This is a genomic window from Halolamina salina (genome assembly GCF_054653455.1).
The window spans coordinates 1-43,821 of sequence record NZ_BAAIGE010000001.1 but is presented as its reverse complement, the minus strand read 5'-3'; the positions used below and the strand labels follow the sequence as shown (position 1 = coordinate 43,821).

Annotated in this window: 54 protein-coding genes and 1 pseudogene; 29 read left to right on the top strand and 26 right to left on the bottom strand. The window is 61.9% G+C overall.

The genetic code is table 11. From position 1 onward, the window contains the following. The 6 genes and pseudogenes from ACYQZ5_RS00275 to ACYQZ5_RS00250 form a co-directional block, all read right to left on the bottom strand. Positions 1-682 (bottom strand): annotated as a pseudogene (locus ACYQZ5_RS00275) (type B DNA-directed DNA polymerase); the annotation flags it as partial. After that, positions 679-930, bottom strand: a complete 252-nt coding sequence (locus tag ACYQZ5_RS00270) for a DUF8156 family protein (RefSeq protein WP_379730411.1) — start codon at positions 928-930, stop codon at positions 679-681. The pseudogene ACYQZ5_RS00275 and the gene ACYQZ5_RS00270, both read right to left, overlap by 4 nt. Then, positions 917-1,612 (bottom strand): hypothetical protein, encoded by a 696-nt coding sequence (locus tag ACYQZ5_RS00265; RefSeq protein WP_379819011.1) that lies wholly within the window; start codon positions 1,610-1,612, stop codon positions 917-919. Before ACYQZ5_RS00265 ends, ACYQZ5_RS00270 begins: the two co-directional genes overlap by 14 nt. A 120-nt stretch (positions 1,613-1,732) precedes the next feature. Further along, complete coding sequence (locus ACYQZ5_RS00260; RefSeq protein WP_379730413.1) at positions 1,733-2,734, bottom strand: Cdc6/Cdc18 family protein; 1,002 nt, start codon at positions 2,732-2,734, stop codon at positions 1,733-1,735. A 210-nt stretch (positions 2,735-2,944) separates the two neighbouring features. Then, positions 2,945-5,191 (bottom strand): ATP-binding protein, encoded by a 2,247-nt coding sequence (locus tag ACYQZ5_RS00255; RefSeq protein ID WP_379730414.1) that lies wholly within the window; start codon positions 5,189-5,191, stop codon positions 2,945-2,947. A gap of 50 nt (positions 5,192-5,241) precedes the next feature. Beyond that, positions 5,242-5,499 carry a hypothetical protein gene (locus ACYQZ5_RS00250; RefSeq protein ID WP_379730415.1) on the bottom strand — a complete coding sequence of 86 codons (258 nt, stop codon included), beginning with the start codon at positions 5,497-5,499 and terminating at the stop codon, positions 5,242-5,244. Positions 5,500-5,702: 203 nt separating this feature from the next. Here ACYQZ5_RS00250 and ACYQZ5_RS00245 point away from each other — a divergent pair, with 203 nt between their 5' ends. Together ACYQZ5_RS00245 and ACYQZ5_RS00240 are read left to right on the top strand one after the other, a co-directional pair. Continuing rightward, on the top strand, positions 5,703-6,308 hold the full coding sequence (locus ACYQZ5_RS00245; RefSeq protein WP_379730416.1) for a site-specific integrase: 606 nt from the start codon (positions 5,703-5,705) through the stop codon (positions 6,306-6,308). Between the two features lie 72 nt (positions 6,309-6,380). Next, on the top strand, positions 6,381-6,704 hold the full coding sequence (locus ACYQZ5_RS00240) for a hypothetical protein (RefSeq protein ID WP_379730417.1): 324 nt from the start codon (positions 6,381-6,383) through the stop codon (positions 6,702-6,704). A 3-nt stretch (positions 6,705-6,707) separates the two neighbouring features. Here ACYQZ5_RS00240 and ACYQZ5_RS00235 read toward each other — a convergent pair whose 3' ends face one another. Further along, positions 6,708-6,893 (bottom strand): hypothetical protein, encoded by a 186-nt coding sequence (locus ACYQZ5_RS00235; RefSeq protein ID WP_379730418.1) that lies wholly within the window; start codon positions 6,891-6,893, stop codon positions 6,708-6,710. Between the two features lie 235 nt (positions 6,894-7,128). Here ACYQZ5_RS00235 and ACYQZ5_RS00230 point away from each other — a divergent pair, with 235 nt between their 5' ends. From ACYQZ5_RS00230 to ACYQZ5_RS00155, 16 genes are all read left to right on the top strand, one after another. Beyond that, a complete protein-coding gene (locus ACYQZ5_RS00230; RefSeq protein ID WP_379730419.1) occupies positions 7,129-7,368 on the top strand; it encodes a zinc-ribbon domain-containing protein in 240 nt (79 codons plus the stop codon). Then, complete coding sequence (locus ACYQZ5_RS00225) at positions 7,361-7,597, top strand: hypothetical protein (protein WP_379730420.1); 237 nt, start codon at positions 7,361-7,363, stop codon at positions 7,595-7,597. Before ACYQZ5_RS00230 ends, ACYQZ5_RS00225 begins: the two co-directional genes overlap by 8 nt. Next, complete coding sequence (locus tag ACYQZ5_RS00220) at positions 7,594-7,941, top strand: hypothetical protein (protein ID WP_379730421.1); 348 nt, start codon at positions 7,594-7,596, stop codon at positions 7,939-7,941. The genes ACYQZ5_RS00225 and ACYQZ5_RS00220 overlap by 4 nt, the downstream gene beginning before the upstream one ends. Continuing rightward, entirely contained in the window at positions 7,938-9,743 is a 1,806-nt protein-coding gene (locus ACYQZ5_RS00215) for a hypothetical protein (RefSeq protein WP_379730422.1), read from the top strand. Before ACYQZ5_RS00220 ends, ACYQZ5_RS00215 begins: the two co-directional genes overlap by 4 nt. 1 nt (position 9,744) lies before the next feature. Beyond that, entirely contained in the window at positions 9,745-10,161 is a 417-nt protein-coding gene (locus ACYQZ5_RS00210) for a hypothetical protein (protein WP_379730423.1), read from the top strand. Between the two features lies 1 nt (position 10,162). Then, positions 10,163-10,522, top strand: coding sequence for a hypothetical protein (locus ACYQZ5_RS00205; protein ID WP_379730424.1), 360 nt, complete (start codon positions 10,163-10,165; stop codon positions 10,520-10,522). Between the two features lie 91 nt (positions 10,523-10,613). Further along, positions 10,614-10,967: a hypothetical protein gene (locus tag ACYQZ5_RS00200; RefSeq protein WP_379730425.1), complete on the top strand. Its 354-nt coding sequence runs from the start codon at positions 10,614-10,616 to the stop codon at positions 10,965-10,967. Next, a complete protein-coding gene (locus ACYQZ5_RS00195) occupies positions 10,964-11,257 on the top strand; it encodes a hypothetical protein (protein WP_379730426.1) in 294 nt (97 codons plus the stop codon). The genes ACYQZ5_RS00200 and ACYQZ5_RS00195 overlap by 4 nt, the downstream gene beginning before the upstream one ends. Before the next feature lie 61 nt (positions 11,258-11,318). Further along, on the top strand, positions 11,319-11,681 hold the full coding sequence (locus tag ACYQZ5_RS00190; protein WP_379730427.1) for a hypothetical protein: 363 nt from the start codon (positions 11,319-11,321) through the stop codon (positions 11,679-11,681). 1 nt (position 11,682) lies between these two features. Continuing rightward, a complete protein-coding gene (locus ACYQZ5_RS00185; protein ID WP_379818782.1) occupies positions 11,683-13,431 on the top strand; it encodes a hypothetical protein in 1,749 nt (582 codons plus the stop codon). Beyond that, the gene (locus ACYQZ5_RS00180; protein WP_379730429.1) at positions 13,424-14,230 is read left to right on the top strand and encodes a hypothetical protein; all 807 of its coding nucleotides are present in this window, start codon (positions 13,424-13,426) and stop codon (positions 14,228-14,230) included. The genes ACYQZ5_RS00185 and ACYQZ5_RS00180 overlap by 8 nt, the downstream gene beginning before the upstream one ends. Further along, positions 14,227-15,606 (top strand): hypothetical protein, encoded by a 1,380-nt coding sequence (locus tag ACYQZ5_RS00175; protein WP_379730430.1) that lies wholly within the window; start codon positions 14,227-14,229, stop codon positions 15,604-15,606. Before ACYQZ5_RS00180 ends, ACYQZ5_RS00175 begins: the two co-directional genes overlap by 4 nt. Positions 15,607-15,829: 223 nt before the next feature. Continuing rightward, positions 15,830-18,841: a zinc metalloprotease gene (locus ACYQZ5_RS00170; RefSeq protein WP_379730431.1), complete on the top strand. Its 3,012-nt coding sequence runs from the start codon at positions 15,830-15,832 to the stop codon at positions 18,839-18,841. A 3-nt stretch (positions 18,842-18,844) separates the two neighbouring features. After that, on the top strand, positions 18,845-19,174 hold the full coding sequence (locus tag ACYQZ5_RS00165; RefSeq protein WP_379730432.1) for a hypothetical protein: 330 nt from the start codon (positions 18,845-18,847) through the stop codon (positions 19,172-19,174). After that, complete coding sequence (locus ACYQZ5_RS00160) at positions 19,171-19,443, top strand: hypothetical protein (protein WP_379730433.1); 273 nt, start codon at positions 19,171-19,173, stop codon at positions 19,441-19,443. Before ACYQZ5_RS00165 ends, ACYQZ5_RS00160 begins: the two co-directional genes overlap by 4 nt. Before the next feature lie 265 nt (positions 19,444-19,708). Continuing rightward, positions 19,709-20,116: a hypothetical protein gene (locus tag ACYQZ5_RS00155; RefSeq protein WP_379730434.1), complete on the top strand. Its 408-nt coding sequence runs from the start codon at positions 19,709-19,711 to the stop codon at positions 20,114-20,116. A gap of 258 nt (positions 20,117-20,374) precedes the next feature. Here the strand turns inward: ACYQZ5_RS00155 and ACYQZ5_RS00150 are convergent, their stop codons facing one another. From ACYQZ5_RS00150 to ACYQZ5_RS00140, 3 genes are all read right to left on the bottom strand, one after another. Then, on the bottom strand, positions 20,375-21,988 hold the full coding sequence (locus ACYQZ5_RS00150; RefSeq protein ID WP_379730435.1) for a DUF7845 domain-containing protein: 1,614 nt from the start codon (positions 21,986-21,988) through the stop codon (positions 20,375-20,377). Beyond that, positions 21,985-22,242, bottom strand: coding sequence for a hypothetical protein (locus ACYQZ5_RS00145; protein ID WP_379730436.1), 258 nt, complete (start codon positions 22,240-22,242; stop codon positions 21,985-21,987). Before ACYQZ5_RS00145 ends, ACYQZ5_RS00150 begins: the two co-directional genes overlap by 4 nt. Before the next feature lie 363 nt (positions 22,243-22,605). Next, positions 22,606-23,823 (bottom strand): tyrosine-type recombinase/integrase, encoded by a 1,218-nt coding sequence (locus tag ACYQZ5_RS00140; protein ID WP_379730400.1) that lies wholly within the window; start codon positions 23,821-23,823, stop codon positions 22,606-22,608. A 54-nt stretch (positions 23,824-23,877) separates the two neighbouring features. On the opposite strand from ACYQZ5_RS00140, the gene ACYQZ5_RS00135 reads away from it, so the two are divergent. Continuing rightward, entirely contained in the window at positions 23,878-24,072 is a 195-nt protein-coding gene (locus tag ACYQZ5_RS00135) for a hypothetical protein (protein WP_379730401.1), read from the top strand. Positions 24,073-24,123: 51 nt separating this feature from the next. On the opposite strand, the gene ACYQZ5_RS00130 is transcribed toward ACYQZ5_RS00135, so the two are convergent. From ACYQZ5_RS00130 to ACYQZ5_RS00120, 3 genes are all read right to left on the bottom strand, one after another. Continuing rightward, positions 24,124-24,819, bottom strand: coding sequence for a hypothetical protein (locus ACYQZ5_RS00130; protein ID WP_459844739.1), 696 nt, complete (start codon positions 24,817-24,819; stop codon positions 24,124-24,126). A gap of 81 nt (positions 24,820-24,900) precedes the next feature. Continuing rightward, a complete protein-coding gene (locus tag ACYQZ5_RS00125) occupies positions 24,901-25,353 on the bottom strand; it encodes a VOC family protein (protein WP_379731814.1) in 453 nt (150 codons plus the stop codon). A 47-nt stretch (positions 25,354-25,400) separates the two neighbouring features. Then, positions 25,401-25,952 carry a DUF7097 family protein gene (locus ACYQZ5_RS00120; protein ID WP_379819013.1) on the bottom strand — a complete coding sequence of 184 codons (552 nt, stop codon included), beginning with the start codon at positions 25,950-25,952 and terminating at the stop codon, positions 25,401-25,403. Between the two features lie 79 nt (positions 25,953-26,031). On the opposite strand from ACYQZ5_RS00120, the gene ACYQZ5_RS00115 reads away from it, so the two are divergent. Further along, a complete protein-coding gene (locus tag ACYQZ5_RS00115; protein WP_459844736.1) occupies positions 26,032-26,445 on the top strand; it encodes a DUF192 domain-containing protein in 414 nt (137 codons plus the stop codon). A gap of 189 nt (positions 26,446-26,634) precedes the next feature. Next, positions 26,635-27,693, top strand: a complete 1,059-nt coding sequence (locus tag ACYQZ5_RS00110; RefSeq protein ID WP_379730399.1) for a sensor histidine kinase — start codon at positions 26,635-26,637, stop codon at positions 27,691-27,693. Positions 27,694-27,809: 116 nt separating this feature from the next. Here ACYQZ5_RS00110 and ACYQZ5_RS00105 read toward each other — a convergent pair whose 3' ends face one another. Then, positions 27,810-29,027: a tyrosine-type recombinase/integrase gene (locus ACYQZ5_RS00105; protein WP_379730400.1), complete on the bottom strand. Its 1,218-nt coding sequence runs from the start codon at positions 29,025-29,027 to the stop codon at positions 27,810-27,812. Positions 29,028-29,081: 54 nt separating this feature from the next. On the opposite strand from ACYQZ5_RS00105, the gene ACYQZ5_RS00100 reads away from it, so the two are divergent. Beyond that, positions 29,082-29,276 carry a hypothetical protein gene (locus ACYQZ5_RS00100; protein WP_379730401.1) on the top strand — a complete coding sequence of 65 codons (195 nt, stop codon included), beginning with the start codon at positions 29,082-29,084 and terminating at the stop codon, positions 29,274-29,276. Between the two features lie 51 nt (positions 29,277-29,327). Here ACYQZ5_RS00100 and ACYQZ5_RS00095 read toward each other — a convergent pair whose 3' ends face one another. Continuing rightward, on the bottom strand, positions 29,328-30,290 hold the full coding sequence (locus tag ACYQZ5_RS00095) for a hypothetical protein (protein WP_379730402.1): 963 nt from the start codon (positions 30,288-30,290) through the stop codon (positions 29,328-29,330). After that, entirely contained in the window at positions 30,287-30,772 is a 486-nt protein-coding gene (locus tag ACYQZ5_RS00090) for a PadR family transcriptional regulator (protein WP_379730403.1), read from the bottom strand. Before ACYQZ5_RS00090 ends, ACYQZ5_RS00095 begins: the two co-directional genes overlap by 4 nt. Before the next feature lie 543 nt (positions 30,773-31,315). Here ACYQZ5_RS00090 and ACYQZ5_RS00085 point away from each other — a divergent pair. Further along, positions 31,316-31,564, top strand: coding sequence for a winged-helix domain-containing protein (locus ACYQZ5_RS00085; RefSeq protein WP_379730404.1), 249 nt, complete (start codon positions 31,316-31,318; stop codon positions 31,562-31,564). 104 nt (positions 31,565-31,668) lie between these two features. Here ACYQZ5_RS00085 and ACYQZ5_RS00080 read toward each other — a convergent pair whose 3' ends face one another. Then, positions 31,669-31,989 (bottom strand): hypothetical protein, encoded by a 321-nt coding sequence (locus tag ACYQZ5_RS00080; protein ID WP_379730405.1) that lies wholly within the window; start codon positions 31,987-31,989, stop codon positions 31,669-31,671. Positions 31,990-32,383: 394 nt separating this feature from the next. On the opposite strand from ACYQZ5_RS00080, the gene ACYQZ5_RS00075 reads away from it, so the two are divergent. Together ACYQZ5_RS00075 and ACYQZ5_RS00070 are read left to right on the top strand one after the other, a co-directional pair. Continuing rightward, the gene (locus ACYQZ5_RS00075; protein WP_379730406.1) at positions 32,384-32,575 is read left to right on the top strand and encodes a hypothetical protein; all 192 of its coding nucleotides are present in this window, start codon (positions 32,384-32,386) and stop codon (positions 32,573-32,575) included. After that, complete coding sequence (locus ACYQZ5_RS00070) at positions 32,575-33,099, top strand: helix-turn-helix domain-containing protein (protein ID WP_379730407.1); 525 nt, start codon at positions 32,575-32,577, stop codon at positions 33,097-33,099. The genes ACYQZ5_RS00075 and ACYQZ5_RS00070 overlap by 1 nt, the downstream gene beginning before the upstream one ends. Before the next feature lie 14 nt (positions 33,100-33,113). Here the strand turns inward: ACYQZ5_RS00070 and ACYQZ5_RS00065 are convergent, their stop codons facing one another. The 8 genes from ACYQZ5_RS00065 to ACYQZ5_RS00030 all read right to left on the bottom strand — a co-directional run bounded on the left by ACYQZ5_RS00065 (position 33,114) and on the right by ACYQZ5_RS00030 (position 41,413). Then, positions 33,114-33,581, bottom strand: a complete 468-nt coding sequence (locus ACYQZ5_RS00065; protein ID WP_379730408.1) for a RipA family octameric membrane protein — start codon at positions 33,579-33,581, stop codon at positions 33,114-33,116. Beyond that, complete coding sequence (locus ACYQZ5_RS00060) at positions 33,578-34,351, bottom strand: TIR domain-containing protein (protein ID WP_379730409.1); 774 nt, start codon at positions 34,349-34,351, stop codon at positions 33,578-33,580. The genes ACYQZ5_RS00065 and ACYQZ5_RS00060 overlap by 4 nt, the downstream gene beginning before the upstream one ends. 136 nt (positions 34,352-34,487) lie before the next feature. Then, positions 34,488-36,596 carry a type B DNA-directed DNA polymerase gene (locus ACYQZ5_RS00055; RefSeq protein ID WP_379730410.1) on the bottom strand — a complete coding sequence of 703 codons (2,109 nt, stop codon included), beginning with the start codon at positions 36,594-36,596 and terminating at the stop codon, positions 34,488-34,490. Then, positions 36,593-36,844, bottom strand: coding sequence for a DUF8156 family protein (locus ACYQZ5_RS00050; protein ID WP_379730411.1), 252 nt, complete (start codon positions 36,842-36,844; stop codon positions 36,593-36,595). Before ACYQZ5_RS00050 ends, ACYQZ5_RS00055 begins: the two co-directional genes overlap by 4 nt. After that, the gene (locus ACYQZ5_RS00045; protein WP_379819011.1) at positions 36,831-37,526 is read right to left on the bottom strand and encodes a hypothetical protein; all 696 of its coding nucleotides are present in this window, start codon (positions 37,524-37,526) and stop codon (positions 36,831-36,833) included. The genes ACYQZ5_RS00050 and ACYQZ5_RS00045 overlap by 14 nt, the downstream gene beginning before the upstream one ends. A gap of 120 nt (positions 37,527-37,646) precedes the next feature. After that, entirely contained in the window at positions 37,647-38,648 is a 1,002-nt protein-coding gene (locus tag ACYQZ5_RS00040; RefSeq protein WP_379730413.1) for a Cdc6/Cdc18 family protein, read from the bottom strand. Between the two features lie 210 nt (positions 38,649-38,858). Further along, complete coding sequence (locus ACYQZ5_RS00035; protein ID WP_379730414.1) at positions 38,859-41,105, bottom strand: ATP-binding protein; 2,247 nt, start codon at positions 41,103-41,105, stop codon at positions 38,859-38,861. A gap of 50 nt (positions 41,106-41,155) precedes the next feature. After that, complete coding sequence (locus ACYQZ5_RS00030) at positions 41,156-41,413, bottom strand: hypothetical protein (protein ID WP_379730415.1); 258 nt, start codon at positions 41,411-41,413, stop codon at positions 41,156-41,158. Between the two features lie 202 nt (positions 41,414-41,615). On the opposite strand from ACYQZ5_RS00030, the gene ACYQZ5_RS00025 reads away from it, so the two are divergent. Beyond that, a complete protein-coding gene (locus ACYQZ5_RS00025) occupies positions 41,616-42,221 on the top strand; it encodes a site-specific integrase (protein WP_379730416.1) in 606 nt (201 codons plus the stop codon). Between the two features lie 72 nt (positions 42,222-42,293). After that, positions 42,294-42,617, top strand: coding sequence for a hypothetical protein (locus tag ACYQZ5_RS00020; protein ID WP_379730417.1), 324 nt, complete (start codon positions 42,294-42,296; stop codon positions 42,615-42,617). Positions 42,618-42,620: 3 nt separating this feature from the next. On the opposite strand, the gene ACYQZ5_RS00015 is transcribed toward ACYQZ5_RS00020, so the two are convergent. Further along, the gene (locus ACYQZ5_RS00015; RefSeq protein ID WP_379730418.1) at positions 42,621-42,806 is read right to left on the bottom strand and encodes a hypothetical protein; all 186 of its coding nucleotides are present in this window, start codon (positions 42,804-42,806) and stop codon (positions 42,621-42,623) included. A 235-nt stretch (positions 42,807-43,041) separates the two neighbouring features. Between ACYQZ5_RS00015 and ACYQZ5_RS00010 the strand changes: the two genes are divergently transcribed. Together ACYQZ5_RS00010 and ACYQZ5_RS00005 are read left to right on the top strand one after the other, a co-directional pair. Next, a complete protein-coding gene (locus ACYQZ5_RS00010; RefSeq protein ID WP_379730419.1) occupies positions 43,042-43,281 on the top strand; it encodes a zinc-ribbon domain-containing protein in 240 nt (79 codons plus the stop codon). Then, positions 43,274-43,510, top strand: a complete 237-nt coding sequence (locus ACYQZ5_RS00005; protein ID WP_379730420.1) for a hypothetical protein — start codon at positions 43,274-43,276, stop codon at positions 43,508-43,510. The genes ACYQZ5_RS00010 and ACYQZ5_RS00005 overlap by 8 nt, the downstream gene beginning before the upstream one ends. Positions 43,511-43,821: the final 311 nt, after the last annotated feature.

The following is a 43,821-nucleotide window of genomic DNA, read 5'->3' as shown; positions in this document are numbered from 1 at the left end:
GTCCGATCCGGCCGTAGCTCTCGTACGTACTCTTCGTCGCTAACTGTGTGTACCCCGGCTCCCGACCCAGTTGGAGCGGCTTGTCGTCGACGGCGTTGAACAACTGGGGGATCAACTGGGCCGTGGAAACTCGCAGGACATCCGGATTGTGCTCCTGGATCAGCGCCTCCACGTCACGGGCGATCGTCGACGGATCCTCTTCGAGGACGTACGTCTCCCCACTCGAGGCCGTCACTGTCACTGACCTCAGGCCACCTGACTCCGTTATCGGCGGCGTTTCGAGTTCCATCATCGTCGGCTCCCGGGCCGGCGCCGGATCGGTGCCGGTCTCGACGCAGTACCGGAACTCCGGCGAGAGGTCGACGTTGTAGCAGCGATACTCTCCCGGTCGGCCTAACTGCGTAATCGTCGACGCTAACCGCAGAATCACGTCCAGATTCATCACCTCTACGGCCAGCATTTCGCACGCATCGTGGCGCCAACCGGGGCGATGTTCTTCCCTCTCGACCTCGGCCACCTCGGGATGCGCGCCGATCGACGATTCGACCTCGTTGAGCGAACCGTCGGTAGTGTTGACGTAGAACCGAGGCCGGTAGCTCACCTCCTCGCGCTCCGCTCCGGATTCAGTAAGCGACCACTCGACTGCGGTTTCCTCGTCGGGGAAATCGATACAGTAGGTCACTCTGTACCCTCTAGTTCCTCCTCGAGCGTAGCGATCCGACGCTCCTGTGCGAGCACGATCGACATCAGGACCAGATCGAGCTTCCGTTCCGTGTTCTGGTACCCTGCGGCGTCGGCGTGTCCAGCGGCTTGTTCCCAGAGGTCGTCCCAGTGCTGCTGGTCACGATACCGGAGCGCCCGGCGGAAGTCACCCCACTGCTCCTCGAGACGCCGGAGACTGTCGCGGTACGTTGGGTTAGACCGTCCCACGAGCAAACACCCCTGAAGAGATGTTGGCGGTCTCGTGGATCGGCTGGCGGGCTTGGAGAACCTCCTGCCAGAACGCGATCGTCGTCTGAACCCAGCCATCCTCCAGCTCGTAGACCATCGTCTCGAACTCATCGCCGACGAACCGCGGCCCCATCGGTGTGTCCTGAACGGCGAGAGTCGATGTCGCCGCGGTCTCGACTGGCTCGCTGAACCCGTCCGCCTTCGAACGGGTGCACAGAACCGGAATTTCGTACTCACGGGCTACCCCGGCCAGCTTGGCAAGGGCACGAACCAACATCTCCTGCCCGTCATCACCTTGGAGATCACTCCCTCGATACAGGGCGTCGATGTCCGGTAACACGACCACCTCGGTGTTCTCGCCGAGATTCGCCTCGAGGTTTCCGATGAGCGCGGTGTGCTGATAGGGAGTGAATCCTCGAGCCACGTCGACCCGTTCGAGCACCCGTCTATCCGGAGACACCTCGGCGAGCGTGTCTGTCGTGCAATATCGCCCGGTCCCGACCCAGACTGCGCGACCACTTTCGAGTAACAGGCGGTCCACCATCAGGGTCTGAAGAGGTAGACGCGGGTCGTTCTCAGCTTCGACCAGCGTAATACCTGAATCGAGTGACGGGAGTTCAGGGATCGTCAATGATGGGGAGTCGTTCCTCTGGTGTAGCATATCTCCAACAACCGGGAACAGCTCCAAGAGTGTCTCTCGGGAGGTTCCGAACGGTTCCGGATAGGCCAAAACCGCCCAACGGGGACGCGGAGACGGTAGTTCCGAACGGTGTTCCGGAGGCTACTCCACGATCTGGTACGTTTTCGCACCTCCCTCGCTATCTGTGGTGATCAGGTTGTAGTGCTCGAGCTTCGGAAGGTGCCGCTCTCGAAGCGCTCGGAGCGTGATCGGGTCGGGGTGTTCTCGCTTGTAGTGCTCGTAGAGTTCTTTCTGGATCAGCGGACCGGCCTCCTCAAGACACTCGTAGAGGACACGCTGGTGGTCGTTCAGCTTCGAGATCGCTTTCTGGCGCACCTCCTCTTCGGCGTCAAGAACTGATTCGCGCACGAGACGACGTGGAATTGACGACAGTCCCTCGTCGGCTGCCTTGCGTGCCGAAACCCGCAGCGCCGTGATGGCCCGACGAGCGTCGCCGTCGGCCATCTCGGCGATCTCCTTCAGCGTCTCGCGCTCGACAGCCCCCGGATCGAGACCCTGACTGGCGCGTCGGGCGAGAATCTCCGTCACTGTGTCGGCAGTGTATCTGTCGAATTGAACCCGATATCCAACTGAGACTCGCGAGCGGACACGCTCCTCAAGGCGGGCAAGGAGGTCGACCTCGCGGTTCGCGATGCAAATCCAAGAGAGCCCGTAGATCGAATGGAGATCGTACAGCGTGTCCGGATCGCGAAGCTGGTCGACTTCATCGAGAATGATCACACTCGGCGAGTCGAGCGACGACTCCAGCTTATCGACCAAATCCCGCGCTGGGGCATTCTTCGGCACGGCCGCGTTGGCAAGGTCCTTCGCGGCACGCTCCAAGACGCCGGAACGCGTCGATTCCTTCCAGCAGTTCACGTATGCCGTTGGGACCTCGAGTACCTCGCGCCGGAGTTCCCGTACGGCAGCTCGGGCGACCGTGGTTTTTCCGGCACCGCTCGGCCCGAAGAGGTAGCAGTTCTCGGCGCGAAAGCCGTCCTCGATCGGCGCGAGAGCGTCGGTGACCTCGTTCATCTGGCTGTTTCGGCCAACTATCTCCCGTGGGAGGTGGTCTTCGTCGAAGACGGTCCCGTCTCTCAGCATCTACTCAGATTAGACAACGGAACACTCCATAAGTGGAACCCCTGCAGTTCCGAATGGTTCCGAATGGCGCGGAGGATTTGATGCCGAGAGCATTCGGACAGCCCTTGAGGGTGGCAAGCAGTGGAAAGTATCAGCGGAAGACCCAGCAAACGACCAATAGCCTCTGAGACGACGGCTCTTCGTGCAGAGATCACTGGTGGGCAAAGCCAGTTACTCTTCGCTGTGCCACTCCACGGTCGAGAAGACGTGATCGAGTTGGTCGGCGAACTCCGTGTCCTCAAAGGCGTAATCAATGTCGTCCTTAGACGCCACGCCGTCAGAGCTGAGTGCGTACTCGACGAGGTTTCCAAGATCGCGAATCACCGCGGCGATTACGTCGTGATCCTCGTTCGCGAAGTAGATCGCCGCTTCACGACTGGCGTCTTTCAGGGTTTGCCTGTCTTGGATGAGGGGATCGTTGTCTTGCCGGGCTTGGTTCAGATCTGAGGCTAACTCAACGATCATGCTCCGGAACCCGGATTGTGCTCCTCCGTAGACTCCTCGGGTTTCGATGGCCTGTTCGAGGTCCGACTCGGGGTCAACAGAGATATCGAGATCGGGGTTCTGGAGGTGATAGTCTAGGGTCTTCAGCAGGTTTTTACAGAATATATAGTCGTCTTGGCTAAGCCCGTAGAAGTCTTGGATGAACTGTTTCGCCTCGTTTCGGGCTGTGTCTTCCTTGTTCGTCTCGCCGATGCTGTCATAAAACATCGCTTCTGCGAGTTTCGAGATGAGGTACCCGAGGCCCGCTACGAGATGGATGTCTTGGTTGGTCGTTAGTCTGCGAATCGTCTCGGTGATCTCTTCGAACGTCTTCTCGATCTTGTCGTCCTTGTTGTGGTCCTCCAACGATCCCGCGAGGGTGACGGCTCTCGCGACTTCGGTTACTAGGGTCTTCTCCGGCGGTTTGTCTGTCTCGGTCTCCAGAATTTCTTCGACAGGCTTTGAACTCTGATCGTCGCCGTTCGCTCGTTCGGTGACATCTGACCAGTCTACGTCCTCCTGCCCACTGTAGTAGAGCGATAGACTAGTTTCCGCTTCGTCTTCGTTTACAGCTGGATCTTGGAGTAAATTCACCAGTTGCTGTTCTTTCGACTCCTTGGTTGGTACTTGGTCAAGGTGTAAGTCAACCATTACACCGGTAGCGAACCGATCCCCCGTGGTACGTGCAAACTCTTCGACTGCCTCGGAATTAGGGTTGCTTCCCAGAACAAAGTCCCACAGAAAATCCTCCAGAACGTCGATTAGAGGGCTTTCAGTCACGTCGTTCGCGTATATTGTGGCACACTCCCTGTGTTGTTCTGCGAGACGTTCTTCAGATATAGAGTTCCTGAGATAATCGTGCAGCAGATCGTGTGGTTTGTAGACCGGATACGAGTGGTGGCCGATCTTCTCGAGCACCGATTCGCGGTAGAGGCTCTGTAGTTCTCTCCTCGTTTTCGTTGTATCCTCCCCAATAAGTTTTGAGACAATATCTCGACGGAATTCCGACAGAGCACAGATGTTTCGAAGTAATCGTTCTTGGTCCTCGGCGAGTTCGTTCAGGAATTCACTCTCGAGGTAGCTGTGAATCTGAGACTCTGGGAGGTCGTTGAGTGCGGACTCGACGCTACTTTCGACAGCTATCGAGGCAAACCGATTCAGGTAGTAAGGATTACCTTTGGTGACTTCTACGACTTCTGAGATTTCTTCCTCCGATGGGTCGAGTCCTGCTTCCGATAGGTACGCTTCAGTTTCCTCCGTGTCGAATTCACCTAGTTCGACTGTAGTGATCGGGATGTCGTGCTCTGTAGCCAATCTTCGTTGAGAGCCAACACAGAAGACGACGTTCTCCGGAAGGTCTCTTGAGAGACTTTTGAAGAGGCGGTCGAACTCCTCTTGCCTAGCTTCGACTCGATCGTAGTGATCTAGGAGGACCAAGAGCGTGCAGTCGGGGTTTAGGTTAGAGAATTCCCCGAGGAAGTCGGTCAAGATTTCTCCGTACAGTGGGACGTTAGAGTCTGAATCTTCTTCGGGGAGGAGGTGCTTACCCACTGAGAGAGTGCTAAGTCCGGGTACGACTGCGCCGCCTCCGGCAGAGAGTAGGTCGATGGCGGGGTCCGTGTACTTAGAACGAATTACCCGGTGAAGGGCCTGTTTGGCCCTCTTCGTCTTTCCCGACGGAACTTCTTCTTTCCACCGTTCTTGGAATTCTGCCCCGAACTGTTTGATACTAGTTAGCCCGCTGTTGAACTGGAAATCGAGGACGAAGACGTCGTCTTCATCCGCGTACTGCTGTCTGATTTCTTCGAGAAAGCGTGTTTTCCCGTGACCACTAGGCCCGACTATGGAGTAGAAAGACCCACTAGAAGATTCGATTCCGTCAAATACAGTCCGTAGCTCTTCCTGACGATCGATAAACGAAGGAAGCTGACTCATGGAAGAAGATGTTGTCTGATGGAATACCTTCTTCCGTAATATATCCTCTGTTAGTATTCCTTTTCGATAGACTCGAGCGTGTCGTCTATGCTCTGGATCTGGTTTCTTAGAGAGTGGACGCGTTTCTCGACCATCTCGTCGTCGCTACAGTCGATTTCCGCCCGTAGGTACCTCGTCTCTTTTTGGCACCTGCTTAGATCAGACTCGGTGATTTCGAGGGCTTTCGATTTAGATAGGTCTTCTCGGCGTTCTGAACTACGCCAAAAGAGGACCCCGAACTTCTCCCTGAAAAATTCGCCAGCCCTCATTGATATTGGGCAATTGGGCTCGTCCCGATCATAAAAATCACGGTTAGTTCAACGGTCAACGAAATTAGTGGGGACAGTCTATCGGACTGACTCAACCTACTTCTTGCACAAGTCGGAAGCGACCCCCCGCAAACCCGCCCCGATCACGGCCGAAACCCGGTCGGTTCTCACCCATTATGTGCGATCTTCTTCTACAAGGCTCTATGCGATTGGAGGCCACCAACAAGCCGGATCAGTACAAGTGCTGGCTCACCGACGACGAGCTGGAGGAGCTCCGCCGCGCGGCCTCGAGCCATCGCGACGACCTGATCGTTCAACTCGGCGGCTACGTCGGCCTCCGGGCGTTCGAGATTCCCCAAATCTGCCCGAAGCACGTCAAGCGGACCGAGGACGGCGACCACTTCCGGCTCCGCGTTCCGGAGGGGAAGGACACGACCGGCGGCGGTGGGAAGCCCCGGGACGCCTACCTCCCGCGCGACGTGGAGGGCGACATCCACCGCTACCAGACCGCCGAGGACATCGGCCGCCACGAGCAGCTCGTCGATCTCTCCGAGCGGGGCGTCCGGGCGGTGGTCAAACGCACGGCCGAGCGCGCGGCCGAGGCCACCGGCGACGGCGACTTCCGCTACGTCTCGAGCCACGATCTCCGCCGGCGCTTCGCGCAGCGGCTCCTCGTCGATCGACAGATGAACCCTCGCGTGGTCATGCAGGTGGGCGGCTGGGACTCGTTCCAAGCGATCGAGCCCTACCTGAACGCGCCGACGCCGAGCGTCGTGAACGAGGCGTTCGAGGAGGCGGGGTTCGCGTAGTACAGGCGTGGGTTCGATCGTTTTCGGCCTCTCAGGGTAAAGCCTAAACAATACCATCTCCGACCGTTTGACATGGCCGACCCGGCATCATACGGCGATCTACTCCGTCTCATCGCTCTATCACTGCCTGCGCTTGCTCTACTTCTCGTAGCGTTCTCCAATCTGAGGGAACTGTTCGAAATAGAATCACTCAATTTGGGGATTGTTCTGGTGTTAGGTTCAGTATCCTTCATGGGCCTCGCTGCAATATTCTCGATAACGCCGTTCGCGTCCGGGTTTGGTGGCTCACCGCTCAGGGTTTATATTGTGTTTTTCGGGCTTATTGCGGCCCTTATGTGCATCACAGTTGCTTCTGGGATAGCTGCTTTCAGTGTCTTCTATGAGAATATTCTCTAGAACTCAGTCGTCGCGCTTCCCGGGACGGCGAATCTCGGCCGTGTCGTCGCCCTCCTCCGCGTAGAACGGTATCTGGTCTCCCTGCTCGATCTCCCACTCCTCGGCGAGCGGACTGGGGATCGTGACCGTCACGCTGCCCTTGGTTTCCTGTGCGGTCCGGCAGTCCGCGAATCGTTCCTCGATGCCCATACGTCTCGACTCTCGTGGTCTATCATAAAACGGGAGAACCGAACAGATTCTCATAAAGTCTATTAGATTCCCCCCAATTTTCTGCGATTTAGGCGCTGTCGTTGCCATTCGCGAGTATCGGCCGAGCGGCTCGGCCGACGACAAGTATGGACGACGACACTCGGGGCTCTGAGACAGAGCCCGACACGGCGGAGAAAAGGCACGACCCACAGCGCTGGGAGCGCCGGAGGCGGCGATGGTGAGGACGGTCCGGAAGCGGATCGCGGACCGGATCGCGCCGTCCTCGACGACCTGCTCAGCCTGCGGGATCGAGATTCCTGACGACTCGATCTTCTGCCCGCGATGCGGAGCGCGCGAGCCCGACGCCGGAGAGCCCGGCGTCGTGATCCGAGGGGTGTCAGAGGAGACCTCGGAGGCGCTCACCGACGCGCTGCAAGAGGTCGGCGTCGACGAGGACCTGATCCAGTATGAGTGAGGGCGACCTCCCGGCAACACAGAGCGAGCAGGATCTCCCAGAGCCGGAGGGTGGGGTCGATCTCGAGGCAGGAGAGCGGCTCGGATCAGCAGCGGACGCGATGGAGGAGTTCAACCGACTCCTCTGGCAGTTCGCCCGTTCGCTGATCATCGTGGTCGCGATGCTGCTCTCGATCTCGATGCTCGTGATCGCGTACTACGGCGCCGAGTTCATCGTGGGGCTGGCATGATCCGGGATCGACTCCGACCTCGAGCGTCGGCGCGCCAGTTGGTAGCGGCGGCGGGGCTGCCGTTGATCGCCCAGTCGGTGCTGTTCCAAATCGCGCTGGCGGGTGGGGAGTTCTACGAGGAACCGAACGGTAGCGTCTATCAGAACCCGGACGGCGCGGGCTGGGGAACGACCTACTACGACTACGGGTTTTTCGGGCCGTACTGGACGCTCGATCTCGCGCTAGTCGCGAGCGTCGGCGTCGCCGTGATCGTCTCGATCCTCGCGATCCTCGCGGTCGAGTACCGAGTTCGGCGCGGCGCCGGCGTCGACGACAGCGCTGACCCAGCGGGGGCCGCAGCGTGACGCCGAGCTGGTCGCCGACGGGGATCGACCTCAGCGAGAGGTTCCGCGCCTACGTCGACGGACTCCGAGAAACGCACGACAACCGCGCCGAGGACGGCGGAAACGTCCATTCTGAGTTCATGACCGAAGACACTACTGACGAGACAGCATCGACTACGACCTACCGAGACGCGTTCTTGGGGGCCGCACACTTCGCGCACCCGGGGAGTGTCACCTTCGCGTTCCCGGCGATCTCGGACACGCCGATGGGTCGGCGAGCGTTCCTCGCCGGCGTCGGCGCCGCCGCCGCGACCGCAGCGACGGCCGGTACGGCAGCCGCCCAGTCCGAGACCGAACAGCAGGACCTCGTTCCCAACTTCGACAGCGAGTACACGCCCCAGCCGCGGCTCACGGGCGCGCAGTTCCGCGTGACCGAGCACGACGTGGCCGACATGGGCGAGCTCGACTACGTCGACAACGACGGGAACATCAAGTCGTTCACCGAGGAGTTCGGGGCCGTCCTCGCCGAGCCGCCGGAGGCGGACGACGAGACCCACAACCCTGTGGGCTTCCACCCTAGCGAGATCGACACAAGCGAGTACACCGCGTTCCCGCGAGACGTGACGCGGACCAACGCCGACGGCGAGGAAGAGCCCGTCTCCGCGCTCGACGCCCAAGAGTGGACGACCGACGCCTCGAGCACTGCCGGCTCGATCACCGTCGGCGACGCCGAAGACGCGCTCACGGTCTCGACCTCGAGTCAGACGAGCGGCGATGTGGCCTCGGCGACGTTCTCGAACTTCACGATCGACTCCGGCGAGCAGCGGAAGATGCTCCAGTTGGTCCTGGACGTGAACACGCTCGAGGCCAGCGCAGTGGTCAACGTGAAGGCCGTCGACGCCGGCGGTGCGTCGGTCGTCACGACGATCGACTCGGCGGCCGACTCCGCGGCAGAGTCGACGATCGCGACCACACAGGGTCAAGGGATCGTCTACCAAGTCGAGCTCGGGAAGCTGTCCGGCGGGACGAACCTCGACACGCTCGAGGAGATCGTGATCGAGATCTCCGAAGCCAACGCGGACCTGACGATCCACGGCCTGAACCTCGAACTCGACACGGAGTGGACCTTCGGCGAGCGCGAAGTGTACGACTCCGCGGAGGAGACGGTGGTCACGGAGACACTCGTCGAGCCGACGGGGATGTCGTGGATCACGTCGCTCTCGACGCTGACCGAGCAGTTCAGCGACGCGACGATCCGGAACCTCGAGTACAAGACGCAGGTCCGCGCAGACGAGTCGCCCGCGAGTAACTGGGACGCGGCGATCGAGCCGGTCGAGCGCGGTACCTACTCCCATCGCTTCAAGATGGCTGGCGGGCTCGAGGTTCCCGGAGGCCTGTACGACGTAGACGTAGTCAAGGCGGGGACGCTGGTGGGCGAGGTCCGGCACCCGGAGAGCGCCTATCAGACCGTCGAGTACGCACACGACCTCTCCTCGCTACCGACGCTGGACAATCTCGATGAAGTATCGTGGACTGATGTCACCAATCACTTCCAAGACGCCGAGATGGAGGCCGAGGTGACGATCTCGCAGAATGCTAGCGCGGGCGACCAGATCGGCATCCACGCGGTCGTGACCGAGGACGAGGGGATCGTCACCGAGATGGCGGTCTCGTCCGGCTCCGGCGGCGGCGGTGCTGCACCGATGTCGAACAACAGCGGCGGGTTCATGAGCGATCCGATCGGCTGGATCGTGGCTGCTCTGACCGGCGTGGTCGGCACGCTGGGCATCTGGAAGGCCCGAGGCTCGGGTCAGGGGCAGTAGGATGGCCGACGACTACACTGCCCAAGACGCGGTCGAAGACGGGACTACTGGCGTCGAGGAGCAAGGCGTCGGTGGCTACGCGCAGGGCGCGGTGATCGGCTCGTCGCTCTCGGCGCTCGGGATCGCGATCGCGAGCTTCATCCTGAACCTCCAGTCGACGATCTTCGAGCCGATCGGCGCGTTCACGGGATCGATCGCTGACTACATCGGAGGGACGATCGGCGCGCCGGTGATCATCACTGACGCGGGCGCGGAGACTTCCGCCGAGTCGTTGGCTACGGGTACAGCGTCGTTGCTGGGGCCGTTCGCGTTCCCGGTCGCGGTGCTGGTCTCGGTCGGTGGGATGAGCATCTTCCTCTGGTGGATCACGAACACGGAGATCAACCCGCTCTCGGTGTTCTCCGACGAGGACGAGTAACATGAGCGGCGCCGACACCGACCCGGACCAGTACATCGAGGGGGGCTCTATCGTCTGGACCGGACGGAAGGGCCTCGCGGCCGGGATCGTCGGCACGTTCGTCACCCTCCTCGGGTGGATGTACGCGTCCTTCATCGATCTGATCGTGACCGGGATCAACGGCGTGATCTCGGGCTACGGGTCGTGGTACGCGAAGCTGCTGAGCGCCCCGTTCGAGGCCGGAGCGGGCGAGGTAGAGGCTGCGATCGAGACGGGCAGAACGGCGATCACATCGTGGGGACTGCTGGCGTTCCCGATGGCAGTGCTCGTGACCGTGCTATCGCTGTCCCTGATCCTCTGGGGGGTGTCTCGCTTTGTCTAGTGATTCCTCGCTCAACACGATGAGCGGCGGATCGAGCGGGAGCACCTCCGGAGACGGTTCGAGTGGGAGCTCCTCCAACGGAGGCTCCGCGATGGAGAAGTTCGCGAACGACCCGGACGGGTACATTCGCGGCGTCGTGCTGTCGATCTTCGTCGGCGGGATTCTCGGACTGGTCTCAGCGGTCGTGGGCTCCGGGATCAACGTCATCTCGACGATTCGCGGAGTGCTCCTCGGCGGCGGCTCGGAGATCGCTTCGCAGCTGGGGAAGATCGGGGACATGTTCGTCTCGGTCGCTGTCGACACGCCGATCAGTGCGATAGGCGGGATCGCGGAGTCGGCCGGGGTTTTCGCCCCGTTGGTCTCGGCACTGATCTTCGCCGCGGTGGCGGCGATCACGGCAGCGCTGCTGTACGCGACCTACCGACTGGTGGTGATCATCACATGAGCAAGCGCGACGGCGGGCTCGCTCTCGGGATCGGGGGAGTGTTCGCAGCGGGCGCGGATCTGCTGATCAACGGCGGAGGCGCGCTCATGCTCGCGCTCGACTTCTTCCTGAACCAGAGCGGGCTGATCTACATGGTCACGGCGAGGCTGGCGGCGGCGGCGCCGAACGTGGCGTGGCTGCCGGTCGGGCTCTTCTCGAGCCTCTCGACGGCTATCGCCCTCGTGACGGCCGTGTACGGGCTGTATCGGATAGCGAAGAACCTCAACGAACGACGGAACTCAAACTCATGACGGATTCCGAACAGATGAACGACGAACAGACACCCCGCATGCGGGGGGAGGTCGATCGACGATGATCCCCCTCTCGACGCTCGCCGTCGTGGCGGCCCTGGGCGGCCTGCTGTCAGTGGTCGCGCTGTGGGTGATCAACTACCGATCTACCGAGGACGCTCCGAAAGCGACCTCGAGGACCACGGAGACGGTCGTGGGCGTGCTCTCGGCGGCGGTGTTCAGCATCGTCGTCGCGGTCTCTGAGTTCACGGGGCTGATCGGCACCGTGGGCGACGTGGTCGCGACCTCGCCCGCGGGCGTCGGACAGGCCGTGCTCGGGTTCCTCGCGATCGCCGGCTTCGGCGGTTGGCTCGAGATCGGCGTCGTCGGCGGGACGATGATCGTGGTCGCAGTGCTCGGGATCACAACGGCGGTGAGGAACTGACATGCGGGGACGCTCCCGCGGTGTGGTCGCCGTCGTGGCGCTGCTCGCGCTTCTCGCGGTCGCTGCGGGAGCGCCGACTGTCACCGCCCAAGAGAACGAGACGGCCAACACGACCGCGAACACGACAGTAGAGACCGGCCCCTACACGCTTGAAGAGCTTCGGGACCGGGGCGTCCGTGGGTCTGAGACCGCACCACCCTCGGTTCGTCGATACGGCGACGGCCAGCTGTGGCTTCGGTACGCTCTGACGGGACTCGGCTCCTCGGCCGGGAACCCGGCGACGTACAACTACCTGAGCAGCGGGACGACCGTCAAGCGCGACGAGGTCTACCTCGGCGGGTTCCTCGGCTGGGACACGACGACTGAACTCGACGTGGAGCTGGTGTACTGGCAGAAGGGTCAGGTCCGCGTCGAGGACGAGGAGGGGAACGTCCGGTACGAGCCGGCGGCGGTGAACCAGACGGTCGAGGAGACGAGCGTGACGCTCTCGGGCGGGTACGACCGGGAGTCGATCGACCTGCTGACCAGCTACGACGAGCTCGAGCGCGTGACGATGTTCGTCTCCGGCCCAGACGGGGACGCGACATGGCGGTTCAACATCAAGACCTCAGTGCTCGCGCAGCCGGTCTCGATCGACACGCGCAGCGACCTCGCACTCTGGGGACTCGGCTTCGTGCTGCTCATGCTGGTGCTCACGCTTGCGCTCATGAAGCTGGCCCACCGGCTGCACGAACGCGCCGGGAAAGGGCCGGGCTACCCGATCTGGCTCTACATCGCGGGGGCGTTCCCGATCGGTTTCCTGACGTTCGTGCTGGGCTACCAGCAGGTGCTCTCGACGGTCGCTGAGGCGCCGTGGATTCTCATCCCGTTGGTCGCGCTGTTCGCGACGATCGCGGCGATCAACTGGTGGGGTGACGACACGGAGAGCGTCGGCGTCGTCCACGTCGACATGACCTCGCCGCAGGCCCACGAGGACGGGTCGGGGGACATCCCGGTCAGGGTCGAGTCCTACGAGGTCGCGGAGGTCGACGGCGTCCGCGGGCTCGTGGTCGACGGGATCACGCCCTACCTCGCGCGGGCTCGAGGAGCGATCCCGGAGCTCTCCCTGTTCTGCGGGGGCGAGGAGCGAACCGAGGATCCGAGCCTCCGGTTCCCGGGCCGAGGGAGCTACGACACGATCTACTTCGCGGACCCGTTCGAGTCGGACCCGACGACGGTCAAGCGGGAGGGCTGGTCGCTCTCGCACCTCTACGAGCCACCGGAGACAGACCCGGATGCGGGGGCCGTGGACCAGATCGTCGATCAGCTCACCGCGGTCGCGTGGGAGCGACTGATCCCGGCGGCCGGGATTCTCGCGGCCGGCTGGCTCCTCGGCGGCCTGCTGGTCGCGAGCTCGGCGATCGGCCTGCTCGTCTCAGCGATCCCGGCGGCGATGTACGCCGGCCAGCCCGTGAAGGGGTTCGCCGAGTGGCACCTCGCACCGGCCTCGTACGGGAGTGTGCTGGTCGCACTCGTCGACGCGAAAGAGGAATTCGACGAGGTCGCTGATCGGGACTACTTCCGGCAGAAGTACCACGAGGAGATGGGCAAGAACGCCGCCGAGCACAAGCGCCAGACCGAGGAGTCGGAGCTCTCCCGGTTCGAGCAGGTCATGGAGGAACTCAACGGCGACGTGCCGGAGGACCTCGACTCCGAACTGACCCAAGACAGCGCCCAGCAGGCGCGCACGGAGGCGGCGAGCGATGACTGATCTCTCGCCGCCGGAGTTCGGTGCCGACGCCACGAGGGCGGCGCTGGAGACGCTCTCGCGTGACCAGCGCGACCTGATCCGGTCATGGCTGGCGGGCTTCGAGAGCCGCGAGGACCTCCTCCGCTGGTGCCACGAGGCGTCGGTGCTGACGCTCGGCTACCTCGATCGAGAGTGGCACCTCGAGCGGCTCATGTCCGGCTCGGAGCTCTCGACGCACATCGTCACCGACCAGCGGTTCCGATGGGTTGACGAGGGCGACACTGCGCTCGAGCCCGAGCACGCCCGCGAGTACAGAACCGTCCTCGCGAGCGAGGACCTGATCCCGGCGTGCCGGTCGGCGCTGCGCTCGATCCGGTGGTCGACGGTGGAGCGCACCCACGACCACGACGAGGACAGCCCGATGCGGGTGGACCCGGAGGTCCAGAGCGATCCGGCGATGCGACCCGCGATCACCGAGGCGGCCGAGCGCCAGGAGTGGGTGATCGACCGCGGCCTCGAGGGCTTCGGCTCGCTGGACGACGTGGTCGAGACGTGGGTCCCGACCGCGATCCAAGCGTCGTTCGGCGAGATCGACGAGGACCTCGCAGCGGACTTCTGGCGCGAGCAGCCGCTTCGAGAGATGTTCATCGAGCGCCGGTACGACGACGGCGCCCCGCGGTTCTTCCGGGAGACGTTCATCGCGAGCGAGCTGCTCGGGCCGTTCAACCTCGCGATCGCAGAGCTTGCTGACCGCGCCGGAGAGGCTGTCTCCGGCGGAGAGACGACCGACCACAGCCCAGCTACCTACCCCACTTCATGAGCAAATCACTACGCACCGAGGTTCAGACCGAGTCGGAGATCCGGCAGCAGATGTCGCAGGTCTTCGACACGCACGACAAGTCCGCTCAGGCACGCGGAGATCCGACGCTGCCCAACCACAACGACGGGCAGGACATGTACAAGTCGCTCGGGATCGCGCCGTTCCACAAGTACCTCGCGCTGAACGAGAAGCGCGGAAAGAACGTCGCAACGTATCCCTCGGCATGGGTCACGCCGCTGGTCCACATGCGAGAGCGCGAGATCGAGCTCGTCGAGCAGCTGGTCGGCGAGGTCGACTTCGACCCGGACGAGCCGTACCCGAGCCACGAGGCGCTCGAGGACTTCCCCCGACCACGGGCGAAGGTGCTGGAGTGGATCGCCGACGACGATGGGCACCGGGTAGCGCCGAAGGCTCAGGGTCGCCGGACGATCGACGCGTGGACCGCTGGCGGCTCCGACTACCTCGCGTACGGGAAACCCGGCTCGGGGAAGTCGACGCTGATGGACTTCACCGCCTCGGTGCTTCAGGGCGTCAACAACGAGACGGTGCTGCTGGCGGACACGATGGACGACAGCGGGACCAACGACCGCGCTGAGTGGCTGCCGCTCGCACCGTGGGCGACGATCGCGGTGCCGGAGGGAATCCCGGTGGAGGTCCGAATCGTCCCGAACTCGCCCGAGGTCTCGTCGTTCGTGGTCGGCCTCGAGGACATCTGCCGGGACGTGATCCGGTACTCGTCGCCGCTCGATCTCCTCGGTCAGCTGATCGAGGGACAGTTCTACGTCGTGTTCCCGGACCCGCTCCATCGCGGGTGCGAGGACGTGAGCAGGTTCGCGTACCACCCGCCCGGGCGCGTGACGCCGGTCGGCGAGGAAGGACCGTCGTCGCCGACGCCGGCGGACCAGTGGTGGTTCGCGTTCGTGCAGGGGCGGATCAAGTCGGACCTGTTCACGCACTGGACCTCGCTGATGTTCGACGAGGCGGGGAACATCTTCGATCCGGACGCGCAGAAGGACGAGCACGAAGAGTACCAGAAGGTCCGGAACTTCGCGAAGGACTTCGCTGACGCCCGGAAGAAGGGTGTGAGCGTCTACTCGTACTCGCACGCGCTCTCGGAGGTGAGCCACTTCTTCCGCGCCAAGCAGCGCTGGTGGATCACGATGAACGGCATGACGCCGCCGATCGGGAAGACGCTGCCCGGCGACAAGACCTGCCCCATCCCGACGAGTCGCTACACACGGGATATGGGCAAGGGCGAGGCCATGGTGTGGAACGACTCGAACTACGCCTCGATCAACTGGCCGAACATCAAGCGCGGAGCCCGCCTCGACGCGGAGGTCTCCATCGACTTCGACTTCGAGGCGGTGGGGCTATGACGGGTCGATCGACGATCTCGCGAGAGCGCGTTTTCTCGCGAAGATCGAAAAGAAGCGATCGAACCCGGGGGTCGCGTCGAAGATCGACCTCTCCACGGTCTGATATGCCGATCGAGATCGCGGGATCAGTTGGCCTCGCACGCGCGCGTGGCTTAATCTTCAACTGGGAGCACCCCCCGGGGGTGGGGTTCAGCGGCACCTCAGCACACACTGGAGGAGAAACATGACGAGAATCCGAGAACGAACTTTCGCGACGTTCATCGCGTCGCTGTTGGTGGTGTCGATGTTCGGCGCGGCGGTCGTGCCGGCGCCCGTGAGCGCTGCGGACGGACCCGAGGGCATGGTCGCGCTCGGGAGCGGGCAGATAAGCGAGGACGTGCCCGAGGGCGCGGATCTGCCCATCCGCGCGAGCGACCTCGAGGGTGCAGTTTACGCGAGCGAGCACGCGGGATCGCTCGAGGTCGTGCTCACGACGCCCGAGCGGGCGGACGAGCACTTGGGGCCGAACGCGAGCGTGGTCGCGAACGACGAGGTCGCGATCGTGCTGCGCGACGACGAGGTCCACGAGGGCCGCGACGTTGCGGTCGGTCTCGACGTGCTTGAGAAGGGCGTCGGGTTCGTCCCGAAGGTCGCGTACGGGACGCATGAGAGCGGCGAGGAGTGGCGCTCACCGATCGAGCGCGAGGGCACAGTCGGCGTGTTCCACGTCCCGGAGTTCTCGTCGAACAGCGTGACGTTCACCGGCGGGATCAAGCTGGACGGCGACGCCGCCGGCAACGGGACGCAGTACCAGTACGAACTGAGCTCGCTGGACGGCGTCGACGACTTCTCGATAAATGTGACGGGCGTGACTAACAGCGAGTGGGATAACGTTTCCGCGAATACACTATCAGACGGCGACACAGCAACGCTCGACATCAGCGGCAACCTCGATCCGACTGGCCCGGCCAGCGGCAGCCCGGAAGTGACATTCAAACCGGCCGAGGCTCCGGTTTATAACCCGCTCAACGGCGAAGGAGACGGCAATACCGACGCGAGCCGGTATGTGATCGGCGACGACGGCACCGGGAACGGTATCAAGGCCGGGATTATGATCCAACCGGATCAAAACGTGAATGTCAGCGAGTTGCGGCCGTACATTGGCGCTACTGACGGATCGGGGTATTCCGCATCTGTCGACATTTACATCAGCCAAGGGACGCCCGATTCGACATGGGCGGAGGGAACTCTCGTCAAAAGCGGGTGGGAACCCTCGTGGTCGTCGGGCCGTCAATCGGTGCCTCTCGACTCAAATATCGAGCTTACTGCCGGCACGAACTACACGGTTGAGTTCGTGACTACCAACTCCGACAGCGACGGAGCTAACGATCACCTCCAGCTCGCATTTGACTGGGACGGCTCAACGTCCTCGACGTATACCCGAAGCGTCGGAACCACCGCTCTCGATGGCTACTGGGCCGATATCCAGTTAGTACAGAATGAGGTGACTGATCCCGGACTCGACATCGACGGCGACGGATCGCTTGAAGCGTCTTACTCGGGGACGCTATCGGGGAGCGAGAGCGTGACACGCACGTTATCGAGCCTCTCGGTCAGCAACGACACGGTGACGGTATCGGCGACGAGCGGTGCCGTGGATATTGAGGTTGACCTGAAAGAGCGAACCCAGACGGAAGACCCCGGTGTGATAGTTAACGGCTACGAGACCACCCACGACGGTGTCCTCGACAAGAACGAGACGATCTCGCTCGCGACGAACGAGGCGTGGCTCCGCGAGGGGACGAACAACGTCACGGTCACGACGAATAGCTCCGCCGGCGGGCCTGAGTCCCTCGTCGGCTTCGAGTACAGCCACGACGCCGCGGGGACGACGAAGAGCGTCAGCGTGGAAGCGACGAGCTGGACCGAGTCGTTCAACGTCTCGCACACGTTCCCGAGCGCGGTGGCCGACGCCGAGTCGACGCTGACGTTCAACGAGCATGTCGTCGAGATCAACGCGGTGGAGGTCCGACGCAACGGCGGTTCGTGGAACGAGACGAACGACTACACGCTGAACGGTACCGATCTGACCGTCCAACTCGGCGACGTGGCCGCGGATTCGGAGATCGACATCCGAGCGACGGGCTACAAGGTCGGCGTCCGGAACGGCGCGATCGACGTGCTCGAGCCGACCGTCGACGGCGACAAACTCGACACGAAGATCGAGATCGAGAATCGTAGCGAGAACTTCGCACTCGATCTCTCCGGGATGGATCGCGTTCACTACGCCGCTGAAGAGACGTGGACGGGCGACAGCGCCTACGTCACGGTTGACTCCGGCGGCGATCAGCTCCTCCACTTCGCGGACGCGAACGAGGGGAGCACTGCGCGCGTCCGCACGATCCCGCTCGAGGTCGAGCCGGTCGACGGCGAGATCGCGGTCCACGTCGAGAACCCGGAGGCGCCGCGCTTCCGGTTCTCCGACGAGGGAGTCGCGGGATCGTCCTCCGTCGACGTGACCTACCACGACACGACCGCGGGGAACCGCTACGTCCTCTGGTCGGTGACGCAGTCCCGCGAGATCGACGCCGATCGCGCGGAGAGTCCGGTCCAGTTCTCGACGGGGCTCACGTCCGCACAAACGTTCGAGATCCGGCAGCGTGACCGCTCTGACTCCGTCGGCGGCGTGGTGCCGCAACAGCAGTCGCCAGGTTCGTCGGCGCCGCTGGTGCTGGTCGTGCCGGCGGTCGGGATCTCGGTCGCGGGCCTGTTCTGGGCCGGGCGCCGGTTCGGTGGTGCGTCGGGCATCCGGGGCAACGCTCTGCTCCTCGTCGGTTCGACGATCGTCGCCGTCGCCGCGCTCGAACTCGTCTCGCCGGGGACGATCTCCTCGATCTGGCGGGCGACCGTGTTCGCACTCGGCGACGCAGCAGCGAGCGGCGTCGGCGCGGTGATCGCGGCGATCGCCGTGTTCTTCGGGCTCTGGCAGATCAACGCCCGGACGAGCGCCGACGTGCCGTGGTGGGTGACGATCCCGACCGTCGGGATCGCGTCGATCATGGCGCTCGAAGCGATCCGGCCGGGCTCGGTCCTCGGCGCGCTTCAGGGTGTGCTCGCCGAGGTCGGCGGGCTGGTCGTGCTGATCGTGCTGGGGATCGTCGCGTACGTGATCTATCAGCGCCAGAAGACCCAGCAGGCCGAGGCATCGACGCCGGACACGCAGGTCGAACTGGACCTCGGAGAGGGGGAGAACTGAGCCATGTCGGCGGTGCTCGACGTGCTCCGGATGCTCGGCGTTCAGGGCGGCGCGCTGGCGTCCGTGGCGTGCCTGATGGTCGTGTTCTACCTCTTCCGGGCCAAGAGCGCCGGCGCGCGTATGGCGTCGCTGGGCGCGGCTGTGGTCGCGTACACAGCGGCAACGCTGGTCGCGATCGCGGCAGCACTAGCGTTCGGCTGGATCGACCCGAACCCGGGCGTGATCACCGAGCATCTGGGCAACGCGTTTCGAGTCCTCGTCGAACAGGGCAGCGGGCCGGGTCGGCGGTTCGTCCGCTGGGCCGTCGACGCGCTCGCGGGTGGCAGCGCATGAGCCTCGATCGCGTCAAGGGCGCGGTGACGCTCGTGTTCGCGTTCACGTTCTTCGGATGGGCGCTCTTGCACAGCGTTCTCGGCTGGTGTACGCGCTGGGGCTGCGGCCGGAGCCCGATCGGTATGTGGGTCGCGTCGCTGGGGAGCTGGGGAGAGTTGCTCGTCACCGGCGTCGAGGAGATCCGCATCGTGCTCGCCGTGGTCGCGATCTCGGCCGTCGTGATCAGCGTGGTCAAGGCAAAGGTGGGCGCTCTCGCGGACCGTTTCTAACCCCCCTTCGTTTCATCTGCTTCAACTGGAGATTTCTGCGTGCGGTGGGGGGCGGTGCGGTGTATTTTGCTGTCCCTGTCCCGTTAGGGACTCAACCAGGTAGGGGATTCATTGTCTAGGCGGCAAGGAAGCCTGCATGCCCGCCAGTCGAGAGGTTACATTTCGGAAAAGGTCCGACGCTAGTGAGGATATGCTATCGATGAGTGTTTCTGGCGACCTCGAGCGTCGTCGGTCTGTCTATTTCACAGATCAGAATCCAGAGTTTGTGATCGAGGCAACGAATATCTCGGATGCTTCCATCGGTGGTAGAGTGATTGCCCGGGTAGAGTTCGATGAATCAGACGATGACTACGGGGAAGAGCACGCAAGCATTAACCTCGGATTGGAGCCAGGCGAGAGCACAACTGGGACTCTGAACCCGGATATGATTTCACACCGAGGCCATGCTGCGGTAAGGATTGACACTGCGGTGGTCCACGAGTCAGATGGCGACTACGATTACGAAACAAGGAATAGATCAGGCAATAGACGAGCTAGGGCCTATACATTCATGGTGTACGACAGAGATTACTATAGAGTAAACTACCTTCTCCCAAGATACGCACAGTATCTGGCTGCCTTCCTCTCGGTACTGATTGTTGGTGTCGGAGTCATACAGATCATAGGAACCTGAAGGAGCCACAACCTCCGCTTCCCGTGCATCAACTGGAGATGCTGAGCGGTGCGGGGGTATTTTTCTGGATGTCCCTTTTAGGGACACTCCCTAAGGGGATCCTCGCACCGAGTGCGAGAGGACCGCGCTGTCGCGGCGGGTCAAGCGTATCGATCGGGACGATCGAGAGCGCTCCAAGGACGAATATGCCGCTGGGACGCGGAGTTACTTATAAAGAACAGAACCGTTGGATAGTGATGCCTCTCGTCAGTCGCGGCGCTACCAGGTGATCTTCGAGCCCACGCGCCGGGAGTTCGGACCGTGGAGTACGTCGGGAGCCTCGTAGCGGAGCTGGGCGAACTCGGATACGTCTCGACCGGCCGAGGTCCACGCCTCACGCCCTTCGCGAAGAATGTCGTCGACGTACGGAGCGTCGAGACTCTTCATCTCGGAGAGCACCATGTCGAAGCGTAGAACGCCGCCGTCGTCGCCGTCACCGTCGTCCCTGACAAAGCGAGCGCCGTACTTGTCCATCCACTTCGAGAACGCGCTGTCGGCGGCACTCCGTGTCTCCAGACGCGCGAGCTTCGCCACGCGGTTCCCCGCGTTCACGACGTGCTCCTCGAGCCGGTCGACGACGGAAGCGATCTCCTGGCGTAGCTTCTCGCTCTGGAGTTGAATCAGCCCGTTGTCGTTCTCGATCACGTCATCGCCCAGCTGAGCGAGTGCACGGTAGATCTGGCTGATGGAGTACCCGGTCTCGTCGGCTACCTGCTGAACGGGCTGGCCGCCGTCCGTCGCTAGTCGCTCCAGGACAGACTGGGAGGACGGCATCAGATCGTTCAGCGTACGAGCGACCAAGAGCTCCTGTTCGGCCTCGAGTTCGGGTGTTGGGTCAGAGATGATCGCGATATCCCGTTCCGATTCGGATATCCCGAAGTGGTCGTCTTCGACGAACACGGTCTCGTCCGGTTGGATCGGGATGCCCGACCACTCCAGAACGTTGTGAACTGTCTCCTCAAGTTCCCGGAGTAGGTCGTCGCGATCCCCCCATCGGACCGAGTCGTGGTCGTTCAGGGACTTGTGAAACGCCACCCCGAACTTCGGTGAGGAGAGCGCGTCGTCGCTGCTCTCCTCTTCGCGGATGTGCTTCGGGTGGTAACACTTCAGACGCTTCCCCAGACGGTTCCCGGGAATCATTTCGTGGCTGGCGGAGGGGCCAACCTCGAAGGCGTGCCGCTTCGCGACGCCATCCTCATTGTTCCCCGAGTACGCCCACGTCGTGTTGTCTCGGGTGTTCATCAGGTGCATCAATCGGTAGAACGCGCCGTCCGAGCGCGTGAGCTTCCGGCTGTACTCCCGCATCAGTCGGACGTAGAGTTCGCAGGTGACGATGCTACTGTCGTCGCGGATGTTTCTGAAATAGGAACGGCTGAAGTCACTCCCAACTGCATCGGCGAGAGCTTGGACCGACTGGGCGAGGAGGTACTGGTACTCCTCGAGGCCGAGGTTACTGCCCTGGACGTGAACGTCGACACCGTCACCACCGCACCACGGGATGTTGGCTTCCTCACCGTCTGAGGCTTTCTCCATCCCGTCGAAACGCGGGGAGATGTTGTAGTCGGCGCCCGCTTCATCGGGGCCGTCGGCGTGGAGGTTCAGCTCCCAGAGGCGTCCGTCGATCGGATCCTCGGGTCGTGCTGCGATCCCGCTCTCGGAGTAGTAGATCTTGATCACCCAGGTACGGCCGCCGATCTCGGTTTGCGTCTCGATCTTCCCGTCACCGGCCAGCACGAGCTGGCAGAGCGCGTGATAGGGAGAGAGACCGTTCTCGGTGAACCACCAGAACATGTCCGCTTCGTGATTCGCGGGCGCTTGTCGAGGCTGGCTCACACCGACCCACCCCGATCATCGTCCAGCAGGTCGTGACGAACGTCGACGACGTTCCAGAACGTCGCAGTCTGACACTCGTGGCAGACGTGTCGAAACGTCCCGGTCTTAATCTCATCGGGATCCTCGGCATCGAGTTCGTCGAGCGTGACCCGCTTCGTCGTCTTCCGATCGCGACCGCTCGAGGAGCAGCCGATACAGATGGCGTCGACGGGGATGCCGACTTCACCGGCCTTTGGGCCTAAGGCTTCGGTCAAGCCGACTCACCTCCGGAGACCGACTCCGAATCGGGCCGGTAGTAGTGCCCGCCTCCGGAGGATCCGATCGTGAGATCGTCCGGACGGTGTGGGCAGCCGATCAGGTGCCCGTACTCGGTGCCGTCGGACGGGCTACGGGTGCAACGCGCTTTGCAGGTCCCGCACCGGAACTCGGAGTCCTTCTCGGTTCCGAGCGTGCCCGTGTGCGGATTCACGCGGACCACCTTGTACAGACTGAGCGCTGGTTAGACCAACGGCTCAGAGACTGAAGGATGGATAGAGAGCCCTGAGCGGTCGAATTGTCCCGACTCAGGAGGATGTGGTATGGGACCGCCGAGGTCAGGAGTCCACTTCCTACTCGGGTCACGCGGAATCACCTCCGTTGTCGTCGAGCCGATCAAGGTGCTGCCGACGGCTCATCCCGCGCGTCAGCTCGAACGGCTGGTCGTACACTTCGTCGAGCGAGGTGTTCGCTTTCTCCTCGAGATCACGACGCGGCCAGCCCTTGTCGCGGTGCCAAGTGTAGCTCCCCGTCCGGATTCTGTGGGGAGATCGCGCGCTCGGACACTTGCTTCCGCGGCCGTGTTCGCGAGCGACGCACTCCTCCGGATCGCGGTCGTGCGGGCACTCCCCGCCCCAGTTACACGGCTGGGTGAGGATGTACATCCAGTTCCTAATCGACGTATCTGCCAGCCGGCCGCCGCCCTTCTTCGAGGTCAGCAGCGGCTTCCGGCCGTCCTCGTCCTCGATCTCGTGACGGTTCACCCGGATGTACGCCTCGAGCACCTCGGCGGTGTCGTCCGAGATGTTGATCACGCGCTCGCCGTCGGTGCCGTTCTTCAGCGTGGTGTCCGACGCCGATTCCGGACGGTGCCGGGGGTAGATGAACGGCGTCTCGGCCTCGTCGATCACGTCGTCGACGACCGCGGGCGTGTAGCCGTCCTCGAGCAGCTGGCGCCGAAGGCGTCCGAGGTCGTCCTCCTCCAGATAGAGATCCCGGAGGTCCAGCCCGTGGATCGCGCCGAGCCGCATCGTCGTCCGCCAGATCAGCATGAACGAGACGTGCTCGCGCGAAGCGTACTCGTACCGCTCGAGGTTCTCGAGGATCGTCAGCGCACGCTGGGCGGGTAGCGTCTCGGTGTTGACCCGCTCGTCCTTCGAGAGCTCCGGCACGTCGAGCGCTTCCGCGACCTCGGGCAGCACCGCGTTCAGCTTGGCGGCGTGCTCGAGCATCCGGCCCAGTGTCCCCCACTCGTTCTTCTGGGTAGACTCGGTGATCCCCTTCGAGAGTCGCTCAGACTCGTACTGCTTGATGTGGCGGGTGGTCAGATCGTTCAGGTCATCGATTCCCTCGCGATCGCAGAACCGGATGAAGTGGATCGTCCGATCCTCGTAGGAGCGGACCGTCGAATCGGCTTTCTCTTCCTGCCGGTCGAGCCAGTCCTCGCGAGCCTCGCGAGGTGACATCGGCTCGAGGTCGGCCTCGGGGTCGATGGACTCTCGCAGGTCGTCGAGTTGGTCCATCACGTCGGAAACGTCGGGATCGTCGTCGTCGACTTCAGAGTCGTTTTCACTAGTCAAGGTGGGCCTCCCCAGCGGAGCCATAGTCAGAGGTTCCACTTTCACCGCGCCGTAGTGTCATTTTTACATACTCATACACTATCCCGACGTATGGCAGAGAATGACTCTGAAGGCGGCAAGAGAACAGCAACCGCGATGGGTACAGGAGCAACGCTCGGAGCAACCCTCGGTGGTCCCGGAGGAGCACTAGTTGGCGGAGCGATCGGCGGTCTACTCGGATACGCCTCAGAGACCGAGGACGAGTCGTAGCATTCGCGCGGAGAGAATTGGCTTGAGCGTCCTCTGGAGAACTACGGTCGCTCACTGGTTCTCACCTCGCTGAAGCTCTCGGAGCTGCTGCTGGAGGTACCGCTTCACCTCTTCCACGTCCGGCCGGCCCGGCGTGTCCTCGAGGACGGCGACGACGAGCTGATCAATCTCGTCGAACGGATCGGTCTCCGGGTGCTCATCCACGATCTCGTCGGCCACGTCCATCCAGTCGGGACTGTCCTCGGTCTCCAAGTCGGAGAGTTCGGACGCTTCCACACGGGGCTGGGGCACCTCCACGTCGGCGACGAGTTCGGGAACGTCGACATCCGGGATCGTGACGTTCAGCGTGAGGCTCGTCGCGAGTTCGTGGGTGCCGAGTTTCGCGGCGTCGGGCTTCGACTTCCGCGTACGCGTCGTTCCTTCGCGCCAATTGATCACCAGCCAGTTCTCGATCGTCTCCTCGCGAGCGCCGCCGTCGGTGACGAGTTCCTTCTCGTCGTCGTTGGCTTCCGGGTACGCCGGTCGCTCACTAGCCGGGAGCCGGTAGAGTTCCAGCTTGTCGCCGTACTCCACGCCCTCAAGGTCGAACGGGATGATCTGGTCATCCTCGGGCGGTGTCGGCGCGCCGCGATCGCTGAAGGGGCGACAGAGAGCCGTCGTCTCGGTGTCGACGCCGATGTCCCGGAGCGCGCGCCCCTCCAGGTGGGTGAACTGCCCGTGATTGTCGATGACGACGATCCTGGTCATGGGCGGGGTTGGCTGACGAGGCTCAAAAGCGCCTCGGAACCGGGGCGATATAGGCACGTCCGTGCAACCACAGCTCCGGTCTCAGAGCGAGAACGGGTCGAACCGCTCGTTCCGGCCGTTCCACTGCTCGATGTCGCGCTCCTCGCGGGTGTCGAGGTACACCTCGACGCCGTTGCCGTCCGGGTCATCGAAGTACAGCGCCTTGCTGACCCCGTTGTCGACCGGCGAGACAGCGACTTCGCGCTCGGCCAGCCGCTCGGCGGTCGCCCGGAGTTCGTCAGCGCTGTCGACCTCCCACGCGGAGTGGTAGAGGCCGACGCGCGGGCCTCTCGGGGCCGCCGGGACGCCGTCGTCGACCTCCTCGGCGCCGATCCCCTGGAGCGCGAGGTCGTGGTGGTGCTCGCCGAGGGAGAGGAACGCGTAGCGGTCGACGCGCTCGGTCACCTCGAGGCCGAGCACGTCGCGGTAGAACGCGACGGCGCGGTCGACGTCGGTGACTTTCAGGTGGACGTGTCCGAGGTGGTCGGCGGGCATGACCGGACCGACGCGCCCGAGCGGGGCGTGATTTGTGCCGGCGGCGGTCACTCCTCGCGGCGCTCGCTGGCCGACCGGAACCCCATCTCGGAGAGTTCCTCGCTACGACGGCGTTCGCGTTCGGCGATCCCCTCCGGGTCCGGGCTGGCGTCGTCGTCGATCCGGGCGAACGAGCGGTGGACCTTGGTGTGACACCAGCGACAGAGGCCGACCGTGATCTCGTGGGCGGTGTCGGCGTCGTCCTCGCCGCGGTTGCCGTAGGAGAGGTGGTGTTCCTCGATCAGCGGTCGTGCCTCCTCGTCGTGGGCGAGTCGGACCTCTTCCAGCCCACAGCGCGCACACGCCTTGGCGTCCGTGGTCGAGCGGTAGTGCGGGCAGCGCGACCAGTCCGGCGACTCGCCGTCGGTCGCCGCCGCCTCGGTGTCGGCGACGACGCAGGCGTACCCCTCGCTGCGGCGCTCGGCCGCGAACTCGGGGTCGCCCTCGGCGTGATCCAGCGCGTACCGGCAGCGGCCGTCGCTCGTGAGGTGGTCACAGCGCCCGGCGACCGCGTAGGGGTCGTCGACGCCAACCGGCGTCCCCTCGGGCGTCTCCTCCATAGCCGCGGTGGGGCGCGCTCGGCCTTGAACGCTCGGTCCCGGGGGAACGCTTAGTAGGGCGGCGGCGGGAGCGGGTGGCGTGCGACTCGTCCACCACCGCGACGGCGGGGCACGCCCACCGACGGCCGACGAGGCCGGCACCACAGACGAGGAGGGGAACGCCGACGGCGTCGAGCGGCGGGTACTCGCCGACGAGGTGGAGTTGGCCGAGGGGCCGCTGGCGCAGGCGCTGGGGCTGATGTTCCGCCGGTCGATCCCCGAGGGGTACGCGCTGGCGTTCCCGTTCGAGGCGCCGGCGAGCCGGACGATCCACACGCTGTTCGTGTTCCGGCCGATCGACGTGCTCTGGCTGGTCGACGACGAGGTGGTCAACGTCGAACGCCTCCGGCCGTTCCGGGGGCTGGCCCACGGGCTCGCGGACACGGTGGTCGAACTCCCGGCGGGCGCCGCCGAGGGCGTCGAACCCGGCGATACGGTCGAGATCGTTGCGTGACGGCCGGCACGGGCCGTCCCCGGCGGGCGGCCGTCGGTCGGTGCCGGTACGGCCCTGACCGTACGTGTAGATCGAGTGCAATATCCCGCCTGAAACTGTCGGTTGTCCGTCCAGTATCCGATATTTTACTCGTTTTCGGAAAATCGAGAATAAGGTAACTACTATGTGCACAGTTTGCATAGGAGGCTCGTGTCGTTCTCACCCCACGGAGTCCGGCCGAAACACGGCGTCTACTCTCTGGGGCTGCTCTGTTTCGGGCTCGGGGTCGTTCACCTCCTCACCGAGGGGGAGGGGCTGGGAACGCTGCTCGAATCGGTGATCATCTGCAGCATGTCGGGGCTGGTCCTCGTGACCGGCTATCAGCTCCCGGCCCGGCCGATCACGAATCGGGGACAGTGGCGAACGGTCGGGGTCGGAGCGGGGGTGACAGTGTCGTTCGCGCTGTTGGCGTTCTCCATCTGGCTGATCTGGACGCTCGAAGGGGACCAGACGGAGCTGTCTTTCCTCCTCTCGTTCGCGAGCAGCCTCGGGGCGGCGGTCGGCGTCCGCGGCGGGCTGTACGCGATCGAGTCCGAGGAACGGCTCGACGAGGCTCGGGACCTCACGAACCTCCTCACGATCAATCAACGGGTGCTCCGGCACAACCTTCGAAACGAGCTCTCCGTCTCGCTCGGCTACCTCAAGAACATCGAGGCGGCCGATCGGTCGGGGGCGACGACCGAGGACGTTCGGATGATCGAGAAGCACCTCCGACGGCTGCTCACGACGACCGACCGGACGAGGGAGATCGTCTCCATCTGGGAGCACGACCAGACCGCGGAGTTCGACCTCGCGGCGGTGGTGGAAGAGCAGATCGAGCGGGCCAGAGCGGAGCATCCGGGCGTCGAGATCAGGACACGGTTCGAAGCGGACTGCCGTGTGAAGTGTCACTCGGCGCTCCCCAAAGCGATCAGGGAGGCGCTCGAAAACGCGATCGAACACACCCCCGAGAACACGCCGATAACTGCCCGCGTCCGGCGAAATGAGGACGGGATGGCGGTGCTGGAGATCAGCGACAGGGGGAGAGGAATCCCCAAGTTCGACGTCGAAGCGATCGAGGGGCAGCGGGAAACACCGCTCAACCACACGCAGGGGCTGGGGCTGTGGATCATCTACTGGACCGTCAAGATGTCCGGCGGAACGCTCGACCTGCTGGAGGGCAGTCCGCAGGGGACGACCGTGCGGATAACGCTCCCGGAAGCGAGGTAGTCGGTGGTACGGGCGCGCCGGCCGTCGACGCCCCCCGGACAGCACTACCGCTGTGCGCTGTTGATCGACTCGAAGAAGTGGGACCGCCGAGGTCAGGAGTCCACTTCCTACTCGGGTCACGCGGAATCACCTCCGTTGTCGTCGAGCCGATCAAGGTGCTGCCGACGGCTCATCCCGCGCGTCAGCTCGAACGGCTGGTCGTACACTTCGTCGAGCGAGGTGTTCGCTTTCTCCTCGAGATCACGACGCGGCCAGCCCTTGTCGCGGTGCCAAGTGTAGCTCCCCGTCCGGATTCTGTGGGGAGATCGCGCGCTCGGACACTTGCTTCCGCGGCCGTGTTCGCGAGCGACGCACTCCTCCGGATCGCGGTCGTGCGGGCACTCCCCGCCCCAGTTACACGGCTGGGTGAGGATGTACATCCAGTTCCTAATCGACGTATCTGCCAGCCGGCCGCCGCCCTTCTTCGAGGTCAGCAGCGGCTTCCGGCCGTCCTCGTCCTCGATCTCGTGACGGTTCACCCGGATGTACGCCTCGAGCACCTCGGCGGTGTCGTCCGAGATGTTGATCACGCGCTCGCCGTCGGTGCCGTTCTTCAGCGTGGTGTCCGACGCCGATTCCGGACGGTGCCGGGGGTAGATGAACGGCGTCTCGGCCTCGTCGATCACGTCGTCGACGACCGCGGGCGTGTAGCCGTCCTCGAGCAGCTGGCGCCGAAGGCGTCCGAGGTCGTCCTCCTCCAGATAGAGATCCCGGAGGTCCAGCCCGTGGATCGCGCCGAGCCGCATCGTCGTCCGCCAGATCAGCATGAACGAGACGTGCTCGCGCGAAGCGTACTCGTACCGCTCGAGGTTCTCGAGGATCGTCAGCGCACGCTGGGCGGGTAGCGTCTCGGTGTTGACCCGCTCGTCCTTCGAGAGCTCCGGCACGTCGAGCGCTTCCGCGACCTCGGGCAGCACCGCGTTCAGCTTGGCGGCGTGCTCGAGCATCCGGCCCAGTGTCCCCCACTCGTTCTTCTGGGTAGACTCGGTGATCCCCTTCGAGAGTCGCTCAGACTCGTACTGCTTGATGTGGCGGGTGGTCAGATCGTTCAGGTCATCGATTCCCTCGCGATCGCAGAACCGGATGAAGTGGATCGTCCGATCCTCGTAGGAGCGGACCGTCGAATCGGCTTTCTCTTCCTGCCGGTCGAGCCAGTCCTCGCGAGCCTCGCGAGGTGACATCGGCTCGAGGTCGGCCTCGGGGTCGATGGACTCTCGCAGGTCGTCGAGTTGGTCCATCACGTCGGAAACGTCGGGATCGTCGTCGTCGACTTCAGAGTCGTTTTCACTAGTCAAGGTGGGCCTCCCCAGCGGAGCCATAGTCAGAGGTTCCACTTTCACCGCGCCGTAGTGTCATTTTTACATACTCATACACTATCCCGACGTATGGCAGAGAATGACTCTGAAGGCGGCAAGAGAACAGCAACCGCGATGGGTACAGGAGCAACGCTCGGAGCAACCCTCGGTGGTCCCGGAGGAGCACTAGTTGGCGGAGCGATCGGCGGTCTACTCGGATACGCCTCAGAGACCGAGGACGAGTCGTAGCATTCGCGCGGAGAGAATTGGCTTGAGCGTCCTCTGGAGAACTACGGTCGCTCACTGGTTCTCACCTCGCTGAAGCTCTCGGAGCTGCTGCTGGAGGTACCGCTTCACCTCTTCCACGTCCGGCCGGCCCGGCGTGTCCTCGAGGACGGCGACGACGAGCTGATCAATCTCGTCGAACGGATCGGTCTCCGGGTGCTCATCCACGATCTCGTCGGCCACGTCCATCCAGTCGGGACTGTCCTCGGTCTCCAAGTCGGAGAGTTCGGACGCTTCCACACGGGGCTGGGGCACCTCCACGTCGGCGACGAGTTCGGGAACGTCGACATCCGGGATCGTGACGTTCAGCGTGAGGCTCGTCGCGAGTTCGTGGGTGCCGAGTTTCGCGGCGTCGGGCTTCGACTTCCGCGTACGCGTCGTTCCTTCGCGCCAATTGATCACCAGCCAGTTCTCGATCGTCTCCTCGCGAGCGCCGCCGTCGGTGACGAGTTCCTTCTCGTCGTCGTTGGCTTCCGGGTACGCCGGTCGCTCACTAGCCGGGAGCCGGTAGAGTTCCAGCTTGTCGCCGTACTCCACGCCCTCAAGGTCGAACGGGATGATCTGGTCATCCTCGGGCGGTGTCGGCGCGCCGCGATCGCTGAAGGGGCGACAGAGAGCCGTCGTCTCGGTGTCGATGCTGATCGAAGAGTACCCGACACGCTCGTAGAGGTCTTCGACGGTATCGTCTGGCAGGATGTAGGTCTCGAACTGACCGACCTGAACGACGGTTCGGTCTTCTCCACCGTCGGCGACCAACCGCCCGCGAGTGCCCTCGTAGATCCGCGCGGCCGTCTCCACGTCCCCGGCCGCGTTCATCGCCCGGATTGCGCTGTTCGCGAACGCGTTCTCGGTGTCGTCGGCGACGGGCTTCAGCACCGTGTCACAGCCACAGGAGCGCTTGGTCTTCCCGGGGCCGGCAGTTGTCGTGTGGTCGTACGGCTGTCCGCAGTCGTCACAGATCGAATCCTCGTCGCTCATTCGTCATCACCCCCGTCGGCGACAGCGGGGCGCCGAACGTCCAGCTCAACCCACCCCTCCCGTTGCTCGCGGAGCATCCGCCAGCCGGCGTCGGTCAGCGTGTAGCTGTTCGTCCGCCGGTCGAGCGCACTCTTCTCGACGAGTCCGGCGTCGACGAGCGCGTCGAGGTTCGGGTAGATCTGCCCGTGATTGATCTCGTCACCGTACCGGGCCCCGAGGCGCTCCTTCATCCCGAGCCCGTGCATCCGCGCGTCGTCGTTCTCCATCCGCGCGAGCGTCAGCAGGCAGTCGCGCCTGAACGCGGTGAGGTCGTACCACGAGACGCCGCCGTCGGCGATGAGATCGTCGTCGTCAGTGAAGACGTGTTCGACGCGGAGCGACTTGCACTTCGGGCAGGCCATCGCGAGGCCGTGCGTATCGAACCCCTCCCGGTCTTCCGCCGCGAAACCGCACTCGAAGCACTCGAAGCGGTCGCGCGACATCCGTGTCCCGCCGTCAATGATACTGTTGCTAGACTGTTCGCTGTCGGTACGTTTTTCGTCGTCAGAAGCGTTGGAACTCATGGTCTCGTGAAGTCCGGAGATAACCCTCTCCGAGGGTGATGCTCTGGCTGTGCGAGGCCGTGGTGCTCGGCCCAGTGCTCCCGACTTTGGTAGGGAGGAGAGCACTGGGTCGAGACACACCATTCTGAACGCGCGGCTCAGAAGGCGGCGGGACGGTCAGGACCGAGGTTTCAAGCCCCGGCGCGGCGTCGTCGTACATGGCTTTCGTGCCTGTCTCACGAAGGCCCGCGCGGACCCGTGTCACCAGCACGGGGTCCGCTTCAGTTTTCGAGCATGGACCCATCGGCGACCGACGGGTCCGCGAGAGACCTTCGTTACAACGTGCATCGGCATGGAGGACCTTAACTGTTAGGCTAAAAGACCTATTTCGAGAGTGTATATAACCTACCAAACTTCTTGAACGGCTGGAAATAAGCCCCAGCAGTCGTACCGTGGGTTCGAATGCGCCCCCGGCCAGAGTGGATGTCTCTGAACGATACGGTCGTGCTGGAGTTTCTCCATGAGCACGATCTAGAGCTTCCTCCGAAGGCACTCTGGGCGAATCTGAATCGGCACGGGCACGATATTGGGTACTCGACAGTGCAGCTGAGACTGTCCAAGTTGGAAGACCACGATCTCGTCGAGAAAGCCGAGTCGGGGTACTACCAATTGAGCGGGAAGGGAGAGCAATGGCTTGACGACGAAATCGGGATCGAAGAGATGGAAGACTAATGCGCGACGAGACCCTCCACAAGCTGATCATCTGGACGCCGCTGTTCGTTCTGCTCCTCGGCATCGGGCTCGTTGCATTCATTGCGTGGGGCATTTACTGACCGCTACTGCCCCGACAGGACTAGACCGGCGACCGCGTCTTTGACTGGAACCATCCACGCAGGCAGGTCTTCGACGTTGGTCCGGATTCCCTCCTCGAAGGCACGCTCGACCTCGATTCCGGAGGAGTCAATCTGGAAGTCGAAGCTCCACCGGCCGGCAGCTCCGGCGGCGACGATGGCCATCTGCGAGCGTCCGTTACTGCTCACCTGGACGAGGACGTGCGTCGGCGTCTCGTCGTCGATGGACTCGGCGTCGAGGCGTTCGGTCGGGTCGATTACGAACTCCGCTGTGCGACCGCTCTCGGTCTGGCTCTTAGTGGCCATATCTAGACACAGCCACGTTACCGACAAGAGTCTCGTCCGGCGGGTTCCGGACGGTTCCGGATAGAGAGAACCGCAGTACTCAGCCGGGTATCGATGTTCCGGGCCGAGTTCCGGACAACCCTCTCTGGAACTGGAGTCTGAACGGTTGGCTCCCACCGTGGCATACCACGGCCGACCGTGTTCGGATCAAGGGTGATCCGGAAAAACGAACGCCTGCGTCGGGTTTCCAGACACGAACCCCGTGTTTCCGACCACGAACTATAGATTGGCGATCTCCAACCCGCTGTGATAGAATAAACTGTTCTAAACTGTCTATAGGCTCTATTATGCCACCTACACTAGTGGAAGATGCGATGTTCGAAGAGAAAACCCCAGAAATGGAGGATAGATCACAATGAGTGAGTTTGTAGAAGCGATCGAGGCCGCCTTCGCGCTCATCATCGGCGGCATCGTGATGCTCGTGTTCGGATCAGTAGCAACGAGTGAATTATTTAACTTCACTCTCATGGGTGTACTGTATCTGTTCGCCGGGATAGTGGGAGTAGTACTCGTCACCGCAGTCGCGGTCCAGACACTGTTCCGATAATGAGCATGACCAAGAATGGAATCCTCTCGACGCACGACGGGAACGGAACCCATCCAGAAGAACTGCTGAACGTCCTCCGGGAGAGCGACAAGCTAGTACTTGGAACCGGGGATATAGCAGGTGCTGTCGACCTGAGTGATACGGCTGTTCGAGAGCATCTTAACGCCCTTCAGGAGGACGATCGAGTAATAAAGCAGCAGGTGGGTGGAGCAGATGTTTGGGGCCTCCCACCGACGGAGATTCAGAACCCAATACCGCCCGAATTGGACCGGCTCGCCCGGTTCAACAAAGAGATGCGTGAATTTTTCGAGGTGACCCGGTTTCTCGGAGTCGGGTTCATGCTCCTCGGGGCGCTGATCGTCATGGTCGCCATCTCTGATCCAGTAACTTCCGCACTATCGATCCAGTTGACCGATGCCGCACTCATCGTGATAGGCGCCGGCCTCGCTGCTTCCGGGGGTGCAACATGGTTCCTAGGCGGAGGTCTTGTCCTCATCACGAAGCTTCTGGAATCGAAGTCATAGCATCGAAATAAACCTCAAATAATCTGGGAAAGTGCGTAAACAGAGATAAGGAGGTAAGGAATAGCGAGGACAAACGGAATCTTCCGCTCAACACGAGTATGGGTGATGTAGTTTCTCCAATTATCACCCTCGTCGAGAATCTCCCATTCGTCGGCGAACGGCTCCGCCGGAAGATCATCCTCCATCGAGTTGATTACTTTGTACTTCCCGCTGTTTAGCTGCTTGTAAGAGACGATACTGAGATACCAGAGGATACAAAGAGCGAATCCGAGAAGTCCGGCAAGCAGTAGGCCTACCTCCTCAATTATCTGGGTATCCGTAAGTACAGAAAGGACAGCAAGAGTCCCAGAGAGCAACAGAACGTAAAATCGGTTGTTCCGCATACGCCGGTTGCTGACGTTCAGCGTCGTGTTCACATAGGCTGTATACTGGTCAATCAATTCCGTTTGATCGGAATCAGGGGATTCACTATCGTCGTTCATGTTGCATATTCGTCGATCGCGTTCAGGATCGCCTTCCCGTCGGCTTCAACAAGCTCGACTGCGTGATCCTGAACAATTCCGGGGACACGGTCATTCTCTGCAGGAATCACACCAATAATTGGCTTTTCCATCTCGTTTGCCATCTCAATCTCTTCTTGGATCCAATCACTGTACGTGACGTACATCCCGGATAGCACGAGTACGACAGAAGCCGAACGCATTTGATCTCGGATTTTCTTCCGGAGGTGATTGGGAAGCCGAGCATCAAGTGGGTCGTCCGAGGAAACGCTGTGGTCAAAGTATTCGAAGCCGTTTGCATCGTCAAGGAGTTCTTTGACCTCCTCGAAGTGCTCCTCATATGCCCAAGAGTGGCTGATAAAGACCCGGTGGGCTTGCTCTGGATCCGGAGCTGTACTACTACGTGATTCGCCGAAAACCTTCCCAAGGGCAGCAAGTCCAATACCACCTAGGGCAAGTGCTGCGAGAACTTTCCCTTTTGAAGACTCAGCTCCGTTTGACGACTGGGGTACGGGCTGAGATATCTGGTTATCATCTGACACAGGGTTAGAAACAGACACACGATACTTCGATGGTAACTCGATGATCTGCATCTGATCCAACCCTTCTTCGCACTCGTAGACTCTCCAGAGGCCCTTGATGCCCGGCCCTTGAGCTTCAAATCTTGGAGGAATCGGACCTACCTCCTCCTTGTCTATATCGATTGGAACGGGTGATCTTCTAGCTCGATCAAAGTGGTGTTGCCAACTCATTAGACGATGATTCCTGTGTTTGAAGAATAAACTTGGCTGGAGCACGGTGAAAGTGGAAATACTGAATAGTTCGGTTTTGTACCCTCCCAAAGTATACGTGGCCGATACTGGGTCAAAACCAGTAGGGAGACAAGAATCAAAACATAGACACGGAGCCGTTCACCCGCTCAGCCAACTGCTCTTCGATGTCGCTGCGTCGGAAACCACCCGGTGCGAGCACGGACTCAGCCGCTCGACAAAGCTCATCCCGGTAGAAATCGGCGTCGTACCGTTCAGGCTCCTCGTGTAGGAGGGCAACGCGAGCCCGACCGTCTTTCTCGTCGTCGACGACCACATACTCCACGTCCTGCCCGGGGTTCTTCTCCAAGCCGAGATCGGACGCGCGCTCCAGTGCGGCGACGTTCTTCGTCGTCTGTGTGTACTCCTCCACGCGCTTCGAGACGCGGTTCGTGATCGCTAGTCGAGTCGGATCCACGTCGCCGGTGCGGAGTTCCTCGATAAACTCTCGGAGCCGCTCGCACACCCCCTCGGGCGAGCGCGTTCGTCCGAACTCCTGCATCAGTTCCAACTGCGCGGTTTCGACGAATTCCGGCGTCGATCGCTGCCGTGCCTCTATCCCGCGACGCTTGTAGCTCGACGCCTCGTCGACGGGCTCTCCGGCTCGCTTCCCGAAGTATCGCGTCAGCGCGCCGGCGTCGTCGTTGCGCCGCGGGCAGAACGCGATCCAGTCGTACGCGGCCTCGTACTCCAGCCGGATCTCCACGTCCTCGCTGATCTCTTCGGCGACCGCCTCCAGGCCAGTCTGCTCGCGATCGTCCATCGGCGTCACCCAGAGCGAGTCGACGATCCCGTGGACGACGCGCCAGCCGTGCTGCTCGAACGTCGCCTTGGCCTCAAGGATGATCTCACGAGCGAACGCGTTGATTGCCTCGTGGCACTCGATCCGGCCGAACTTCGCGTTCGAGAACCCCTGATACCCGAAGCAGGAGACGAGGATCCACTTGATCGCCGACGATGCTCCTTCGAGCACCTCGGTGTCGCCGTCCTCCTCGCGAATCCGGCGCTTGATCTCGTCCCGATCGTCGATCAGGGGCTGGAGCACGTCGGGGAGATATCCCGGCTCCGGGCAGATCGAGTACCCCAATCCCGACACGTCCTGACGCTCGGGGTGACAGTCACAGCAGACCGTCTCCGGCGAGATGTTCCGCGTACACATGATGTTCGGATAGAGGCTGGAGAAGTCGAGTTCGTGGACGTTCTCGTGAACACCGACATCCGGTGAGAACGTGTACCCTCCACGATCGGCCTCCTCCAGCGTGGCAGCGCTCTTGAAGAACTCCGGCCGCCACGCACGCCAGGGGACGAGCACATCCCGATCCAGCGCCTCGCGGATCTGGATGGCGGTGAGGATGTTCCCGATGCTCGCCCACGACGCCTCCTGTAGCGGCTTGTGCGAACGCTCTACGAGGTCGAGAATCCCGTGGAGGTTGGCCTCCTTCAGAAAGAAGGAGTTCGAGGCGTCGACGAGCACGCGGCCCGGAACGTTGTATCGAGCCGGCGAGTGTCCGATCCGGCCGTAGCTCTCGTACGTACTCTTCGTCGCTAACTGTGTGTACCCCGGCTCCCGACCCAGTTGGAGCGGCTTGTCGTCGACGGCGTTGAACAACTGGGGGATCAACTGGGCCGTGGAAACTCGCAGGACATCCGGATTGTGCTCCTGGATCAGCGCCTCCACGTCACGGGCGATCGTCGACGGATCCTCTTCGAGGACGTACGTCTCCCCACTCGAGGCCGTCACTGTCACTGACCTCAGGCCACCTGACTCCGTTATCGGCGGCGTTTCGAGTTCCATCATCGTCGGCTCCCGGGCCGGCGCCGGATCGGTGCCGGTCTCGACGCAGTACCGGAACTCCGGCGAGAGGTCGACGTTGTAGCAGCGATACTCTCCCGGTCGGCCTAACTGCGTAATCGTCGACGCTAACCGCAGAATCACGTCCAGATTCATCACCTCTACGGCCAGCATTTCGCACGCATCGTGGCGCCAACCGGGGCGATGTTCTTCCCTCTCGACCTCGGCCACCTCGGGATGCGCGCCGATCGACGATTCGACCTCGTTGAGCGAACCGTCGGTAGTGTTGACGTAGAACCGAGGCCGGTAGCTCACCTCCTCGCGCTCCGCTCCGGATTCAGTAAGCGACCACTCGACTGCGGTTTCCTCGTCGGGGAAATCGATACAGTAGGTCACTCTGTACCCTCTAGTTCCTCCTCGAGCGTAGCGATCCGACGCTCCTGTGCGAGCACGATCGACATCAGGACCAGATCGAGCTTCCGTTCCGTGTTCTGGTACCCTGCGGCGTCGGCGTGTCCAGCGGCTTGTTCCCAGAGGTCGTCCCAGTGCTGCTGGTCACGATACCGGAGCGCCCGGCGGAAGTCACCCCACTGCTCCTCGAGACGCCGGAGACTGTCGCGGTACGTTGGGTTAGACCGTCCCACGAGCAAACACCCCTGAAGAGATGTTGGCGGTCTCGTGGATCGGCTGGCGGGCTTGGAGAACCTCCTGCCAGAACGCGATCGTCGTCTGAACCCAGCCATCCTCCAGCTCGTAGACCATCGTCTCGAACTCATCGCCGACGAACCGCGGCCCCATCGGTGTGTCCTGAACGGCGAGAGTCGATGTCGCCGCGGTCTCGACTGGCTCGCTGAACCCGTCCGCCTTCGAACGGGTGCACAGAACCGGAATTTCGTACTCACGGGCTACCCCGGCCAGCTTGGCAAGGGCACGAACCAACATCTCCTGCCCGTCATCACCTTGGAGATCACTCCCTCGATACAGGGCGTCGATGTCCGGTAACACGACCACCTCGGTGTTCTCGCCGAGATTCGCCTCGAGGTTTCCGATGAGCGCGGTGTGCTGATAGGGAGTGAATCCTCGAGCCACGTCGACCCGTTCGAGCACCCGTCTATCCGGAGACACCTCGGCGAGCGTGTCTGTCGTGCAATATCGCCCGGTCCCGACCCAGACTGCGCGACCACTTTCGAGTAACAGGCGGTCCACCATCAGGGTCTGAAGAGGTAGACGCGGGTCGTTCTCAGCTTCGACCAGCGTAATACCTGAATCGAGTGACGGGAGTTCAGGGATCGTCAATGATGGGGAGTCGTTCCTCTGGTGTAGCATATCTCCAACAACCGGGAACAGCTCCAAGAGTGTCTCTCGGGAGGTTCCGAACGGTTCCGGATAGGCCAAAACCGCCCAACGGGGACGCGGAGACGGTAGTTCCGAACGGTGTTCCGGAGGCTACTCCACGATCTGGTACGTTTTCGCACCTCCCTCGCTATCTGTGGTGATCAGGTTGTAGTGCTCGAGCTTCGGAAGGTGCCGCTCTCGAAGCGCTCGGAGCGTGATCGGGTCGGGGTGTTCTCGCTTGTAGTGCTCGTAGAGTTCTTTCTGGATCAGCGGACCGGCCTCCTCAAGACACTCGTAGAGGACACGCTGGTGGTCGTTCAGCTTCGAGATCGCTTTCTGGCGCACCTCCTCTTCGGCGTCAAGAACTGATTCGCGCACGAGACGACGTGGAATTGACGACAGTCCCTCGTCGGCTGCCTTGCGTGCCGAAACCCGCAGCGCCGTGATGGCCCGACGAGCGTCGCCGTCGGCCATCTCGGCGATCTCCTTCAGCGTCTCGCGCTCGACAGCCCCCGGATCGAGACCCTGACTGGCGCGTCGGGCGAGAATCTCCGTCACTGTGTCGGCAGTGTATCTGTCGAATTGAACCCGATATCCAACTGAGACTCGCGAGCGGACACGCTCCTCAAGGCGGGCAAGGAGGTCGACCTCGCGGTTCGCGATGCAAATCCAAGAGAGCCCGTAGATCGAATGGAGATCGTACAGCGTGTCCGGATCGCGAAGCTGGTCGACTTCATCGAGAATGATCACACTCGGCGAGTCGAGCGACGACTCCAGCTTATCGACCAAATCCCGCGCTGGGGCATTCTTCGGCACGGCCGCGTTGGCAAGGTCCTTCGCGGCACGCTCCAAGACGCCGGAACGCGTCGATTCCTTCCAGCAGTTCACGTATGCCGTTGGGACCTCGAGTACCTCGCGCCGGAGTTCCCGTACGGCAGCTCGGGCGACCGTGGTTTTTCCGGCACCGCTCGGCCCGAAGAGGTAGCAGTTCTCGGCGCGAAAGCCGTCCTCGATCGGCGCGAGAGCGTCGGTGACCTCGTTCATCTGGCTGTTTCGGCCAACTATCTCCCGTGGGAGGTGGTCTTCGTCGAAGACGGTCCCGTCTCTCAGCATCTACTCAGATTAGACAACGGAACACTCCATAAGTGGAACCCCTGCAGTTCCGAATGGTTCCGAATGGCGCGGAGGATTTGATGCCGAGAGCATTCGGACAGCCCTTGAGGGTGGCAAGCAGTGGAAAGTATCAGCGGAAGACCCAGCAAACGACCAATAGCCTCTGAGACGACGGCTCTTCGTGCAGAGATCACTGGTGGGCAAAGCCAGTTACTCTTCGCTGTGCCACTCCACGGTCGAGAAGACGTGATCGAGTTGGTCGGCGAACTCCGTGTCCTCAAAGGCGTAATCAATGTCGTCCTTAGACGCCACGCCGTCAGAGCTGAGTGCGTACTCGACGAGGTTTCCAAGATCGCGAATCACCGCGGCGATTACGTCGTGATCCTCGTTCGCGAAGTAGATCGCCGCTTCACGACTGGCGTCTTTCAGGGTTTGCCTGTCTTGGATGAGGGGATCGTTGTCTTGCCGGGCTTGGTTCAGATCTGAGGCTAACTCAACGATCATGCTCCGGAACCCGGATTGTGCTCCTCCGTAGACTCCTCGGGTTTCGATGGCCTGTTCGAGGTCCGACTCGGGGTCAACAGAGATATCGAGATCGGGGTTCTGGAGGTGATAGTCTAGGGTCTTCAGCAGGTTTTTACAGAATATATAGTCGTCTTGGCTAAGCCCGTAGAAGTCTTGGATGAACTGTTTCGCCTCGTTTCGGGCTGTGTCTTCCTTGTTCGTCTCGCCGATGCTGTCATAAAACATCGCTTCTGCGAGTTTCGAGATGAGGTACCCGAGGCCCGCTACGAGATGGATGTCTTGGTTGGTCGTTAGTCTGCGAATCGTCTCGGTGATCTCTTCGAACGTCTTCTCGATCTTGTCGTCCTTGTTGTGGTCCTCCAACGATCCCGCGAGGGTGACGGCTCTCGCGACTTCGGTTACTAGGGTCTTCTCCGGCGGTTTGTCTGTCTCGGTCTCCAGAATTTCTTCGACAGGCTTTGAACTCTGATCGTCGCCGTTCGCTCGTTCGGTGACATCTGACCAGTCTACGTCCTCCTGCCCACTGTAGTAGAGCGATAGACTAGTTTCCGCTTCGTCTTCGTTTACAGCTGGATCTTGGAGTAAATTCACCAGTTGCTGTTCTTTCGACTCCTTGGTTGGTACTTGGTCAAGGTGTAAGTCAACCATTACACCGGTAGCGAACCGATCCCCCGTGGTACGTGCAAACTCTTCGACTGCCTCGGAATTAGGGTTGCTTCCCAGAACAAAGTCCCACAGAAAATCCTCCAGAACGTCGATTAGAGGGCTTTCAGTCACGTCGTTCGCGTATATTGTGGCACACTCCCTGTGTTGTTCTGCGAGACGTTCTTCAGATATAGAGTTCCTGAGATAATCGTGCAGCAGATCGTGTGGTTTGTAGACCGGATACGAGTGGTGGCCGATCTTCTCGAGCACCGATTCGCGGTAGAGGCTCTGTAGTTCTCTCCTCGTTTTCGTTGTATCCTCCCCAATAAGTTTTGAGACAATATCTCGACGGAATTCCGACAGAGCACAGATGTTTCGAAGTAATCGTTCTTGGTCCTCGGCGAGTTCGTTCAGGAATTCACTCTCGAGGTAGCTGTGAATCTGAGACTCTGGGAGGTCGTTGAGTGCGGACTCGACGCTACTTTCGACAGCTATCGAGGCAAACCGATTCAGGTAGTAAGGATTACCTTTGGTGACTTCTACGACTTCTGAGATTTCTTCCTCCGATGGGTCGAGTCCTGCTTCCGATAGGTACGCTTCAGTTTCCTCCGTGTCGAATTCACCTAGTTCGACTGTAGTGATCGGGATGTCGTGCTCTGTAGCCAATCTTCGTTGAGAGCCAACACAGAAGACGACGTTCTCCGGAAGGTCTCTTGAGAGACTTTTGAAGAGGCGGTCGAACTCCTCTTGCCTAGCTTCGACTCGATCGTAGTGATCTAGGAGGACCAAGAGCGTGCAGTCGGGGTTTAGGTTAGAGAATTCCCCGAGGAAGTCGGTCAAGATTTCTCCGTACAGTGGGACGTTAGAGTCTGAATCTTCTTCGGGGAGGAGGTGCTTACCCACTGAGAGAGTGCTAAGTCCGGGTACGACTGCGCCGCCTCCGGCAGAGAGTAGGTCGATGGCGGGGTCCGTGTACTTAGAACGAATTACCCGGTGAAGGGCCTGTTTGGCCCTCTTCGTCTTTCCCGACGGAACTTCTTCTTTCCACCGTTCTTGGAATTCTGCCCCGAACTGTTTGATACTAGTTAGCCCGCTGTTGAACTGGAAATCGAGGACGAAGACGTCGTCTTCATCCGCGTACTGCTGTCTGATTTCTTCGAGAAAGCGTGTTTTCCCGTGACCACTAGGCCCGACTATGGAGTAGAAAGACCCACTAGAAGATTCGATTCCGTCAAATACAGTCCGTAGCTCTTCCTGACGATCGATAAACGAAGGAAGCTGACTCATGGAAGAAGATGTTGTCTGATGGAATACCTTCTTCCGTAATATATCCTCTGTTAGTATTCCTTTTCGATAGACTCGAGCGTGTCGTCTATGCTCTGGATCTGGTTTCTTAGAGAGTGGACGCGTTTCTCGACCATCTCGTCGTCGCTACAGTCGATTTCCGCCCGTAGGTACCTCGTCTCTTTTTGGCACCTGCTTAGATCAGACTCGGTGATTTCGAGGGCTTTCGATTTAGATAGGTCTTCTCGGCGTTCTGAACTACGCCAAAAGAGGACCCCGAACTTCTCCCTGAAAAATTCGCCAGCCCTCATTGATATTGGGCAATTGGGCTCGTCCCGATCATAAAAATCACGGTTAGTTCAACGGTCAACGAAATTAGTGGGGACAGTCTATCGGACTGACTCAACCTACTTCTTGCACAAGTCGGAAGCGACCCCCCGCAAACCCGCCCGATCACGGCCGAAACCCGGTCGGTTCTCACCCATTATGTGCGATCTTCTTCTACAAGGCTCTATGCGATTGGAGGCCACCAACAAGCCGGATCAGTACAAGTGCTGGCTCACCGACGACGAGCTGGAGGAGCTCCGCCGCGCGGCCTCGAGCCATCGCGACGACCTGATCGTTCAACTCGGCGGCTACGTCGGCCTCCGGGCGTTCGAGATTCCCCAAATCTGCCCGAAGCACGTCAAGCGGACCGAGGACGGCGACCACTTCCGGCTCCGCGTTCCGGAGGGGAAGGACACGACCGGCGGCGGTGGGAAGCCCCGGGACGCCTACCTCCCGCGCGACGTGGAGGGCGACATCCACCGCTACCAGACCGCCGAGGACATCGGCCGCCACGAGCAGCTCGTCGATCTCTCCGAGCGGGGCGTCCGGGCGGTGGTCAAACGCACGGCCGAGCGCGCGGCCGAGGCCACCGGCGACGGCGACTTCCGCTACGTCTCGAGCCACGATCTCCGCCGGCGCTTCGCGCAGCGGCTCCTCGTCGATCGACAGATGAACCCTCGCGTGGTCATGCAGGTGGGCGGCTGGGACTCGTTCCAAGCGATCGAGCCCTACCTGAACGCGCCGACGCCGAGCGTCGTGAACGAGGCGTTCGAGGAGGCGGGGTTCGCGTAGTACAGGCGTGGGTTCGATCGTTTTCGGCCTCTCAGGGTAAAGCCTAAACAATACCATCTCCGACCGTTTGACATGGCCGACCCGGCATCATACGGCGATCTACTCCGTCTCATCGCTCTATCACTGCCTGCGCTTGCTCTACTTCTCGTAGCGTTCTCCAATCTGAGGGAACTGTTCGAAATAGAATCACTCAATTTGGGGATTGTTCTGGTGTTAGGTTCAGTATCCTTCATGGGCCTCGCTGCAATATTCTCGATAACGCCGTTCGCGTCCGGGTTTGGTGGCTCACCGCTCAGGGTTTATATTGTGTTTTTCGGGCTTATTGCGGCCCTTATGTGCATCACAGTTGCTTCTGGGATAGCTGCTTTCAGTGTCTTCTATGAGAATATTCTCTAGAACTCAGTCGTCGCGCTTCCCGGGACGGCGAATCTCGGCCGTGTCGTCGCCCTCCTCCGCGTAGAACGGTATCTGGTCTCCCTGCTCGATCTCCCACTCCTCGGCGAGCGGACTGGGGATCGTGACCGTCACGCTGCCCTTGGTTTCCTGTGCGGTCCGGCAGTCCGCGAATCGTTCCTCGATGCCCATACGTCTCGACTCTCGTGGTCTATCATAAAACGGGAGAACCGAACAGATTCTCATAAAGTCTATTAGATTCCCCCCAATTTTCTGCGATTTAGGCGCTGTCGTTGCCATTCGCGAGTATCGGCCGAGCGGCTCGGCCGACGACAAGTATGGACGACGACACTCGGGGCTCTGAGACAGAGCCCGACACGGCGGAGAAAAGGCACGACCCACAGCGCTGGGAGCGCCGGAGGCGGCGATGGTGAGGACGGTCCGGAAGCGGATCGCGGACCGGATCGCGCCGTCCTCGACGACCTGCTCAGCCTGCGGGATCGAGATTCCTGACGACTCGATCTTCTGCCCGCGATGCGGAGCGCGCGAGCCCGACGCCGGAGAGCCCGGCGTCGTGATCCGAGGGGTGTCAGAGGAGACCTCGGAGGCGCTCACCGACGCGCTGCAAGAGGTCGGCGTCGACGAGGACCTGATCCAGTATGAGTGAGGGCGACCTCCCGGCAACACAGAGCGAGCAGGATCTCCCAGAGCCGGAGGGTGGGGTCGATCTCGAGGCAGGAGAGCGGCTCGGATCAGCAGCGGACGCGATGGAGGAGTTCAACCGACTCCTCTGGCAGTTCGCCCGTTCGCTGATCATCGTGGTCGCGATGCTGCTCTCGATCTCGATGCTCGTGATCGCGTACTACGGCGCCGAGTTCATCGTGGGGCTGGCATGATCCGGGATCGACTCCGACCTCGAGCGTCGGCGCGCCAGTTGGTAGCGGCGGCGGGGCTGCCGTTGATCGCCCAGTCGGTGCTGTTCCAAATCGCGCTGGCGGGTGGGAGTTCTACGAGGAACCGAACGGTAGCGTCTATCAGAACCCGGACGGCGCGGGCTGGGGAACGACCTACTACGACTACGGGTTTTCGGGCCGTACTGGACGCTCGATCTCGCGCTAGTCGCGAGCGTCGGCGTCGCCGTGATCGTCTCGATCCTCGCGATCCTCGCGGTCGAGTACCGAGTTCGGCGCGGCGCCGGCGTCGACGA

Coding starts and splice junctions, on each gene's coding strand:
- ACYQZ5_RS00260 (WP_379730413.1), bottom strand. CDS start 2,734: ATGCTGAGAGACGGGACCGTCTTCGACGAAGACCACCTCCCACGGGAG.
- ACYQZ5_RS00010 (WP_379730419.1), top strand. CDS start 43,042: ATGGTGAGGACGGTCCGGAAGCGGATCGCGGACCGGATCGCGCCGTCC.
- ACYQZ5_RS00120 (WP_379819013.1), bottom strand. CDS start 25,952: ATGGAGGAGACGCCCGAGGGGACGCCGGTTGGCGTCGACGACCCCTAC.
- ACYQZ5_RS00170 (WP_379730431.1), top strand. CDS start 15,830: ATGACGAGAATCCGAGAACGAACTTTCGCGACGTTCATCGCGTCGCTG.
- ACYQZ5_RS00250 (WP_379730415.1), bottom strand. CDS start 5,499: ATGAGGGCTGGCGAATTTTTCAGGGAGAAGTTCGGGGTCCTCTTTTGG.
- ACYQZ5_RS00175 (WP_379730430.1), top strand. CDS start 14,227: ATGAGCAAATCACTACGCACCGAGGTTCAGACCGAGTCGGAGATCCGG.
- ACYQZ5_RS00045 (WP_379819011.1), bottom strand. CDS start 37,526: ATGCTACACCAGAGGAACGACTCCCCATCATTGACGATCCCTGAACTC.
- ACYQZ5_RS00085 (WP_379730404.1), top strand. CDS start 31,316: ATGTCTCTGAACGATACGGTCGTGCTGGAGTTTCTCCATGAGCACGAT.
- ACYQZ5_RS00015 (WP_379730418.1), bottom strand. CDS start 42,806: ATGGGCATCGAGGAACGATTCGCGGACTGCCGGACCGCACAGGAAACC.
- ACYQZ5_RS00220 (WP_379730421.1), top strand. CDS start 7,594: ATGATCCGGGATCGACTCCGACCTCGAGCGTCGGCGCGCCAGTTGGTA.
- ACYQZ5_RS00165 (WP_379730432.1), top strand. CDS start 18,845: ATGTCGGCGGTGCTCGACGTGCTCCGGATGCTCGGCGTTCAGGGCGGC.
- ACYQZ5_RS00095 (WP_379730402.1), bottom strand. CDS start 30,290: ATGAGCGACGAGGATTCGATCTGTGACGACTGCGGACAGCCGTACGAC.
- ACYQZ5_RS00005 (WP_379730420.1), top strand. CDS start 43,274: ATGAGTGAGGGCGACCTCCCGGCAACACAGAGCGAGCAGGATCTCCCA.
- ACYQZ5_RS00225 (WP_379730420.1), top strand. CDS start 7,361: ATGAGTGAGGGCGACCTCCCGGCAACACAGAGCGAGCAGGATCTCCCA.
- ACYQZ5_RS00190 (WP_379730427.1), top strand. CDS start 11,319: ATGATCCCCCTCTCGACGCTCGCCGTCGTGGCGGCCCTGGGCGGCCTG.
- ACYQZ5_RS00060 (WP_379730409.1), bottom strand. CDS start 34,351: ATGAGTTGGCAACACCACTTTGATCGAGCTAGAAGATCACCCGTTCCA.
- ACYQZ5_RS00180 (WP_379730429.1), top strand. CDS start 13,424: ATGACTGATCTCTCGCCGCCGGAGTTCGGTGCCGACGCCACGAGGGCG.
- ACYQZ5_RS00245 (WP_379730416.1), top strand. CDS start 5,703: ATGCGATTGGAGGCCACCAACAAGCCGGATCAGTACAAGTGCTGGCTC.
- ACYQZ5_RS00065 (WP_379730408.1), bottom strand. CDS start 33,581: ATGAACGACGATAGTGAATCCCCTGATTCCGATCAAACGGAATTGATT.
- ACYQZ5_RS00030 (WP_379730415.1), bottom strand. CDS start 41,413: ATGAGGGCTGGCGAATTTTTCAGGGAGAAGTTCGGGGTCCTCTTTTGG.
- ACYQZ5_RS00130 (WP_459844739.1), bottom strand. CDS start 24,819: ATGACCAGGATCGTCGTCATCGACAATCACGGGCAGTTCACCCACCTG.
- ACYQZ5_RS00200 (WP_379730425.1), top strand. CDS start 10,614: ATGGAGAAGTTCGCGAACGACCCGGACGGGTACATTCGCGGCGTCGTG.
- ACYQZ5_RS00230 (WP_379730419.1), top strand. CDS start 7,129: ATGGTGAGGACGGTCCGGAAGCGGATCGCGGACCGGATCGCGCCGTCC.
- ACYQZ5_RS00075 (WP_379730406.1), top strand. CDS start 32,384: ATGAGTGAGTTTGTAGAAGCGATCGAGGCCGCCTTCGCGCTCATCATC.
- ACYQZ5_RS00125 (WP_379731814.1), bottom strand. CDS start 25,353: ATGCCCGCCGACCACCTCGGACACGTCCACCTGAAAGTCACCGACGTC.
- ACYQZ5_RS00210 (WP_379730423.1), top strand. CDS start 9,745: ATGGCCGACGACTACACTGCCCAAGACGCGGTCGAAGACGGGACTACT.
- ACYQZ5_RS00240 (WP_379730417.1), top strand. CDS start 6,381: ATGGCCGACCCGGCATCATACGGCGATCTACTCCGTCTCATCGCTCTA.
- ACYQZ5_RS00195 (WP_379730426.1), top strand. CDS start 10,964: ATGAGCAAGCGCGACGGCGGGCTCGCTCTCGGGATCGGGGGAGTGTTC.
- ACYQZ5_RS00070 (WP_379730407.1), top strand. CDS start 32,575: ATGAGCATGACCAAGAATGGAATCCTCTCGACGCACGACGGGAACGGA.
- ACYQZ5_RS00040 (WP_379730413.1), bottom strand. CDS start 38,648: ATGCTGAGAGACGGGACCGTCTTCGACGAAGACCACCTCCCACGGGAG.
- ACYQZ5_RS00080 (WP_379730405.1), bottom strand. CDS start 31,989: ATGGCCACTAAGAGCCAGACCGAGAGCGGTCGCACAGCGGAGTTCGTA.
- ACYQZ5_RS00035 (WP_379730414.1), bottom strand. CDS start 41,105: ATGAGTCAGCTTCCTTCGTTTATCGATCGTCAGGAAGAGCTACGGACT.
- ACYQZ5_RS00185 (WP_379818782.1), top strand. CDS start 11,683: ATGCGGGGACGCTCCCGCGGTGTGGTCGCCGTCGTGGCGCTGCTCGCG.
- ACYQZ5_RS00265 (WP_379819011.1), bottom strand. CDS start 1,612: ATGCTACACCAGAGGAACGACTCCCCATCATTGACGATCCCTGAACTC.
- ACYQZ5_RS00160 (WP_379730433.1), top strand. CDS start 19,171: ATGAGCCTCGATCGCGTCAAGGGCGCGGTGACGCTCGTGTTCGCGTTC.
- ACYQZ5_RS00205 (WP_379730424.1), top strand. CDS start 10,163: ATGAGCGGCGCCGACACCGACCCGGACCAGTACATCGAGGGGGGCTCT.
- ACYQZ5_RS00090 (WP_379730403.1), bottom strand. CDS start 30,772: ATGTCGCGCGACCGCTTCGAGTGCTTCGAGTGCGGTTTCGCGGCGGAA.
- ACYQZ5_RS00025 (WP_379730416.1), top strand. CDS start 41,616: ATGCGATTGGAGGCCACCAACAAGCCGGATCAGTACAAGTGCTGGCTC.
- ACYQZ5_RS00255 (WP_379730414.1), bottom strand. CDS start 5,191: ATGAGTCAGCTTCCTTCGTTTATCGATCGTCAGGAAGAGCTACGGACT.
- ACYQZ5_RS00020 (WP_379730417.1), top strand. CDS start 42,294: ATGGCCGACCCGGCATCATACGGCGATCTACTCCGTCTCATCGCTCTA.
- ACYQZ5_RS00235 (WP_379730418.1), bottom strand. CDS start 6,893: ATGGGCATCGAGGAACGATTCGCGGACTGCCGGACCGCACAGGAAACC.